We start from the raw sequence: 52,711 nt of genomic DNA, 5'->3' as shown, positions 1-52,711 counted from the left end.
CGTTGGATGAGCAAAAAGCCCCGGTTTCGGTGAAAAACTTTGTCGAGTACGTGAATAACGGTTTTTATAACGGCACCACGTTTCATCGCGTGATCCCCGGCTTTATGATCCAGGGCGGCGGCTTTACCGATGATATGAAGCAGAAAGCGCCCAACCCGCCGATCAAAAACGAGGCGGATAACGGTTTGCGCAACCTGCGCGGCACCATCGCCATGGCGCGTACCGCCGACAAAGACAGCGCCACCAGCCAGTTCTTTATCAACGTGGCGGACAACGCCTTTCTCGATCACGGCCAGCGCGATTTTGGCTACGCGGTCTTTGGCCGGGTGGTTAAAGGGATGGAGGTCGCGGATAAGATTTCCCAGGTGCAGACGGAAAACGTCGGCCCGTATCAGAACGTGCCGCTCAAACCCGTGGTTATCCAGTCGGCGAAGGTCCTGCCTTAAGCTTTCTCTGATCGACCGTGTAAAAACGGGCGAGTTTACCCAACTCGCCCGAATTAAATCAGCGCGTCGTCATTGACAGGCGGAGGCGGTCAATACGGCAAGGTTCTTGCCGACGCCGGCATAGTTCGCCAGTTTATCTTTTACGCATTGCGCGGTTACCGGCGAGTAGCTATAAGGGAGTGCGGGGAATGTGCCGGTGCTGGTCCAGCTATCGGCATTGACATAGGCTTTGGAATCTTTGTCCCAGGTGATGCCGTAGGTGGTGAAATCGGCGGGTTTGGTAATGTTGTTGTTGCGCAGTTCCCATGTGCCGAAATTCGAGCCATCGTAACGGGATGTCACCGGGTTTTTCGCGTTCTCGAACCAGTTGCTTTCAATCAATGCGATGCCGTTCTGACGAACGTTCAGCCCTGAACTGGTGACGCCGGAATAGAGGTTGTTGTAGGCATGCACCTGACCGCCTCGTTGCAGCGGCAGCCGGGCGTTTACGTCGCTGTAGATATTGTGGTGATAGGTGAGGTTGCGTCCGGTATCGCTATTGCTGGAACCGCTTAAGCCGACCTTTTTGACGCCGTGAATGTAGTTGTAGGAGACGGTGACGTTGGTCGAGCCTTTTTTGATATCCACGGCGGATTCAAAGGTGGTATCGCCGTCCGGCGTGCCCTCGCACTCATGGTTTTTCGCGAAGATCTCGTTATGGTCGATCCAGACGTTCGGGGAGTCGTCGATGCGGATTGCATCGCCATCCTGGGCGCCTCCGGGCATATACCCCATGCGCATATTACGCACCACGACGTTGGAGGACTTGGTGATCCAGATACCGAAGTTTGCTGAGGAACCATTGCCGCCGAGGATGGTAATGCCTTTGGTAAACTCCTTGATCTCCACGCCGCGCGCCGCTTTGCTCCATTGACCGCAGATATCGGCTTCCGCCGCCTTGATTAAGTCATCTTCATTGCCGTTATAGGTGATGACTACGGGGTAGGCGCCGCCTGACACTTTTTTACCGCTTGAGTCCAGACGCGCTGCCGCGATGATATCGACAATGTCCTGCATCGAACCGGCCGTTTTATTGACGGCGCCGGAAACGTTGCCGCCGTCGGTGGTGGCATAGCCGCCGGTATCGGCCGCCATCGCTGGTTGGCAGGCAAGACATAACAGCCCGGCGGCGGCTGAAGGCAGTAGGTATTTCATAAGGATTATCTCCTGTTGGAATATAACTTTCGTTAAGGCATTTATCGTTCCATATGCCCAGGGTAATAAGGTTGGATTTTTCGCTAAAAATGGAATATCAGTTTTCAGTTTTATCAAAAACCCGCATCAGTGTTATCACAAAAATAAAACAATTCAATACGGTGAGTTCAATGCGTCTTTTGAATAATCGAAAGGAAAGGAGGGTTCTATGAAAGCTAAATTGCCAATTAAAATTACGCATAAGATATTTATTGTTTTATTATCAATAAGTTATATTCTCATGATGGTTTTTTTTATTTCCATAGGTTTCTGTTTTCAGCAATATATTCATATAAGGTGGATTTGTCTGAAAAATCCCCCCGGATATCCATATTAATAGGGATTTTCTTAAAATAAATAAAAATGGAGTTTTATTGATCTATATTAAAATATAACTTTATAAATCATGGCTGATTTTTATTTTGCCGATATTGAAAATAATAGATTAAGCCTGTTGGTAAGGCTATTTACATTGCCGGTAAATAATTTATTTTGATAATAAATACCCTGCTCATTAACTAAGGGGTAAATATGAGACCTGCGTTGATGGTGATAAAAAAAAGCGTGAAACTCGCTTCACGCTTTTTTGTTGTAGGGTAACGGAATGGTTTAACGGGTGCCGTAAACCACAATCGTTTTACCATGTGCGGAGATCAGGTTCTGGTCTTCCAGCATTTTAAGAATACGGCCCACGGTTTCGCGTGAACAGCCGACGATTTGCCCAATTTCCTGACGGGTGATTTTTATTTGCATGCCATCGGGGTGAGTCATGGCATCGGGTTGTTTCGCCAGGTTTAATAACGTCTGAGCAATACGGCCGGTAACGTCGAGAAACGCCAGATTACCGACTTTCTCTGAAGTTACCTGTAGTCGGCTGGCCATCTGCGCCGACAGGCGCATCAGAATATCGGGATTCACCTGAATCAACTGCCGGAACTTTTTATAAGAAATTTCAGCAACTTCACAAGCCGTTTTCGCCCGTACCCAGGCGCTGCGCTCCTGACCTTCTTCAAACAGGCCAAGTTCACCGATAAAATCTCCCTGATTGAGATAAGAGAGAATCATTTCTTTGCCTTCTTCATCTTTGATCAGCACTGCGACAGAGCCTTTCACGATGTAGTAAAGCGTTTCTGCTTTTTCACCCTGGTGAATCAGCGTGCTCTTCGATGGATACTTGTGGATATGACAATGAGAAAGGAACCATTCGAGAGTCGGGTCTGTTTGCGGTTTGCCGAGAACCATTCGCTATCATCCTCTGTTGTAATTCACTGCGCAAATCACAGGGCTCAGAGTTCCCTGTACGGCGTATTACTGCTAAACATTCAAAATTCGTCTAGGAAGAATGACGTCAGGGAATATACTGGAGCCTCTATCTGGCGACATCATCATCTCCCCGGTATCTGAGTTTGTCCAGAAAAGGCAGATTCTATTTTCGTTTGTAACACAGCTTGAAGGACCTGTCTTGTGTTGTCTCGCTTCAGCATGATGAAGCTTTGGTTATAGCGTGTTTTTGTACAGTAACGATATAAATTTTCAAAAAATTTTTAGCGGAGGCGGCATGCAGGCTCGAGTAAAGTGGATTGAAGGTTTAACTTTTCTTGGTGAATCAGCGTCCGGGCATCAGGTGCTGATGGATGGCAATTCGGGAGACAAGGCGCCAAGCCCAATGGAAATGGTGTTGATGTCGGTTGGCGGCTGCAGTGCGATTGACGTGGTGTCGATCCTGCAGAAAGGCCGTCATGACGTGGCGGACTGCGAGGTTAAACTGACCTCGGAGCGGAGAACGGAAGCGCCGCGCCTGTTTACCCATATTAATCTGCATTTTATCGTGACGGGCACAGGGCTGACGGAGAAAGCGGTGGAACGGGCGGTGGCGCTCTCCGCGGAGCGCTATTGCTCGGTGGCGCTGATGCTGGATAAAGCCGTCGAGGTCACGCACAGTCATGAAGTCCGCATAGCGGGGTAATCCTCGGCGTATCGCCCGCTGGTGCTTTTGCCGCGGCGGACTATTCGATTTTTTTCCCTTCCAGCAGGCGCTGCACCAGCGGCGCCATAATCAGCTCCATCGCCAGACCCATTTTCCCGCCGGGCACCACCAGGGTGTTGATATGGGAAATAAACGATCCCTGCAACATGGCCAGCAGATAAGGGTAGTCAATATTATCCAGTTCCTGGAAATGAATCACCACGAAGCTTTCGTCCAGTGAGGGGATCGACTTGGCGGCGAACGGGTTGGAGGTATCAACGGTGGGAACGCGCTGGAAGTTGATGTGCGTGCGTGAAAACTGCGGCGTAATGTAGGTGATGTAGTCTTCCATGGAGCGCACCACCGAATCCATCACCGCTTCGCGCGAGTGTCCGCGCTCGTTCACGTCGCGAATCAGTTTCTGAATCCATTCCAGGTTGACGATCGGCACCACGCCGACCAGCAAATCGACGTGTTGCGCCACATTGTGCCTATCGGTCACCACGCCGCCGTGCAGCCCTTCATAAAACAGCACGTCGGTGGGTTCAGGCATCGGCTCCCACGGCGTGAACGTACCGGGCACCTGGTTGTAGGGGATCGCTTCATCATAGGTATGGAGATATTTACGGGTTTTACCGCTTCCGTGGCGGCCATATTCGGTAAACGACTGCTCCAGCAGGCTGAAATCATTGGCCTCCGGGCCGAAATAGCTGATATGGCGCCCGAGATCCCGCGCCTTACGTATTTCCATATCCATTTCCGGGCGGGTATAGCGGTGGAAGCTGTCACCTTCAAGCTGGGCGGCGCGCATGTTTAACTGCTGAAAAATCTTGTGGAATGCCTGGCTGGTGGTTGTGGTTCCCGCTCCGCTGGAGCCGGTAACCGCAATAATCGGATGCTGATGTGACATAAGGCGCTTCACTCCATGATGGTGACGTTTGCTGCAGGGCTTGCCGGAAAAACGCCATCAAAAAAGACAAGGTTTCAGACTGCTGAATGAGGTTTTTATCATTGTTAGCACGGTTGCCGATAGCGATGCATCCTCTTTTTCGGCTTTTGCGGCGTTCAGCGCGGATGATACTCGCCGGCGTTAAACTGGCCGCGGGGCATGATGTTGATGGTTTCATGCAGCTCCGACCACACCAGAACCACTTCGCCTGACTCCAGTTGCCGGCGCACGTCGGCGACCTTTTGCGCCAGCGTGCGCTCCTGTTCGCCATAATCCGTTCCTTCGCGCAGCACGAAAGATTCGATGAGATTGCCCAATGTTTCAGGATCGAGTTGTTGCCAGGGAATGATCACGATATTTGTCCAGAAAAAGTGTTGTGCGATTAAAATCGTACTGTTAGCTTCGATATTGCCGGTTAACAATCTATGCGTTACCAACATCAATCCACTACCAACTATATCGTAAAAATGCCGAGGGCGAGGGGCGCCCGTTACATGGAATTGAGTCTGTTTTTATCGATGCTGGGTTTTCTGTGGGTGGCGGCGATCACTCCGGGGCCGAACAATATGCTATTGACCACCTCTGGCGCCAACTTCGGTTTTTATCGCTCCCTGTGGCTGATGCTCGGCATCATGCTGGGTATGCAGAGTATTTTACTGCTGGTGGCGTTCGGCGTCGGCGGCCTGCTGCTGGTCTATCCTTCGCTGCATTTCACCCTCAAGGTGCTCGGCAGTTTGTATCTGCTGTGGCTGGCGTGGAAAATCGCCACCGCCGCCTATGAAAGGCTGGAGACGATGGCTGCGCCGTCGCGTCCTATCCGGCTTTATCAGGGATGGCTGCTGCAGTTTCTCAATCCCAAGGCCTGGCTGATGGCGCTGGGGGCCGTCGCCAGCTTCAGTCTGGCGGGGCAGGAGTACAAGCACTCGGTGGCGGCGATAAGCCTCGGCATTGTACTGGTGAATCTGGTTTCCGGCGTGATATGGCTCGGCTTCGGCACGCTGATCGGCCGGCTGTTGCGCAGTAAAAAAGCCTGGATTATCTTCAACGTATCCATGGGCGTGCTGACGGCGGCCTGCGTGCTGCTGATTTGGCACTAGCGCCGCGGCGCGGGCGATAAGCGGCGCATCGGCCCGCGCCGGCGGTGACTTAAGCGGAGAGCGAGCGGGTCATCTGCTCCAGTTGCTCTTGCGCGTCGAGCCAGGCCATCTCCGTTTCTTCCAACTGAGCCCTGACCTGCGTCTGCTGCTGCAGGCACGCCGTAAGCTCGGCTTTGCGGCCGATATCATACAGCTCGCCGTCCGCCAGCCGCGCCTCAACGGCCGCCAGTTCGGCGCCCAGCTTTTCCATCTGCTGTTCAAGCCGGGTGATTTGCTTGCGCAGCGGCTGCGTTTGCGTTCTCAGCTCGGCTTCGCGCCGCTTCTGGTCTTTTCTGGCCTGGGCGCTGTTGGCGGCGTTCTCTTTCGGCGCGTCGTCGGCCTCGCCGCTTTGACGCTGCCGGTCCACCAGCCACTGTTGGTAATCCTCCAGATCGCCGTCAAAGGGCTCGACCCTGCGGTCGTGCACCAGATAGAGATCGTCGGTGGTGGAGCGGATCAGGTGCCGGTCGTGCGATACCACCACCAGCGCGCCTTCGAAATCGATCAGCGCTTCCGTCAGCGCCTGGCGCATATCGAGATCCAGGTGGTTGGTGGGTTCGTCGAGCAGCAACAGGTTCGGGCGCTGCCAGACGATAAGCGCCAGCACCAGCCGGGCTTTTTCTCCCCCGGAGAAGCGGGCGGTGATTTCCGTCACCTTGTCGCCGCGAAAACCGAAGCCGCCAAGGTAATCGCGCAGCTGCTGTTCCGTTTCCCGCTCCGCCAAACGCACCAGATGCTGTAACGGCGACTCGTCGGCGCGCAGAAACTCCAGCTGATGTTGGGCGAAATAGCCTAGTTTTACCCCTTTGGCCAGGCCGATCTCGCCCTGCAGGGGAGCAAGGGTTCCCGCCAGCAGCTTAATCAGCGTGGATTTGCCGGCGCCGTTGTGCCCCAGCAGGCCGATACGCGAGCCGGGCACCAGATTCAGTTTGATCGACTCCAGAATCAGCTTATCGTCGTAGCCGGCGCTGACCTTCTCCATTTTCAGCAGCGGATTCGGCAGCGACTCAGGGGGGCGAAAGCTGAAACGGAAAGGGTTGTCCACATGCGCGGGGGCGATCATCTCCATGCGCTCCAGCATTTTTATCCGGCTTTGCGCCTGCTTGGCTTTGGTCGCCTTGGCCCGGAAGCGGTCGATATAATGTTGCAGATGGGCGACGCGCTCCTGCTGATGTTCATACAGCGACTGCTGCTGCGCCAGCCGGGTGGCCCGCTGCTGCTCGAACGAGGTGTAGTTGCCGGTGTATTCGTTCAGCGTCTGCTGTTCGATATGCACTATTTTATTGACGATGGGATCGAGGAAATCTCGGTCGTGCGAAATCAGCACCAGCGTTCCGGGGTAGCTTTTCAGCCACTTCTCCAGCCAGATCACCGCGTCCAGATCGAGGTGGTTGGTGGGTTCGTCGAGCAGCAGCAGATCGGAACGGCAGATTAGCGCCTGCGCCAGATTGAGACGCATGCGCCAGCCGCCGGAGAACGCGCTGACCGGTTGCCGGAGCTGATCCTGCATGAAGCCGAGGCCGTGCAGCAAACTCGACGCTCGGGCCTGGATGGTCCAGGCCTGGATGGCGTCCAGCTTGCCGTGCAGGGTCGCAATGGCGTGGCCGTCGTTGTTGGCGTTGGCTGCGTGCAGTTCGGCTTCCAACTGGCGAAATTCGCGATCGCCGTCAATAACGTAATCAAGCGCCGGCACGTCCAGCGCCGGCGTTTCCTGATTCACCCAGGCCAGCGCCCAGCCCTGCGGGAAGGTCGCGCTGCCGCCGTCTGCGCTGATTTCATCTTTCAGTAATGCCAGCAGTGTAGATTTACCACAGCCGTTCTTGCCCACCAGACCGACTTTCTGGCCGGGGTTAATGGTGGCCGTGGCGTTATCCAGCAGAACATGTACACCACGTCGAATTTGCAGCGAGGAGAAAACAATCATAAAGCGCCGTATGTTCAGAGTATGTTAAATTATGGACCTGATATCAGGACCGAGGCGTCCTGTTTTTAGTCGTAGCGCTGCATGGTAACGGAAAACGATAACCATGACGACGCTTTGGAGGGGAATGATGTCGCAGCCACCCAGGATTTTGCTGCTGTATGCCCATCCGGAATCACAGGACTCGGTGGCGAACCGGGTTTTACTGCAACCGGTACAACGGCTGGATAATGTCACCGTACACGATCTGTACGCGCACTATCCCGATTTCTTTATCGATATTTACCATGAGCAACAGCTGCTGCGCGAGCATCAGGTGATTGTATTCCAGCATCCGCTATATACCTACAGCTGCCCGGCGCTATTGAAAGAGTGGCTCGACCGGGTGCTGTCGCGCGGCTTCGCCAATGGCATCGGCGGCAATGCGCTGGCGGGAAAACACTGGCGTTCGGTTATTACCACCGGCGAGCCGGAGGAAGCCTATCGGCCCGGCGGCAACAACCGCTATTCCATGGACGATCTGCTGCGTCCGTTTGAAATGACCGCCGCCCTGTGCCGCATGCGCTGGATAAAGCCGATGATGATTTACTGGGCGCGCCGTCTGCCGCCGGATGTCTTGTCCGGCCATGCCCGCGCCTACGGCGAATGGCTGGCGTCGCCTTTCGAAAACGAGGTGCGCTGATTATGGAGAGTTCCGCATTACTCATCGCCTGCGTGCTGTTTTTATTTGTGGCGGTGGTCGCCGTGCCGATCGCCGCGCGATTAGGCATCGGCGCCGTGCTGGGCTATCTGCTCGCCGGGATTGCCATCGGCCCCTGGGGATTGGGCTTTATTCGCGATGTTGACGCCATCCTGCACTTTTCCGAGCTCGGCGTCGTCTTCCTGATGTTTATCATCGGGCTGGAGCTGAATCCGAAAAAATTGTGGACGCTGCGGCGCTCCATTTTCGGCGTCGGCGCCGCGCAGGTCGGGCTGAGCGCGCTGGTGCTGGGCGGGGCGCTGTATCTGACCGCTTTCTCCTGGCAGTCGGCGCTGATTGGCGGGATAGGGCTGGCGATGTCGTCCACGGCGATGGCGTTGCAGCTGATGCGTGAAAAAGGGATGAATCGCAGCGAGTCCGGCCAGTTGGGTTTTTCCGTGCTGCTGTTTCAGGATCTGGCGGTCATTCCCGCGCTGGCGCTGATCCCCATTCTGGCCGGCGTACAGGGCGAGGTGGACGACTGGAATCACATCGCCCTGAAGGTGGCGGCGTTCGCCGGCATGCTGATTGGCGGCCGCTATCTGGTGCGCCCGCTGTTCCGTTTTATCGCTGCGTCCGGCGTACGTGAAGTGTTTACCGCCGCCGCGCTGTTGCTGGTGCTGGGCTCGGCGTTATTTATGCAGGCGCTCGGTTTCTCGATGGCGCTCGGCACCTTTATCGCCGGCGTCCTGCTGGCGGAAAGCGAATATCGCCATGAGCTGGAGATCGCCATTGAGCCATTCAAAGGGCTGCTGCTGGGGCTGTTCTTTATTTCCGTCGGCATGGCGCTGAACCTGGGGATTCTCTACACCCACATTATCAAGGTGCTGATTGCGGTATTGGTGCTGGTGGCGGTCAAAGGCACGGTGTTATACGTTTTGGCGCGCATCAACCGCATGCGCCGTTCCGAGCGTTTGCAGTTTGCCGGCGTGTTGAGCCAGGGCGGCGAGTTCGCGTTTGTGCTGTTTTCGGCGGCCGCGGCGTACAACGTCCTGCAGGGCGATCAACTGCCGCTGCTGTTGGTGACGGTAACGCTGTCGATGATGACCACGCCGCTGTTGATGCAGTTTATCGACCGGATTCTGGCGCGCCGTTATAACCAGCGGGACGCTTCCGACGAGCAGCCTTATGTCGCCGACGATGAGCCGCAGGTTATCGTGGTGGGATTCGGGCGCTTCGGGCAGGTCGTCGGCCGTTTGCTGATGGCCAATAAAATGCGGATTACCGTATTGGAACAGGATATCAGCGTCGTCAGCCTGATGAGAAGCTATGGTTATAAAGTATACTATGGCGATGCGGCGGAGCTGGAGTTACTGCGCTCAGCGGGGGCGGCAAAAGCGCAGGCGATCGTTATTACCTGCAATGCGCCGGAAGATACCATGGCGATTGTGCATCTGTGCCAGCAGCATTTCCCGCATCTGGAAATTCTGGCGCGGGCGCGCGGGCGCCTGGAGGCGCATGAGCTGTTGCAGGCCGGCGTGGCGCATTTTTCGCGCGAAACCTTCTCCAGCGCGCTGGAGTTGGGACGCAAGGCGCTAATGTCGCTGGGAATGCATCCTCATCAGGCATTTCGCGCCCAGCAGCATTTCCGGCGTCTGGATATGCGCATGCTGCGCGAACTGATGCCGCAGCTGCCCGGCGACGTGGCGCAGATATCCCGCGCCAAGGAGGCTCGCCGCGAGCTGGAAGATATTTTCCAGCGGGAAATGCAGCGTGAACGGCGGCGCCCTGACGATTGGGATGAAGTGGAATAAGCGGAAAATAGGTCACGAAACATGCGTAAACGATTTATTGCCGGGGCCGTGTGCCCCGAATGTCAGGCGCTGGATACGCTGGCCGTCGGACGTGAAGACCAGACGGAAGTCGTGACCTGCGTAAAATGCGGCTACCGCCAAAGCCGCGCGGACGCCCCGGCGGCGGAGCCGCAGCGGGCGGACCGGAACATCATCGGCATTTTTCATCCTGATTGAAGCCGCGGTGGTGTTTGCCGTCGGGCCGTCATGGGCGACGTGAAAAAACCTCCCTGAGACGGTACACGGGGATTTTTTTCAGCTACAATTTGCGCCAGTTTGATTTCCAACGGTAGGAGATATCATGAAAGTAGCAAAAGATCTGGTGGTCAGCCTGGCCTACCAGGTACGTACAGAAGACGGTGTATTGGTCGATGAGTCTCCGGTGAGTGCTCCGCTGGACTATCTGCATGGTCACGGCTCGTTGATTTCCGGTCTGGAAAATGCGCTGGACGGCCGCGCCGTGGGCGATCGTTTTGACGTCAATATCGCCTCAAACGACGCTTACGGTAATTACGATGAAAACCTGGTTCAGCGCGTGCCCAAAGATGTTTTTATGGGCGTGGACGAACTGCAGGTCGGTATGCGTTTCCTGGCTGAAACCGACCAGGGGCCGGTGCCGGTTGAAATTACCGAAGTGGAAGACGACCACGTCGTGGTTGACGGCAACCATATGCTGGCGGGCCAGAACCTGAGCTTTAACGTTGAGGTTATCGCCATTCGTGAAGCCACCGAAGAGGAACTGGCTCACGGCCACGTTCACGGCGAGCACGATCATGAACACGGCGACGGCTGCTGCGGCGGCCATGGCCACGATCATGACCACGAGCAGGGTAAAGGCGGTTGCGGTAACGGCGGATGCGGTTGCCACTAACCCGCCTGTGCTGAGATAGGTAGCCACTGTCTTCATCTCTGCAAAGCCTGATGCCATTATATGGCATCAGGCTTTTTGCTATGTGTTGTTATCTTGATGATCGGTAAGTGAATTTTAGGTCTTCATCTTAAAACGGCTCGCTGATTTTCATCCCCTTTCCCTTATCCTCTTTCCTCTCTTACACATATCATTTTTTTAAGTAAATCATGCCGGCTTGATCGCTAAGTAGCGATATTCATCACATAACTTAGCGAAACCTTTAGCACGCTTATTGACACCTATCCGCGCTTTGCTGAAATATATGCAAACGTTCCCGAGAACGTTATTACCCTACAATTCAAAAAACTATATCCAACGCTATTGATGTTGCTGGCAAGCGACAAATAAACGAGCCCTGATGAACTTATTCAGGTCGATGCACCGGGGAAAAGTGGTCAACATCGCAGCAGCTTCAGGCGGGAAAGGTATAGGTACATAACAAAATAAGAGAATAACACCATGAAGAACATCAATATTGATTTACGAGGTCTGAACCCTGCGCCCATTACTCCGTTTACCCCTGACGGCGCCGTGGACTATGCCGCCTGTAAAAAACTGGGCGCCTGGCTGCGCAGCATCGACGGCGTGAAAAGCCTCACCGTGCTCGGCCATGCCGGCGAAGGGACCTTCCTGTCCCGCGACGAACAGGCAAAAGTCATCGAGGCGTTCGTCGAATCCGTCAATAACGAAATCCCCATCATCGCCGGCATCACGCTGGAAGGCACCGAGGTCGCCGCCGAAGAAGCCAAACGCGCCGTCAAGGCCGGCGCTTCCGCCGGTCTGCTGTATCCGTCCCACGGCTGGCTGCGTTTCGGCTACCAGAAAGGCGCGCCGCAGGATAAATACCGCCACGTCTATGAAGAGAGCGGTCTGCCGCTGATCCTGTTCCAGTACCCGGACGTCACCAAATGTACCTACGACCTGGAAACCCTGCTGGAAATCTCCGCGCAGCCGGGCGTATTCGCCATGAAAAACGGCGTGCGCAATATGCGCCGCTGGGATACGGAAATTCCGGTGATCCGCCGCGAACGTCCGGACCTGCAAATCCTGAGCTGCCATGACGAATACCTGCTGTCGACGATTTTCGACGTGGATGGCCTGCTGGTGGGATACGGCAATATCGCGCCGGAACTGCTGGTGGAAATGATCGAGGCGGGCAAAGCGCAAGATTATCGGAAAGCGCGTGAAATCCATGACCGCCTGCTGCCGGTCACCAAGAGCGTGTACCACCGGGGTTCGCATATGGAAGGGACGGTGGCGCTGAAGCATGCGCTGGTAGAGCGCGGGATACTGGAGCACGCCACGGTGCGTTCTCCGCTGCTGCCGCTGGAGCCGGGCGCCGAAGAAGAGATCAAGGTCGCCGTCCGGGCCGCCAAACTGCCGCGCGTTGGCTAATGGCAGTAAAGCCGCTGCACAAGCGTGCCGCGGCTCACACACTTTCCTTTTTGGAGAACAAACTATGTCAACGCATGACATGAGTGCCAGTGTGGCCAATGCTGACGCCGGTTCCGCTGCCGCAAACGGCACATCCAATGCCGAGCTGGTCGCCCGTCTTGAACGTTTGCCTATCACGCGTCGTATCTTCTGGACCCGAAATATCATCGGCGCGGCGACGTTCTTTGATGGCTACACGGTGATCTGCATCGCTTACGCGATGCCGCTTCTGGTTCAGGAATGGGGGCTGACCCCCAAGCAAACCGGCATGATTTTATCCGCAGGCTATCTTGGTCAGCTTCTTGGCGCGGTCTTCTTCGGTTGGCTGGCTGAGCGGGTAGGACGCCTTAAGGTGCTGCTTTTCACCATTCTGTTGTTTGTCAGTATGGATGCGGCCTGCCTGTTTGCCACCGGCGCGCTGGTGATGATGATCCTACGCTTTGTGCAGGGCATTGGTACCGGGGGGGAAGTACCGGTCGCTTCGGCTTATATTAATGAATATATCAGTTCGAAAGGACGAGGCCGGTTCTTCCTGCTTTATGAGGTGATGTTTCTGCTCGGTTTGGTTGCCGCAGGATTAATCGCCCGTGCGTTTGTCCCGCTCTATGGCTGGAAGGTGATGTTTATCGTCGGTCTTGTTCCGGCGTTGATCCTGCTTCCCTGTCGTTTTTTTATGAAGGAATCTCCGCGCTGGCTCGCTTCACAGGGACGGCTGGCCGAAGCGGACAGTATCGTGACCGGTCTGGAGCGAAGCGCGATTGCCCAGGGGTTCACGTTAGAGACGCCTAAAGTGACCATCGAGGAGAAAAAAGAAAAAGCGTCTCACTGGAGCGGACTGTTTCAGGGGATATATCGTAAACGCACCTTTACCATTTGGACGATGTGGTTTACCTCGTATCTGGTTGCCAACGGCATGATCACCTGGTTACCCACGCTTTATCGCCAGGTCTACAAGCTGCCGTTGGAGACCAGCATCAGCTACGGTCTGACGACATCCGTAATGGGGGTTATCGCCGCCGTCGCGTGCGCCCTGCTGATTGACAAGGTTGGGCGTAAACGCTGGTATACCTTTGCTTTCATGCTGGCGCCCATCCCCCTTATCGTACTTGCCTTGCTGGGCGCCACGTCGGCAGAACAAGTCCTGGTTTGCGCCGGCTTGTCCTATGCGATCATCCAGACCGTCACCTTTTCGCTGTACCTCTACTCCGCTGAAATCTATCCGACCCGTATGCGGGCCATCGGTACCGGCCTGGGTAGCGGCTGGCTGCGGTTAGGGTCATCGACGGGCCCAATTGTGGTGGGAACGATTATGGCATCGAGTGGCATTAGCACGATGTTCGGTTTCTTTGCCGGTATCTTACTGGTGGGGGCGGTAGTAACGATTCTGTTTGCCATTGAAACGAAAGGCCGCGTGCTGGAAGAACTTTCACCATAGTACAAGGCAGGATGCGCGTAAGGGGAAATGCGCCGCCCAGGCAGCGCGTTTCCCCACTATTGGAGAGGGCGTACGGCGTTTCATCGTTGAGGTATAAAATGAAATTAGCAAGTTTTAGGGTGGGGCATAAAGAGACATATGGTTTGAAAGTTGCAGCCGGTATCGTCGATTTAGGCAAAAGGCTAGGGGCGCGCTATGCCGATCTCCGGTCATTGATTGAAGACGACGGCATTGCCGCTGCCAGGCGTTTTTTACAAGCCAAACCCGATTATCAAGAGGACGAGGTGGTATTTCTTCCCGTAATTAATAATCCCAGAAAAATTTTCTGCGTAGGTATGAATTATGCGGAAAAACGTACGGAGTTTGGCGAATTAAACCCAGCTCCTACGTTATTTATTCGTTTTCCTGATTCTCAGGTGGGACATAATTGCGGCGTAGAGAAACCCGCCCGGTCAAATGAATTTGACTATGAAGGGGAACTGGCGGTCATTATTGGTAAGAGAGGCAAAGAGATTTCGGCATTAGACGCCTTCTCCCATATTGCCGGATACAGTTGCTATATGGATGGCTCCGTTCGCGACTGGCAGCACACCTGGTTCACCGCGGGGAAGAACTGGCGGAATACCGGCGCATTTGGCCCGTGGCTGGTGACGTGCGATGACGTGCCGCAACCGCAAAATCTGCATATCGTGACCCGGCTTAATGGCGACACCGTGCAGGACGACAACACCGCCAGCATGATTCACCCTATTGAAGAGTTGATTGAATATATCAGTACCTTCAGTGAATTATCTCCCGGTGATGTCATTATTACCGGTTCCCCCGGCGGCGTGGGCAAGAAACGTACGCCGCCGCTTTTTTTGCATGAAGGCGATATCGTGGAAGTTGAAATCGAGCATATTGGCTGCTTGCATAATCGCGTCACCACAGGGGGGCAGGTATGTAGTGCGGCATAAAAGCGCCGATTTGATAACGCGAAGTATGACGGATATATAACAACTATTTTTTTAGCCGGATAAATACGATGGCGTACTGGTTATCCGGCTTTTCTATTTTATTTGGCTCGTATTCATATTTTAAAACGGTTACGGAAAATCTCATTATTTGGAGGAAAGAATGCGTGCTCTATTGGATAGAATGCTGCAGGTCAGCATTGCGAAGAAACTCTATGGCGGATTTTTCGTCGTATTATCGTTGATTATTATTGCGGTATTCTTCAGTGCATTACGTTTTGCTGAAATTCGTGATTTATATACGAAGACTACGTTGGTATCTGAGATAAACCATTATCTCGATCAATCGAAAATCGCCCGCGTGAAGTTCTTTTATACGCTGGAAGAAGAGAATGCCAACAATATGATGAAGTATGTTTCCCAGATAACGGCGCAGCAGGAAAATGCGCGCCAACTGCAGTGGGAGGAGCGTGATTGGCAGCATTTCCTGCGCCTGAGCGAACAGCTGACGCAGTATCAACATGAGCTGAAAGAGATCGCGCTCGCGGCATCCGCGGTGCGCGCGCAGAAAAATACCGATCCCATCGCGGGGGCGAGGCAGGATACTGCGCAGTGGCAGCGCCTCAAAGCGGCGGATACGCAATCCATCAAGACGGGGTTTGCGGTTACCGACACCCTTGATGGTATCGCGAGCCATCTTGATGAGAAGAATCGGCAGGTTATCAATCGCTCGGTGGCGGAAATTATCGTTATCGGTATTTGCGCCGTGCTGCTGGGGGCATTGATTGCCGGATCGGTGACGCGTCTGATTGCGAGATCGGTACGCGCCAATCTTGAATTGGCGCAGCGCATCGCCGAGGGCGATCTGTCCGTGGTAGAGGGCAGGGTGCGCCGTGACGAACTGGGCATGTTGACGCAGGCCATGATCGATATGACGCAAAAACTGTGCGGGCTGATGATAGATATTCGGGACAGCGCGCATCAGGTTGCCACGGCTTCTTCCTCCATTGCGGACGGCAACCGTAATTTGTCTTCACGTACCGATCAGCAGGCGGCGGCAATGGTGGAAACTGCCGCCAGCATGGAGGAGTTGACCGCCACCGTGAAGAATAATGCTGATAACGCGCGGCACGCCGGACAGCTCGCGCGCCAGGCATCCGGCAATGCCAACCGAGGCGGCGACATCATCAAACAGGTGGTGACGACGATGTCGGACATCACCGGAAGCTCGCGCAAAATCGCGGACATCACGTCGGTCATCAACAGCATCGCCTTTCAAACCAACATACTGGCGCTGAACGCTGCGGTGGAAGCGGCGCGAGCCGGCGAGCAAGGACGCGGGTTTGCCGTTGTCGCCAGCGAAGTGCGAAGTCTGGCGCAGCGCAGTTCACAGGCGGCCAGAGAGATTGAAACCTTGATTGCGGAATCGGTCATGCGGGTGGATGAGGGCGCGTCGCTGGTGGGAAAGGCGGGCTCCGCGATGCATGAAATTGTGACGTCTATCGGCGCTGTTGATAGCATCATGAGCGATATTTCGGTGGCATCGGATGAACAGAGCCGCGGTATTGCCCAAATCGGCGATGCCGTGACGGACATGGATCGCACCATCCAGGAGAATGCCGCCATGGTCAGCGATTCCACCAACGCGGCATTGGCGCTGGAGGAGCAGGTCGCGCGCCTGGCCTCATTAATCGCGGTGTTCCGTTTGCCGGGGGGCGATATTCCCGCGCCGCTGGTTTCAGACCGGCGCAGCCGTTTCGTCGCGTTGCCCGAACGTGAGCAGGGAAGCTGGGTATAGCGCCGAGGGAGCGCATTAGCGGGCTGAGCCCGCTAATGCCGCAGAGGAGACCCGGGCGTCAGTCCCTGAGCGGCGCGCTGGAACTGCGTGGGATCAGGCTCGGCATTACGCGCCGGATGGCATCGACGGGTTCGGTGCCTGCCAGCAGCAGTTCAACGGCGATGGAAGCGACATGATCGAACGGGATATGCACGGAAGAGAGCGGTACCGGCAAGCGGGCGGATAGTGGGATATCGTTATACCCTACCAGTGATAAATCCTGCCCTATCGTCAGCCCTAGCCGGTGTGCGGCGGCCATGACGCCGAACGCCAGATCGTCGTTGACGGCGAAAATGGCCGTCGGCCTGCGCGTTCCGCTTAACAGCGCCATTCCCTCACTTTCTCCAGACTCGATGCTAAAGCCGGATTCCCGGATCCAGGTGGGGTTGGGGGTTAATCCCGCTTCACGCATCGCGCGGTGAAATCCCTCGCGCCGATAGGTCGCGCCGGAGGAAAAACTGGGCCCGGCCAGCATACCGATATCCCGGTGGCCCAGATCGATCAGATGGCGCGTAGCCAGATAGCCGCCCTGTTCATCGTCGCCGATGGCGGAACGGCTTACGCCGTCGGTACGCAGCGCCAGAACGTGCGCGACATTCTGCTGCCGCAGTTCCGCCGGTAAATGATCGTCCAGTCGGCTGGTAGCGAGAATCAGACCGTCTACACGTCGATCGAGCAGGGATTCCGCCGCCTGCTTTTCCTGTACCGGATCGTCGCCGCAGGTGGCGACGATGGCAAAGTAGCCGTAGCGCCCCGCCGCGCGGCAGATCGCCTCATACAGTAATGCCATCACCATATCGCTCAGGCGCGGCACCAGTACGCCAATGGTGCCGGTGCCGCCACGACGCAGGCTGGATGCCATAATATCACGCCGGTAGCCCAATTCCTGCGCTACCTGACGCACCCGCTCGGCGGCTTTACTGCGGGAAGGGGGAAGCCGTTCATCCAGCACGCGAGAAACGGTGGAAACGCTCACCCCGGCTGCCGTGGCGACATCCTGCAAGGTGACGGGTTTGCTTCCCAACTTACGGTTTGGTCCATTGGGCGGAAAGGTATTAGGGTCCATGTAATCCCTTGATTATTATTTTAAAAAATAAAACAGGCACAGTGTGTCGCCAATGATATCCGCGTGACCTGTACGAATTTATTATGTAATGGTTCCAGAACTTTGGCTATAGCTCGGAATTTCAAATCTACGCCCACGCTCGGAAAAATCGAGGATTATCAAGCTGAAGCACGCCATCAAAGGTAAAAACGTGATTTTTTTGTACTAACGGGCGGGATAGGTTACGCAGTGTCTATCGCGAATGCGCCCGTCTTTCAGCGTGCGGCGACGGGCGCATGGGTCATGTCGTGGTCGAAAACGGTCCGGCGTTAGCCGACGCGCGGCAGTTTGGCGGCGCGGACGGCAACCTTGATCTCTTCCTCGGCGCCCGGCTCCAGCGGCAGCAGCGGAGAACGCACCGTGGCGTGCTCCAGTATCCCGCGCTCTACCAGCGCATGCTTCAGCGCCACCGTCCCTTCCATATGCGAACCCCGGTGGTACACGCTCTTGGTGACCGGCAGCAGGCGGTCATGGATTTCACGCGCTTTCCGATAATCTTGCGCTTTGCCCGCCTCGATCATTTCCACCAGCAGTTCCGGCGCGATATTGCCGTATCCCACCAGCAGGCCATCCACGTCGAAAATCGTCGACAGCAGGTATTCGTCATGGCAGCTCAGGATTTGCAGGTCCGGACGTTCGCGGCGGATCACCGGAATTTCCGTATCCCAGCGGCGCATATTGCGCACGCCGTTTTTCATGGCGAATACGCCCGGCTGCGCGGAGATTTCCAGCAGGGTTTCCAGGTCGTAGGTACATTTGGTGACGTCCGGGTACTGGAACAGGATCAGCGGCAGACCGCTCTCTTCATAGACGTGGCGGTATTTATCCTGCGGCGCGCCTTTCTGGTAGCCGAAACGCAGCCAGCCGTGGGACGGATACAGCAGACCGGCGGAAGCGCCGGCCTTGACGGCGCGTTTGGCTTCTTCGGCGGCGACCTCGGTGCCTTCCAGCGTGATGCCGGCGATGATGGGGATTTCGTTATTGACGGATTCGACGAACGCCTCGATGACTTTTGCCTGTTCGTCGCGGGACAGGAAGGTTCCTTCGCCGGCATGGCCGAGCACGGTGAGGCTTTTTACGCCGTCGATGCTGCGCAGCCAGGCGCCCAGTTTTTTACAGGCGGCATAGTCCACGGCGCCGTCAGGGGTAAACGGAGTAATGGGCGCAGGGTTCAGACCTCGTAAATCGATATTAATTTTGGTCATGATGTTCTCTTTTTAATGTCATCAGAAAGAATGGAAAAGAAATTAATAACGTTCTCGGGAACGTTTGCATTTTTGGTTTTTCTTAATGGCTTGTCAAGAGAGATTTGCTCTGGCGGATTTCAGCTAAATGGGTAGCTGGGATTATTTATATGCTAAATATCAATATGTTGATTCGTTTCTCAACGTTGGGGGAAATACGCTGGTCAGCGAGGATGATGTGAAAAATGTGATCTGGCGCAGCCATATAAAGCATGGCTGCGCCAGCTTTCTCAATCAATAATGCGGCGGCGGCGTTTCTTCCGACTGTGGCGCGATTAACGAGGTTTGCTGGGTGCGTAACCTCTCCGTCAACAGGCGTACCTGCTCGCGCAGCCGGCTAATTTCCCGCTCGTGCTGAATAAGCGTCTGGTTCAGCTCTTCTATCGTCACTTCCTGAAAAGCCTGACGGCTTTCCAATAGTTCCAGCCGTTCTTCAAGCGATGACATTGCTATTCCCCCCTTACAGCTTGCAGCCTATTCCCGCTAAGTTTGTCAGAAAGCAGAAACTTCTGGTAGTAAAAACGGTCGGAGTAGGGCGCAATAAGCGATCTGAGGATTTTTACTCACGCTATTTCTGAAGCTCGCCTTGCGGGCTATGCGGTCCGGCCGTGGAGAGCGGCGTTAAAAAACGATGAAATGTTTTTTATCAAAGGATTGTCGCGCGCCGTTGTGTTGTCTTCGTGCGCGCAGTTATAGTAGTCGCGAATTTATTTTTAATGATGGCTGGAGCATATTGTTCCAGATGCTGGAGAAATGGATGAAATCACTGTTTAAAGTAACGCTGTTAGCAACGACGATGGCTCTGACTCTGAACGCTGGCCAGGCTCTGGCGGCGGATGCGACCACAGCAACCAAATTCAAAAGTGACGAACAGGCAGCCGCTTACGCGTTAGGCGCATCGCTGGGTCGTTACATGGATAACTCCCTTAAAGAACAAGAAAAACTGGGAATCAAGCTGGACAAGGATCAACTGATTGCCGGCGTTCAGGACGCGTTTGCCGATAAGAGCAAACTGACCGACGAAGAGATCGAAAAAACGCTGCAAAGCTTTGAAGGCCGGGTAAAAGCGGCGGCTGAAACCAAGATGAAGCAGGACGCCAAAGACAACGAGGATAAAGGCACCAAATATCGTGATACCTTTGCCAAAGAAAAAGGCGTGAAGAAAACCGAATCCGGTCTGCTGTATCAGGTTGAGAAAAACGGCAGCGGCAATGCGCCGAAAGATAGCGACACCGTGGTCGTCAACTATAAAGGCACCCTGGTTGACGGCAGCGAGTTCGATAACTCCTACAAGCGCGGCGAACCCCTCTCTTTCCGCCTTGACGGGGTGATCCCCGGCTGGACGGAAGGCCTGAAACACGTCAAGAAGGGCGGTAAAATCAAGCTGGTTATTCCGCCTACGCTGGCCTATGGCGAAACCGGCGTTCCGGGAATTCCGGCCAACTCCACGCTGGTGTTTGACGTTGAACTGCTGGATATCAAATCCGAAGCCGACGTGAAAGCCGCCGATGCGGCCAAAGGGGAAAAACCCGCCGCCGCGGAGAAAAGCGCGCAATAATTCATCAATCATCAATGATGAGGTATCCGACCGCGGGTTATGCGCCCGCGGTTTTTTTTCTGTTCAATAAAGATGAGTGAGTTCACCGTTCAGAAACGAAACCGTTAATTTCAGGGACGATTGGGTGGACATTTGCTAGACTGTGTCTCCGATCAATACAATAAATAGAATACGTTGAGGGTGGTGTCTGCCATGTCTAATTCGCTTGTGTCTGGCGAATCTTATGACCTTGATTTGCTGGATGAACGTCCGTTCAGTCAGACGGATTACGAGATCCTGAAATCGTATGAAGCGGTGGTCGATGGGTTGGCCATGTTGATTGGTGAGCACTGCGAGATTGTGCTGCATTCCCTTGAGGATCTTAAATGCTCCGCGGTGCGTATCGCCAATGGCGAACATACCGGCAGAAAAATCGGCTCGCCGATTACCGATCTTGCGTTACGTATGCTGCACGATATGGCCGGCGAGGACAGCAGCGTATCGAAAGCCTACTTCACCCGGGCGAAAAGCGGCGTGCTGATGAAGTCGGTCACCATTGCCATTCGTAACCGCGATCAGCGCGTGATTGGCTTGCTGTGCATTAATATGAATCTGGACGTGCCTTTTTCGCAGATAGTGCAGACCTTTATTCCCCCTGAAACGCACGAAATCGCCTCATCGGTAAACTTTGCCTCGTCGGTGGACGATCTGGTGGCGCAGACGCTGGAGTTTTCCATTGAAGAAGTGAACGCGGATCGCAATGTGTCCAACAATGCGAAAAACCGCCAGATCGTACTGAGCCTGTATGAGAAAGGAATCTTTGATATTAAGGATGCGATTAATCAGGTCGCCGAGCGCCTTAATATCTCCAAACACACCGTGTATCTCTATATTCGCCAGTTTAAAAGCGGCGATTTCAGCGGGCACTAACGCGGATGCTGAGCTATTGCCTGCTGGTTACCGGTCCCGCCTATGGCACGCAGCAAGCGAGCAGCGCGTTGCAGTTCGCTCAGGCGTTGCTGGATGAAGGTCATCGCCTGGCTAGCGTGTTTTTCTATCGCGAAGGCGTGCTGAACGCCAATCATCTCACCTCGCCGGCGAACGACGAGTTTGATCTGGTGCGCGCCTGGCAGCGTCTGGGGCAGGAACATCAGGTGGCGCTGAATGTCTGTATCGCCGCGGCGCTGCGGCGCGGGATCACCGATCGGCAACAGGCTGAACAGCTAAAACTGGGGGCGGCGAACTTGCAGGGCGGCTTTACCCTGAGCGGTCTTGGCGAACTGGCCCAGTCGGTTTTGACCTGCGATCGGGTGATCCAGTTTTAATCGGATTTTAAGGCGGAGTCATGAAGCGAATCGCTTTTGTTTTTACTCACTCGCCTCACGGCAGCGCCTCCGGTCGGGAAGGATTGGACGCGCTGCTCGCCATGTCCGCGCTGACCGAGGACATCGGCGTGTTTTTTATCGGCGACGGCGTATTGCAATTGCTGCCGGGGCAGCAGCCGGAAAAGATTCTGATGCGCAACTATATCGCCACCTTTGGCGTGCTGCCGCTGTATGATATCGAGCACTGCTATGTCTGCGCCGAGTCTCTCCAGCAACGAGGTATTGCTTTGGATACCGATTGGGTTGTGGATGTGGCGCTCCTGTCCCCCGAGGAATTAAAACAGCGGCTGGCGGATTACCATTCCATCCTCTCATTTTAGCGGCGAGCGTTTCTATTTATGCTACACACTCTTTCCCATTCTCCTTATCACTGCGACATTGATGCGCTGCTGCTTTGTCTGGGTCCGGGAGACGCATTGGTGCTGTTGCAGGATGGCGTTATCGCCGCGCTGGCGAATAGCGCAACGGCAGGTCGACTCATTAACGCGTCTATCCCTTTGTATGTTTTGCAAAATGATGCCGACGCCAGAGGCGTGGCTGCACAAATTTCAAACAATTTTTCATTGATTAGCTATACTCAATTTGTTCAACTGACGGTGCAACATCCGCAACAGCTGGCGTGGTAACGCTGAATTTTTGTATATTTCTTGACTCCTTCCACGGCCAGCCCTAAAATTCTGCGTCCTCATACTTTGCCCTGCGCAGGTACGAGGCGTTTTATTACGTGTTTACGATGCAAAAACCAGGAGCTTTTTGAATGGCAACAATTAACCAGCTGGTACGCAAGCCACGCGCCCTGAAGGTTGTTAAAAGCAACGTTCCGGCGCTGGAAGCATGCCCGCAGAAACGTGGCGTATGTACTCGCGTATATACCACCACCCCGAAAAAACCGAACTCCGCGCTGCGTAAAGTATGCCGCGTTCGTTTAACCAACGGTTTTGAAGTCACCTCCTATATCGGTGGTGAAGGTCACAATCTGCAGGAGCACTCCGTGATCCTGATCCGTGGCGGTCGTGTTAAAGACCTGCCAGGTGTGCGTTACCACACCGTTCGTGGCGCGCTGGACTGCTCAGGTGTTAAAGACCGTAAGCAATCCCGCTCCAAATACGGTGTGAAGAAGCCAAAGGCTTAATGGTTCTCCGTTAAGTAAGGCCAAACGTTTTAACTTAAATGTCAAACTAAACTCGTAGAGTTTTGGACAATCCTGAATTAACAACGGAGTATTTCCATGCCACGTCGTCGCGTCATTGGTCAACGTAAAATCCTGCCGGATCCTAAGTTCGGATCAGAGCTGTTGGCCAAATTTGTAAATATCCTGATGGTAGATGGTAAAAAATCTACTGCCGAAGCAATTGTCTATACCGCGCTAGAGACCCTGGCTCAGCGTTCTGGTAAAGATCATCTGGAAGCTTTTGAAGTAGCGCTGGACAACGTGCGCCCGACTGTCGAAGTCAAGTCGCGTCGCGTTGGTGGCTCTACTTATCAGGTGCCAGTTGAAGTCCGTCCGGTTCGTCGCAATGCCCTGGCAATGCGTTGGATCGTTGAAGCTGCTCGTAAACGCGGTGATAAATCCATGGCTTTGCGCCTGGCGAACGAACTTTCTGATGCAGCAGAAAACAAAGGCACTGCTGTCAAGAAACGTGAAGACGTTCACCGTATGGCTGAAGCCAACAAGGCGTTCGCTCACTACCGTTGGTAATCCCTTCGCTGTAGTTCTGCTAACCAGGCGGGCGCTTTACAAAGCCAACCCGCTTGGGTTAACTGACATTGAACGCCCTAGGATATAGAGGAAACAAATGGCTCGTACAACACCCATTGCACGCTACCGCAATATCGGTATCAGTGCACACATCGACGCCGGTAAAACCACCACGACAGAACGTATTCTGTTCTACACCGGTGTAAATCACAAAATCGGTGAAGTTCATGACGGCGCGGCCACCATGGACTGGATGGCGCAGGAGCAGGAGCGTGGCATCACCATCACCTCCGCTGCGACTACCGCATTCTGGTCTGGTATGGCTAAACAGTTTGAGCCGCACCGCGTTAATATCATCGACACCCCGGGACACGTTGACTTCACTATCGAAGTAGAACGTTCCATGCGTGTTCTTGACGGTGCAGTCATGGTTTACTGTGCGGTCGGTGGTGTTCAGCCGCAGTCTGAAACGGTATGGCGTCAGGCTAACAAATACAAAGTTCCGCGTATTGCGTTCGTTAACAAAATGGACCGCATGGGCGCGAACTTCCTGAAAGTCGTAGGCCAGATCAAAACCCGTCTGGGCGCGAATCCTGTTCCGCTGCAGCTGGCTATCGGTGCGGAAGAGCATTTCACCGGCGTTGTCGACCTGGTGAAAATGAAAGCCATCAACTGGAATGACGCCGATCAGGGCGTGACCTTCACCTATGAAGAGATTCCGGCTGATATGCAGGAACTGGCTGACGAATGGCACCAGAATCTGGTTGAGTCCGCGGCTGAAGCTTCTGAAGAGCTGATGGACAAATACCTCGGCGGCGAAGAGCTGACCGAAGAAGAGATCAAGAAAGCGTTGCGTCAGCGCGTGCTGAACAACGAAATCATTCTGGTTACCTGTGGCTCCGCGTTCAAGAACAAAGGCGTACAGGCAATGCTGGATGCGGTTATCGAGTATCTGCCGGCGCCGACCGACGTTCCTGCGATCAACGGTATTCTGGACGACGGTAAAGATACCCCGGCGGTTCGTCACTCCGATGACAAAGAGCCGTTCGCTGCGCTGGCGTTCAAGATCGCCACCGACCCGTTCGTGGGTAACCTGACCTTCTTCCGCGTGTATTCCGGCGTGGTTAACTCAGGCGACACGGTGCTGAACTCGGTGAAATCCGCACGTGAGCGTTTTGGCCGTATCGTTCAGATGCACGCCAACAAACGTGAAGAGATCAAAGAAGTTCGCGCGGGCGATATCGCCGCGGCTATCGGCCTGAAAGACGTGACCACCGGGGATACCCTGTGCGATCAGAGTTCGCCGATCATTCTGGAGCGTATGGAATTCCCGGAACCGGTTATCTCCATCGCCGTTGAACCGAAAACCAAAGCCGACCAGGAAAAAATGGGTCTGGCTCTGGGCCGTCTGGCGAAGGAAGACCCGTCTTTCCGCGTATGGACTGACGAAGAATCCAACCAGACCATCATCGCCGGTATGGGCGAACTGCACCTGGAAATCATCGTTGACCGTATGAAACGCGAGTTCAACGTTGAAGCGAACATCGGTAAACCGCAGGTTGCCTACCGTGAAACCATCCGCGATACCGTTAAGGATATCGAAGGGAAACACGCCAAGCAGTCTGGTGGTCGCGGTCAGTACGGTCACGTGGTGATCGACCTGTCTCCGCTGGAACCAGGTGGCCCGGGTTACACCTTCACCAACGACATCAAAGGCGGCGTGATTCCTGGCGAATACATTCCTGCCGTTGATAAAGGTATTCAGGAACAGCTTAAAGCCGGTCCTCTGGCGGGTTACCCGGTGGTTGATATCGCGGTGCGTCTGCACTTCGGTTCTTACCACGACGTCGACTCCTCGGAACTGGCGTTTAAACTGGCTGCTTCGCTGGCATTTAAAGATGGTTTTAAGAAAGCAAAACCAGTTCTGCTTGAGCCGATTATGAAGGTTGAAGTTGAAACGCCTGAAGACTACATGGGTGACGTAATCGGTGACCTTAACCGTCGCCGCGGTATCATCGAAGGTATGGAAGATACCGCAACCGGCAAGACCGTTCGTGCACAGGTTCCGTTGTCTGAAATGTTTGGTTATGCTACCGATCTGCGTTCGCAGACTCAGGGCCGCGCTTCATACTCCATGGAGTTCCTGAAGTACGCTGAAGCGCCGAACAACGTGGCTCAGGCCGTTATTGAAGCCCGTGGTAAATAATCCGGGTTTAACACATTGATCCCGTGCTCTCTCCATCAGGGGGGAGCATTAGAGTTAAGGAATATCGCCGTGTCTAAAGAAAAATTTGAACGTACAAAACCCCACCTCAACGTCGGTACTATCGGCCACGTTGACCATGGTAAAACAACGCTGACCGCAGCTATCACCACCGTTCTGGCTAAAACCTACGGCGGCAGCGCGCGTGCATTCGACCAGATCGATAACGCGCCGGAAGAAAAAGCCCGTGGTATCACCATCAACACCTCTCACGTTGAATACGATACCCCGACTCGCCACTACGCGCACGTTGACTGCCCGGGACACGCCGACTATGTGAAAAACATGATCACCGGCGCCGCGCAGATGGACGGCGCGATCCTGGTTGTCGCCGCGACCGACGGCCCGATGCCGCAGACCCGCGAGCACATCCTGCTGGGCCGCCAGGTAGGCGTTCCTTACATCATCGTGTTCCTGAACAAATGCGACATGGTTGATGATGAAGAGCTGCTGGAACTGGTTGAGATGGAAGTGCGCGAGCTGCTGTCTCAGTACGACTTTCCGGGCGACGACACGCCGGTAATCCGCGGTTCCGCGCTGAAAGCGCTGGAAGGCGAAGCCGAGTGGGAAGAGAAAATCATCGAACTGGCTAACGCCCTGGATACCTACATCCCGGAACCTGAGCGTGCCATCGACAAGCCGTTCCTGCTGCCTATCGAAGACGTATTCTCCATCTCCGGTCGCGGTACCGTTGTTACCGGTCGTGTAGAGCGCGGCATCATCAAAGTCGGTGAAGAAGTTGAAATCGTGGGCATCAAAGATACCACGAAAACCACCTGTACCGGCGTTGAAATGTTCCGCAAACTGCTGGACGAAGGCCGTGCGGGCGAGAACGTCGGCGTTCTGCTGCGCGGTACCAAGCGTGACGACGTAGAGCGTGGTCAGGTACTGGCCAAACCAGGTTCTATCAAACCTCACACTCAGTTCGAGTCTGAAGTTTATATCCTGTCCAAAGACGAAGGCGGCCGTCATACTCCGTTCTTCAAAGGCTACCGTCCGCAGTTCTACTTCCGTACGACTGACGTAACGGGCACCATCGAACTGCCGGAAGGCGTGGAAATGGTTATGCCGGGCGACAACATCAAGATGGTGGTAAACCTGATTGCGCCAATCGCGATGGACGACGGTCTGCGTTTCGCCATCCGTGAAGGCGGCCGTACCGTAGGCGCGGGCGTTGTTGCTAAAGTTATCGCTTAATCGCTGATAAACTTCTGCATGAAAAAAAGGCACTTCGGTGCCTTTTTTTATGCCCGCGTACGTAAATCTAAATTGAAATAAAAATAATTCCCATTTACAATGCCTGAGCTTTTAAAAATCGTCGGGAGCGGTTTAGATGTCGCGTACAGCGGCTGTGGGGTCATAAGGGATAACCCGCCCATAATATGAGTTACTCCGGTATGTATGTCTGTTTGTGTAATGCTATCTCCGATAAAGCGATCCGTAACGCGGTTCGTCAGTACCAGCCCCAGTCTATGCAGCAGTTGCGCAAGTTGGTTCCCATCGGAACGGAATGCGGCAAATGTATTCGCCAGGCTAGGGTGATTCTTGAAGATGAACAAGCCAAAGTCCCTGATATGTATGAAGTAGCATAAAATGTAAGGTCTTTTTTTGGCTCTCTTTGCGTAGCGGTTCTACACTGTATGAACCGGAGCGGAGGAGCATGTCATGAAAGGCGATAAAAAAGTCATTACGTATCTGAACAAGTTATTGGGCAATGAGCTGGTCGCGATTAACCAATATTTCCTGCATGCCCGAATGTTTAAAAACTGGGGGCTGACCCGTCTCAACGATCACGAGTATCATGAGTCTATCGACGAAATGAAACACGCCGATCGCTATATTGAACGAATCCTGTTTCTCGAAGGGATTCCCAATCTGCAAGATCTGGGCAAGCTGAATATCGGCGAAGACGTCGAGGAGATTTTGCGTTCCGACCTGCAACTCGAGCTGGACGGCGCCCAGGACCTGCGCGAGGCGATTGCCTATTCGGATTCCGTGCAGGATTATGTCAGCAGGGACCTGTTGATAGAAATTCTGGCCGATGAGGAAGGGCATATCGACTGGCTGGAGACCGAGCTGGATCTGATCGCCCGCCTCGGCATACAAAACTACCTGCAAAGTCAGCTTAAAGAAGCGCAATAACCCTCTTTAAGTATCGCCGTTCTACGGCCGGAGATAGCGCACGTTCCGGCCGTCATTCCAAATCATTTCACCCTGCTTGTTGCTTCCTGAGTCAATTTGCGTATAATGCGCGAGCTTACCGAATCTAAGGTAGGTCTGATTTATACAAAATCAGCGGCCAAGGTGGTTGATTGGCCGAAACAATACTCCCGATATGGGGGTTATGTACTAACGATTACACTCCCCCATCAATCGAAATGGGTGTGAGGAGTAATTATTTACGTTTATAAATAATTGGAGCTCTGGTCTCATGCAGAACCAAAGAATCCGTATCCGCCTGAAAGCGTTTGATCATCGTCTGATCGATCAATCAACTGCGGAAATCGTCGAGACTGCCAAGCGCACTGGTGCGCAAGTCCGCGGTCCGATCCCGCTGCCGACCCGCAAAGAGCGCTTTACCGTTCTGATCTCTCCGCACGTCAATAAAGATGCGCGCGATCAGTATGAGATTCGCACTCACAAGCGTCTGGTTGACATCGTTGAGCCAACCGAGAAAACCGTTGATGCTCTGATGCGTCTGGATCTGGCTGCTGGTGTAGACGTGCAGATCAGCCTGGGTTAATCAGGTCATTGAGCGATTGAGAGGTTGAAACAATGATTGGTTTAGTCGGTAAAAAAGTGGGTATGACCCGTATCTTCACTGAAGATGGCGTATCTATCCCTGTAACCGTTATCGAAATTGAAGCAAACCGCGTGACTCAGGTTAAAGACCTGACTAACGACGGTTACCGCGCTGTGCAGGTGACTACCGGTGCTAAAAAAGCAAACCGCGTTACCAAACCAGAAGCAGGTCACTTTGCTAAAGCTGGCGTAGACGCCGGCCGTACGCTGCGTGAATTCCGTCTTGCAGAAGGCGAAGAGTTCAGCGTAGGTCAGAGCATCAGTGTTGAAATTTTCGCTGACGTTAAAAAAGTAGACGTTACTGGTACATCCAAAGGTAAAGGTTTTGCCGGCACGGTTAAGCGCTGGAACTTCCGTACCCAGGATGCGACCCACGGTAACTCCTTGTCTCACCGCGTTCCGGGTTCCATCGGTCAGAACCAGACTCCGGGCAAAGTGTTCAAAGGCAAGAAAATGGCAGGCCAACTGGGTAACGAACGAGTAACCGTTCAGAGCCTGGATGTAGTGCGTGTTGACGCTGAGCGCAACCTGCTGCTGGTTAAGGGTGCTGTTCCGGGTGCAACCGGTAGCGACCTGATCGTTAAACCAGCTGTGAAGGCGTGAGGAGATAGCAATGGAATTAGTATTGAAAGACGCGCAAAGCGCGCTGACTGTTTCCGAAACTACCTTCGGTCGTGATTTCAACGAAGCGCTGGTACACCAGGTTGTTGTTGCTTACGCAGCAGGTGCCCGTCAAGGTACTCGCGCTCAGAAGACCCGTGCTGAAGTAACTGGTTCCGGTAAAAAACCGTGGCGTCAGAAAGGTACCGGCCGTGCGCGTTCAGGTACCGTGAAGAGCCCGATCTGGCGTTCCGGTGGCGTGACTTTCGCTGCCAAGCCGCAGGACCACAGTCAGAAAGTTAATAAAAAGATGTACCGCGGCGCGCTGAAAAGCATCCTGTCCGAACTGGTACGTCAAGATCGTTTGATCGTTGTCGAGAAGTTCTCTGTCGAAGCGCCGAAAACCAAGCTGCTGGCGCAGAAACTGAAAGACATGGCGCTGGAAGACGTACTGATCATCACCGGTGAACTGGATGAAAATCTGTTCCTGGCCGCGCGTAACCTGTACAAGGTTGACGTGCGTGATGTCGCCGGTATCGATCCAGTTAGCTTGATCGCCTTCGACAAAGTCGTCATGACTGCTGAAGCTGTTAAGCAAGTTGAGGAGATGCTCGCATGATCCGTGAAGAACGTCTGCTGAAAGTTTTGCGCGCGCCGCACGTTTCTGAAAAAGCGTCTACAGCGATGGAAAAGAACAACACCATCGTACTCAAAGTTGCTAAAGACGCGACCAAAGCAGAAATCAAAGCCGCCGTGCAGAAACTGTTTGAAGTCGAAGTCAATGATGTTCGCACCCTGGTAGTTAAAGGAAAAGTGAAACGTCATGGACAGCGTATCGGTCGTCGTAGCGACTGGAAAAAAGCTTACGTCACCCTGAAAGAAGGCCAGAATCTGGACTTCATCGGCGGCGCAGAGTAAGTCGGAGGAGTAAAGAACAATGGCAATTGTTAAATGTAAACCGACATCTCCGGGTCGTCGCCACGTTGTTAAAGTGGTTAACCCTGAGCTGCACAAGGGCAAACCTTATGCCCCGTTGCTGGAAAAGAACAGCAAATCCGGTGGCCGTAACAACAATGGCCGCATCACTACCCGTCACATCGGTGGTGGTCATAAACAGCAATATCGTCTGGTTGACTTTAAACGCAACAAAGATGGTATTCCTGCTGTTGTTGAGCGTCTGGAGTATGATCCGAACCGTTCCGCGAATATCGCGCTGGTTCTGTACAAAGACGGCGAACGCCGTTATATCCTGGCGCCGAAAGGCCTTAAAGCAGGTGACCAGATTCAATCTGGCGTTGATGCTGCAATCAAAACCGGCAACACCTTGCCGATGCGTAACATCCCGGTCGGTTCAACGGTTCACAACGTAGAGTTGAAACCAGGCAAAGGCGGCCAGCTGGCTCGCTCCGCCGGTGCCTACGTTCAGATCGTTGCCCGTGACGGATCTTACGTGACCCTGCGTCTGCGTTCCGGCGAAATGCGTAAAGTCGAATCCGACTGCCGCGCAACGCTGGGCGAAGTCGGTAATGCGGAGCATATGCTGCGCGTTCTGGGTAAAGCAGGTGCTGCTCGCTGGCGTGGTATTCGCCCGACCGTTCGCGGTACGGCGATGAACCCGGTAGACCACCCGCACGGTGGTGGTGAAGGTCGTAACTTTGGTAAGCACCCGGTATCCCCGTGGGGCGTACAGACCAAAGGTAAGAAGACCCGCAGCAACAAGCGTACTGATAAGTTCATCGTACGTCGCCGTACTAAATAATTTTAGAGGATAAACCATGCCACGTTCTCTCAAGAAAGGTCCATTTATTGACCTGCACTTGCTGAAGAAGGTAGAGAAAGCGGTGGAAAGCGGTGACAAGAAGCCTTTGCGCACTTGGTCCCGTCGTTCAACGATCTTTCCAAACATGATCGGTTTGACCATCGCTGTCCATAATGGTCGTCAGCACGTTCCGGTGTTTGTTTCCGATGAAATGGTCGGTCACAAACTGGGTGAATTCGCGCCGACTCGTACTTATCGCGGCCATGCGGCCGATAAAAAGGCCAAGAAGCGCTAAGGTAGGAGGAAGAGATGGAAACTATTGCTCAACATCGCCACGCTCGTTCTTCTGCTCAAAAGGTTCGCCTGGTGGCTGACCTGATTCGCGGTAAGAAAGTGTCGCAAGCTCTGGAAGTTCTGACCTACACCAACAAGAAAGCTGCTGGTCTGGTTAAAAAAGTGCTGGAGTCTGCCATTGCTAATGCAGAGCACAACGATGGCGCTGACATTGATGATCTGAAAGTTGCGAAAATCTTCGTTGACGAAGGCCCAAGCATGAAGCGCATTATGCCGCGTGCCAAAGGTCGTGCGGATCGCATCCTGAAGCGTACCAGCCACATCACTGTGGTTGTGTCCGATCGCTGAGACTCTGGAGACTAGCAATGGGTCAGAAAGTACATCCTAATGGTATTCGACTGGGTATTGTCAAACCCTGGAACTCTACCTGGTATGCGAATACCAAAGAATTCGCTGACAACCTGGACAGCGACTTTAAAGTTCGTAAATACCTGACGAAGGAACTGGAGAAGGCTTCCGTTTCTCGTATCGTTATCGAACGTCCGGCCAAAAGCATCCGTGTGACCATTCACACCGCTCGCCCGGGTATCGTTATCGGTAAAAAAGGTGAAGATGTTGAAAAACTGCGCAAAGTCGTAGCGGATATCGCTGGCGTACCTGCACAGATCAATATCGCAGAAGTTCGTAAGCCCGAACTGGACGCAAAACTGGTTGCTGACAGCATCACTTCTCAGCTGGAGCGTCGCGTGATGTTCCGTCGTGCTATGAAGCGTGCGGTACAGAACGCCATGCGTCTGGGCGCCAAGGGTATCAAAGTTGAAGTAAGCGGCCGCCTGGGCGGTGCTGAAATCGCGCGTACCGAATGGTACCGTGAAGGTCGTGTTCCGTTGCACACCCTGCGTGCGGATATCGATTACAACACTTCCGAAGCGCACACCACTTATGGTGTTATCGGTGTGAAAGTGTGGATCTTCAAAGGTGAGATCCTGGGTGGTATGGCTGCCGTTGAACAACCGGAAAAACCGGCTGCTCAACCTAAAAAGCAGCAGCGTAAAGGCCGCAAGTAAGGAGAGTCGCTGATGTTACAACCAAAGCGTACAAAATTCCGTAAGATGCACAAAGGCCGCAACCGTGGCCTGGCTGTAGGAACGGATGTTAGCTTCGGCACTTTCGGTCTGAAAGCTGTTGGCCGCGGTCGCCTGACCGCTCGTCAAATCGAAGCTGCACGTCGTGCCATGACCCGCGCCGTTAAGCGTCAAGGTAAGATCTGGATCCGTGTATTCCCGGACAAACCGATCACCGAAAAACCGCTTGAAGTGCGTATGGGTAAAGGTAAAGGTAACGTAGAGTATTGGGTTGCCCTGATTCAGCCAGGTAAAGTCCTGTACGAAATGGACGGTGTGCCGGAAGAGTTGGCCCGCGAGGCATTCCAACTGGCAGCAGCGAAACTGCCGATTAAAACCACCTTTGTAACTAAGACGGTGATGTAATGAAAGCACAAGAGCTGCGTGAAAAGAGCGTTGAAGAGCTGAACACCGAGCTGCTCGAACTGCTGCGCGAACAATTCAATCTGCGCATGCAGGCGGCAAGTGGCCAGCTGCAACAAACTCACCTGTTGAAACAAGTGCGTCGTAATGTTGCACGTGTTAAGACTTTACTGACTGAGAAGGCGGGTGCGTAATGACCGATAAAATCCGTACTCTGCAAGGCCGCGTCGTTAGCGACAAAATGGAGAAATCCATCGTCGTCGCCATCGAACGTTTCGTGAAACATCCGCTTTACGGTAAGTTCATTAAACGTACGACCAAGCTGCACGTACATGACGAGAACAACGAATGCGGTACCGGCGACGTGGTTGAAATCCGCGAATGCCGTCCGCTGTCCAAAACCAAGTCTTGGACGCTTGTTCGCGTTGTAGAGAAAGCGATTCTGTAATACAGTAGCGCTCTTCTCGTTATGATAAACGGCTCAGTAACTGGGCCGTTTATTTTTTCTACCCATATCAAGGAAGCGGTGTTATAATGCTGCGCCCTTAATTTGGGGCATTTTAATGGCCTGTGATGGGTCCTAAAGTAGTAGTTGACATTAGCGGAGCACTAAAATGATCCAAGAACAGACTATGCTGAATGTGGCCGATAACTCCGGTGCACGTCGCGTAATGTGTATCAAGGTTCTAGGTGGCTCGCACCGTCGCTACGCAGGCGTCGGCGATATCATCAAAATTACCATCAAGGAAGCAATTCCTCGCGGTAAGGTGAAAAAAGGCGATGTACTGAAGGCGGTTGTGGTGCGCACCAAGAAGGGTGTTCGTCGCCCGGACGGTTCTGTCATTCGCTTCGATGGAAATGCTTGCGTTATTCTGAACAATAACAGCGAACAGCCTATCGGTACGCGTATTTTTGGGCCGGTAACTCGTGAACTGCGTAATGAGAAGTTCATGAAAATTATCTCTCTGGCACCAGAAGTACTCTAAGGAGCGAATCATGGCAGCGAAAATCCGTCGTGATGACGAAGTTATCGTGCTGACCGGCAAAGATAAAGGTAAGCGCGGTAAAGTAAAAAATGTCCTGTCTGCTAGTAAGGTCATTGTTGAAGGTATCAACCTGGTTAAAAAACATCAGAAGCCGGTTCCGGCCCTGAACCAACCAGGCGGCATCGTTGAAAAAGAAGCTGCTATTCAGGTTTCCAACCTTGCGATCTTCAATGCGGCAACTGGTAAGGCTGACCGTGTAGGCTTTAGATTCGAAGACGGCAAAAAAGTCCGTTTCTTTAAATCTAACAGCGAAACTATCAAGTAATTTGGAGTAGTACGATGGCGAAACTGCATGATTACTACAAAGACGAAGTAGTTAAAAAACTCATGACCGAGTTTAACTACAATTCTGTCATGCAAGTCCCTCGGGTCGAGAAGATCACCCTGAACATGGGTGTTGGTGAAGCGATCGCTGACAAGAAACTGCTGGATAACGCAGCAGCCGATCTGGCAGCAATCTCCGGTCAAAAACCGTTGATCACCAAAGCTCGCAAATCTGTTGCAGGCTTCAAAATCCGTCAGGGCTATCCGATCGGCTGTAAAGTAACTCTGCGTGGCGAACGCATGTGGGAGTTTCTTGAGCGACTGATTTCCATTGCTGTACCGCGTATCCGTGACTTCCGTGGCCTGTCCGCCAAGTCATTCGACGGCCGTGGTAACTACAGCATGGGTGTGCGTGAGCAGATCATCTTCCCGGAAATCGACTATGACAAGGTCGATCGCGTTCGTGGTTTGGATATTACCATTACCACCACTGCGAAATCCGATGATGAAGGCCGTGCGCTGTTGGCCGCCTTTAACTTCCCATTCCGCAAGTAAGGTAGGGTTACTAATGGCTAAGCAATCCATGAAAGCACGCGAAGTCGTTCGCGTGAAACTGGCTGATAAATACCGCGCTAAACGCGAGGAATTAAAAGCTATTATCTCCAGCGTGAACTCTTCCGACGAAGAACGTTGGGATGCAGTTCTTAAGCTGCAGACTCTGCCGCGTGATTCCAGCCCGTCTCGTCAGCGTAACCGCTGCCGTCAAACTGGTCGTCCGCATGCTTTCCTGCGGAAGTTCGGGTTGAGCCGTATCAAGGTCCGTGAAGCCGCTATGCGCGGTGAAATTCCGGGTCTGAAAAAGGCTAGCTGGTAATTGTCACCAATTGAATCACGGGAGTAAAGACAGATGAGCATGCAAGATCCGATCGCGGATATGCTGACCCGTATCCGTAACGGTCAAGCCGCGAACAAAGTTGCGGTCACCATGCCTTCCTCCAAGCTGAAAGTGGCAATTGCCAACGTGCTGAAGGAAGAAGGCTACATTGAAGATTTTAAAATCGAAGGCGACGCCAAGCCGGTTCTGGAATTAGCACTTAAATATTTCCAGGGCAAGGCAGTGGTAGAAAGCATTCAGCGTGTAAGCCGTCCAGGTCTGCGTATTTATAAGCGCAAAGACGAACTGCCGAAAGTTATGGCAGGACTGGGTATCGCTGTTGTTTCTACCTCTAAAGGTGTTATGACTGATCGTGCAGCTCGCCAGGCTGGTCTTGGTGGCGAGATTATCTGCTACGTAGCTTAATCGGGAGGAAAGAATGTCTCGTGTTGCAAAAGCACCCGTCGTCATTCCTGCCGGCGTAGAGGTAAAACTCAACGGTCAGGATATTTCGATTAAGGGTAAAAACGGCGAGCTGAGTCGTAAGATCCATGACGCTGTTGAAGTTAAACAGGCTGACAACGCTCTGACTTTCGCCCCGCGCGAAGGTTTCGTTGACGGATGGGCCCAGGCGGGCACCACACGCGCTCTGTTAAACGCAATGGTTGTCGGTGTTACCGAAGGCTTCACCAAGAAGCTGCAGCTGGTCGGTGTTGGTTATCGTGCTGCCGTAAAAGGCAACGTAGTGAACCTGTCTCTTGGGTTCTCTCATCCGGTTGACCACGCGCTGCCGGCAGGTATTACCGCTGAGTGCCCCAGCCAGACCGAAATCGTACTGAAAGGTGCTGATAAGCAGGTTATTGGTCAGGTCGCTGCGGAAATACGCGCCTACCGTCGTCCTGAGCCTTACAAAGGCAAGGGTGTCCGTTACGCCGACGAAGTCGTGCGTACCAAAGAGGCTAAGAAGAAGTAAGGTAACACTATGGATAAGAAAGCAGCTCGTATCCGTCGTGCGACCCGCGCACGCCGCAAGCTCCAGGAACTGGGTGCGACGCGTTTGGTGGTACATCGTACTCCACGCCATATTTATGCGCAGGTCATCGCACCGAACGGTTCTGAAGTCCTGGTAGCCGCTTCTACTGTAGAAAAAGCTATCGCTGAGCAACTGAAGTATACCGGTAATAAAGATGCAGCTATCGCAGTAGGTAAAGCTATTGCAGAACGCGCATTGGAAAAAGGGATTAAAGACGTATCCTTTGACCGTTCCGGTTTCCAATATCATGGTCGAGTCCAGGCACTGGCAGATGCTGCCCGTGAAGCTGGCCTTCAGTTCTAAGGTAGAGGTGTAAGATGGCTCACATCGAGAAACAAGCTGGCGAACTGCAGGAAAAGCTGATCGCGGTAAATCGCGTATCTAAAACCGTTAAAGGTGGCCGTATTTTCAGCTTCACCGCACTGACTGTAGTGGGTGATGGCAACGGTCGCGTTGGTTTTGGCTACGGTAAAGCACGCGAAGTTCCGGCAGCGATCCAGAAAGCGATGGAAAAAGCCCGTCGCAATATGATGAATGTCGCGCTGAACAACGGCACCCTGCAGCACCCGGTTAAAGGTGCTCACACGGGCTCTCGTGTGTTCATGCAGCCGGCTTCCGAAGGTACCGGTATTATTGCCGGCGGTGCAATGCGCGCCGTTTTGGAAGTCGCAGGGGTACACAACGTATTGGCTAAAGCCTATGGTTCCACTAACCCGATTAACGTGGTTCGTGCAACGATTGATGGCTTGGCCAACATGAAGTCCCCGGAAATGGTCGCTGCCAAGCGTGGTAAATCCGTTGAAGAAATTCTGGGGTAATTAACCATGGCAAAGACTATTAAAATAACTCAAACCCGTAGTGCAATCGGTCGTCTGCCGAAACATAAGGCAACGCTGCTTGGCCTGGGTCTGCGTCGTATTGGTCACACCGTTGAACGTGAGGATACTCCTGCGGTTCGCGGTATGGTCAACGCGGTTTCCTATATGGTTAAAGTGGAGGAGTAACAGATGCGCTTGAATACTCTGTCTCCGGCCGAAGGCGCGAAGCATGCGCCGAAGCGTTTAGGTCGTGGTATCGGTTCTGGCCTGGGCAAAACCGGCGGTCGCGGTCACAAGGGTCAGAAGTCTCGTTCTGGCGGTGGCGTGCGCCGTGGTTTTGAAGGCGGCCAGATGCCTTTATACCGTCGTCTGCCGAAGTTCGGGTTTACTTCTCGCAAGGCTATGATCACGGCAGAAGTTCGTCTGTCCGATCTGGCTAAAGTGGAAGGCGACGTCGTTGACCTGAATACGCTGAAAGCCGCTAATGTGATTGGCATTCAGATCGAATTCGCGAAAGTGATTCTGTCTGGTGAAGTTGCTCGTCCGGTAACGATTCGTGGTCTGCGTGTCACTAAAGGTGCTCGTGCTGCTATCGAAACTGCTGGCGGTAAAATTGAGGAATAAGTAGCAGATGGCCAAACAACCAGGATTAGATTTTCAAAGTGCTAAAGGCGGAGTAGGCGAACTGAAGCGCAGACTATTGTTTGTTATCGGTGCGCTGATTGTTTTCCGTATTGGCTCTTTTATTCCGATTCCTGGTATTGATGCCACTGTGCTTGCCAAATTGCTTGAACAGCAGCGAGGCACCATCATTGAAATGTTCAACATGTTCTCTGGTGGTGCGCTCAGCCGTGCTTCTATCTTTGCCCTGGGTATCATGCCGTATATTTCGGCATCGATTATTATCCAGTTGCTGACCGTGGTTCACCCCACGCTGGCGGAAATAAAGAAAGAAGGGGAGGCTGGCCGTCGCAAGATTAGCCAGTACACCCGTTACGGTACTCTGGTATTGGCCATATTCCAGTCGATCGGTATTGCTACCGGTCTGCCGAATATGCCTGGGATGCAGGGCCTGGTGTTAAATCCGGGCTTTGCTTTCTATTTTACCGCTGTTGTAAGCCTGGTCACGGGAACCATGTTCCTGATGTGGCTGGGTGAACAGATTACGGAACGCGGTATCGGCAACGGTATTTCGATCATAATCTTCGCTGGTATCGTTGCGGGTCTGCCGCCGGCCATTGGCCATACCATCGAGCAAGCGCGGCAAGGCGACCTGCACTTCCTCCTGTTGCTGTTGGTTGCAGTTTTAGTGTTTGCAGTAACCTTCTTCGTTGTTTTCATGGAGCGTGGTCAGCGGCGTATCGTCGTCAACTATGCCAAGCGTCAACAAGGTCGTCGCGTTTATGCAGCACAGAGTACGCATTTACCGCTGAAAGTGAATATGGCGGGGGTTATCCCGGCTATCTTCGCATCCAGCATTATTCTGTTCCCGGCCACGATTGCATCCTGGTTCGGGGGCGGTACCGGTTGGAACTGGCTGACTACGATTTCGCTGTATTTGCAGCCTGGGCAACCGCTTTATGTGTTACTCTATGCGTCTGCAATCATCTTCTTCTGTTTCTTCTACACTGCGTTGGTTTTCAATCCGCGTGAAACAGCAGATAACCTGAAGAAGTCCGGTGCATTCGTGCCAGGAATTCGTCCGGGAGAGCAAACGGCGAAATATATCGATAAAGTAATGACCCGCCTTACTCTGGTAGGTGCGATGTACATTACTTTCATCTGCCTGATCCCGGAGTTCATGCGTGATGCAATGAAAGTGCCTTTCTATTTCGGCGGCACGTCATTATTGATCGTCGTTGTGGTCATCATGGACTTTATGGCTCAAGTGCAAACTCTGATGATGTCGAGTCAGTACGAGTCTGCATTGAAGAAAGCAAACCTGAAAGGCTATAACCGTTAATCAGGTGCGTTTGAGAAGTTACGGAGAGTAAAAATGAAAGTTCGTGCTTCCGTCAAGAAATTATGTCGTAACTGTAAGATTGTTAAGCGTAACGGTGTCGTTCGTGTGATCTGCAGTGCCGAGCCGAAGCATAAACAGCGTCAAGGCTGATTATCTCGCATATTTTTCTTGCAAAGTTGGGTTGAGCTGGCTAGATTAGCCAGCCAATCTTTTGTATGTAGCCGCAATACTATTTGAGTATCCTGAAAACGGGCTTTTCAGAATGGTATTGCCGTATAAAATTGTAGGAGTGCATAGTGGCCCGTATAGCAGGCATTAACATTCCTGATCATAAGCATACCGTTATCGCATTAACGGCGATCTACGGTGTCGGTAAAACTCGTTCGCAGGCCATCTGCGCTGCTTCGGGTATTGCTGAAAATGTTAAGATCAGTGAGCTGTCTGAAGAGCAAATCGATAAGCTGCGTGACGAAGTTGCCAAGTTTGTTGTTGAAGGTGACCTGCGTCGTGAAGTTACCCTGAGCATTAAGCGTCTTATGGACCTTGGTACTTATCGTGGTTTGCGTCATCGTCGTGGTCTTCCGGTTCGCGGTCAGCGTACCAAGACTAACGCCCGTACCCGTAAGGGTCCGCGCAAACCGATCAAGAAATAATCGGGGTGATTGAATAATGGCAAAGGCACCTATTCGTACACGTAAGCGTGTAAGAAAGCAAGTCTCTGACGGTGTGGCTCATGTCCATGCTTCTTTCAACAACACCATCGTTACTATTACCGATCGTCAGGGTAATGCGCTGGGTTGGGCAACTGCCGGTGGTTCCGGTTTCCGTGGTTCTCGTAAATCCACTCCGTTCGCCGCTCAGGTTGCAGCAGAGCGCTGTGCTGAAGCAGTGAAAGAGTACGGTATCAAGAACTTGGAAGTTATGGTTAAAGGACCTGGTCCGGGCCGTGAGTCTACTATCCGCGCATTGAACGCGGCTGGTTTCCGCATCACTAATATTACTGATGTGACTCCGATCCCCCATAACGGTTGTCGTCCGCCGAAAAAGCGCCGCGTATAACGCCGCTTTTAGGATTGTTGGAGAAAGAAAATGGCAAGATATTTGGGTCCTAAGCTCAAGCTGAGCCGTCGTGAAGGCACCGACCTGTTCCTGAAGTCTGGTGTTCGTGCGATCGATTCCAAGTGTAAGATTGAACAAGCTCCTGGCCAGCACGGTGCGCGTAAACCGCGTCTGTCTGACTATGGTGTGCAGTTGCGTGAAAAGCAAAAAGTTCGCCGTATTTATGGTGTTCTGGAACGCCAGTTCCGTAACTATTATAAAGAAGCCGCGCGTCTGAAAGGCAACACAGGTGCGAACCTGTTACAGCTGCTGGAAGGTCGTCTGGACAACGTAGTTTACCGTATGGGCTTCGGCGCTACTCGTGCTGAATCACGTCAGTTGGTCAGCCACAAGGCTATCATGGTAAACGGTCGCGTTGTTAGCATCGCTTCTTATCAGGTATCCCCGAATGACGTAGTCAGCATCCGTGAGAAAGCGAAAAAGCAATCTCGCGTTAAGGCCGCTCTGGAGCTGGCTGAACAGCGTGAAAAGCCAACTTGGCTGGAAGTTGATGCTGCCAAGATGGAAGGTGTGTTCAAACGTATTCCTGAACGTACCGATCTGTCTGCGGACATTAATGAACACCTGATCGTCGAGCTTTACTCCAAGTAAAGCTTAGTACCAAAGAGAGGACACAATGCAGGGTTCTGTGACAGAGTTTCTAAAACCGCGCCTGGTTGATATCGAGCAAGTCAGTTCGACGCACGCCAAGGTGACCCTTGAGCCATTAGAGCGTGGCTTCGGCCACACTCTTGGCAACGCACTGCGCCGTATTCTGCTTTCATCCATGCCAGGTTGCGCGGTGACCGAGGTTGAGATTGATGGTGTACTGCATGAGTACAGCACCAAAGAAGGCGTACAGGAAGACATCCTGGAAATCCTGCTCAACCTGAAAGGGCTGGCGGTGAGAGTTCAAGGCAAAGATGAAGTTATTCTTACCCTGAATAAATCTGGCATTGGCCCTGTGACTGCAGCCGACATCGTCCATGATGGCGATGTCGAAATCGTCAAGCCACAGCACTTGATCTGCCACCTGACCGATGAAAACGCGTCTATTAGCATGCGTATCAAAGTTCAGCGTGGTCGTGGTTATGTGCCGGCATCTGCCCGTATTCATACGGAAGAAGATGAGCGCCCGATTGGTCGTCTGTTAGTCGATGCTTGCTACAGCCCTGTAGAGCGTATTGCCTACAATGTTGAAGCGGCGCGCGTAGAACAGCGTACCGACCTGGACAAGCTGGTCATCGAAATGGAAACCAACGGCACGATCGATCCTGAAGAGGCGATCCGCCGTGCGGCTACCATTCTGGCTGAACAACTTGAAGCTTTTGTTGACCTGCGTGACGTGCGTCAACCGGAAGTTAAAGAAGAAAAACCAGAGTTCGATCCGATCCTGCTGCGCCCTGTTGACGATCTGGAATTGACTGTCCGCTCTGCTAACTGCCTCAAGGCAGAAGCTATCCACTACATCGGTGATCTGGTACAGCGTACCGAGGTTGAGCTGTTGAAAACGCCTAACCTGGGTAAAAAATCTCTTACCGAGATTAAAGACGTACTGGCTTCCCGTGGTCTGTCTCTGGGCATGCGCCTGGAAAACTGGCCGCCGGCAAGCATTGCTGATGAGTAACCAGATCGCAGGTTAAGGTTTTACTGAGAAGGATAAGGTCATGCGCCATCGTAAGAGTGGTCGTCAACTGAACCGTAACAGCAGCCATCGTCAGGCTATGTTCCGTAACATGGCTAGTTCTTTGGTTCGTCATGAGATTATCAAGACGACCCTGCCGAAAGCGAAAGAGCTGCGCCGTGTTGTTGAACCGCTGATTACTCTTGCCAAGACCGACAGCGTTGCTAATCGTCGTCTGGCATTCGCCCGTACTCGTGATAACGAGATCGTGGCAAAACTGTTTAATGAACTGGGCCCGCGTTTCGCGAGCCGTGCCGGTGGTTACACTCGTATTCTGAAGTGTGGCTTCCGTGCAGGCGACAATGCGCCGATGGCATACATCGAGCTCGTTGATCGTTCAGCGTCTCAGACAGAAGAAGTTGCTACTGCGGAGTAATCTGTAAGAGCATAAAAAAGCCGGGGAAACCCGGTTTTTTTATGCCTTGAATTCGGCTAACCTTTAAGCGTACGCGGTTTAAGGGGGAATGATGTGGTTGATTGACGAACTGGCGGAACGCCATATCGCGCTTGCCCTGCAGCAGGGGCAGTTTGACAATTTACCGGGTAGCGGCCAGCCCTTGACGCTTGACGATGACAGCGGCGTACCGCCCGAGCTTCGGGTCGCCTACCGGCTGCTGAAAAATGCCGGCTGTTTGCCGCTGGAACTTGAAGAGCGCAAAGAGGCGCTGCAGCTATCCGATCTGCTGGAAAATATTTCTCGCCAGTCTCCACAATATGAAGCGCTTTCACGCCGCTTTCGCTTGCTTGAGCTACGCCTGCAGCAGCGGGGCGTCAATACCGACTTTTTACACGCGGACTATTCCGCATCGTTAAAACAGGCATTTGATTCTCGCTAAGTTCCCCTGGCTCATCTGTACCACCGCCAGATTCTCCTCTATACTCACACGCGTTCTATTTACAGCACATCATGAGAGGTATATATGACCGGCTATCGTCATAAACGGGGTAAAATTCAGGACAATGCCATTGAAGCATTGCTGCACGACCCGCTATTCCGTCAACGGATTGAGGTGAACAGCAAGGGAAAAGGGAGTTACCGTAGAAAAGACAAACATGCAAAGAAGGGAAACTGGGAGGCCAGCGGTAAGCAATCAAAAGATTCTTTACCGCTGGCCTTTTTGTTTGCTTGGCTGAAAACGCCGTTGCACAATGGACTAGTTAATTGATTTACAGTTTAGGCTGTTGCTGATTTTTCAGCAGGTCGCGTATTTCCGTCAATAATGTCTCTTCAGCGCTAGGTTTAGGCGGTGCGGCCGGCGCATCTTCCTGTTTACGGCGCATTTTGTTCATCAGTTTAATCGCCATGAAAATAGCGAATGCGACAATGACGAAGTCAAAAATATTCTGAATAAAAACGCCGTAGTGCATAATTACCGCGGGTATGTCGCCTTGGGCATCACGTAAAACCAAACTGAATTGTTTGAAATCCACGCCGCCGATAAGCAGTCCCAGAGGGGGCATTATAATATCGGATACCAGCGATGAAACGATTTTACCGAAGGCGGCGCCGATAATTACACCGACCGCCAGATCGACAACATTTCCCCGCATGGCAAATTCGCGGAATTCTTTAATAATACTCATAACCACTCTCCTTGATAAAAAGATAAATTAATTTTAACAAATAGTTTTATATTTGCCATATAACCTGGTGATAGTTAAACAACTTATCTTCTTTTTCATTACAAGAAGAACGGGCTTGGCTGGAATAAACGTTCCACATCCGGCACAAATTTCTTGTCGGTTAAGAACATAATGATGTGGTCGCCCTGCTCGATACGGGTATTGTCGTTGGCGATAATGACGTCATCGCCGCGCACCACCGCGCCAATCGTGGTGCCGGGCGGCAGTTTTATATCCTCCACCATGCGTCCGACCACTTTTGAGGTGTCTTCGTCGCCGTGGGCGATGGCTTCGATTGCCTCTGCGGCGCCCCTGCGCAGGGAGGAGACGCTGACAATATCCGCTTTACGCACGTGGCTTAATAGCGCGGAGATCGTGGCCTGCTGCGGAGAGATGGCGACATCAATGACGCTGCCCTGAACCAAATCGACGTAAGCGCGGCGCTGAATCAGCACCATGGCTTTCTTTGCCCCCATCCGCTTGGCCAGCATGGCCGACATAATGTTGGCTTCGTCATCATTGGTAATGGCGATAAATACATCCATCTGCTCGATATGCTCTTCAGCGAGCAGCTCCTGGTCCGAGGCATCGCCGTGAAACACGATGGTATCCTGCAATAACTCGGCAAGCTCGGCCGCTCGCTCCGCGTTATGTTCTATCAGTTTAATGCTGTAATCTTTTTCCAACCGTTGCGCCAGCCCGGCTCCCACGTTTCCTCCGCCCACGATCATGATGCGTTTATAGGGGTTCTCCAGCCGTTGCAGTTCGCTCATCACGGCGCGGATATTCTGTGATGCGGCAACAAAAAAGACTTCATCTCCGGCTTCGATAACGGTAGAACCCTGGGGACGGATGGGGCGATCGTGACGGAAAATAGCGGCAACGCGCGTTTCTATATGCGGTATATGTTCACGAATCGATGACAGGGCGTTACCGACCAAAGGGCCGCCATAGTAGGCGTTTACCGCGGCAATGCTGACTTTTCCCTGGGCGAAATTGACCACCTGAAGCGCGCCGGGATATTCAATCAGCTTGTAAATATTGTCGATAACCAATTGTTCAGGCGAGATTAAATGATCGATAGGCACGGCTTCGGGCAGAAAAAGATGCTCGGATTCGCGGATATACTCGGCCGATCGGATGCGCGCGATACGGTTTGGCGTATTGAAAAGCGAATAGGCAATCTGGCAGGCAACCATATTGGTTTCATCGGAATTGGTGACCGCAACCAGCATATCCGCGTCTTCCGCGCCCGCTTCGCGCAATACCCGAGGGTGGGAGGCATAGCCGGCGATCACGCGCAGATCAAATTTATCCTGAAGCTGACGTAAACGGGTGGTATCGGTGTCGACAACGGTAATGTCGTTGTTTTCACCGGCCAGGTTTTCCGCCAGCGTGCCGCCTACCTGACCCGCGCCAAGAATAATAATCTTCATAATCCATTCTGCCGTATGTGTTGTTGCCGCAAGGCGTTAGACAATACTGGAGGCAATATCAGTTTTTTACCAGCTTGGCGTAGAAGAAACCATCGCCGTCATCCGGACCGGGGAGTTTCTGGATGCCGGGCCGTTGCGGCGAGCCGGTGCCGACCAGCGCGGCGTCGGCATGACGCGCAAGGAAGTCGGCTACCTGCTGCTGGTTCTCTTCCGGCATGATTGAGCAGGTGGCATAGACTAGGGTTCCGCCCGGTTTGAGATAGGGCCAGACGGCTTCCAGAATCTCTTTTTGCAACAGCGCCAGTTCGGCGATATCGCTGTCGCGCCGTAACCATTTAATATCCGGATGCCGGCGGACCACGCCCGTCGCGGAGCAGGGCGCATCCAGCAGAATACGGTCGAAAATGCGGCCCTGGCTCCAGCTTTCGGGCTGACGCCCGTCGCCGAGAACCACTTCCGCATGGAGTTGCAGACGCTGTAAATTCTCTCTTATCCGGCTCAGCCTTGACTCGTCGATATCCACCGCCAAGACCTGCGATTGCGGAGCGGCTTCCAGAATATGGGTGGTTTTACCGCCGGGCGCCGCGCAAAGATCGAGAATAGATTCGCCATTGTGCGGATCCAGCCAGTATACGCAGCCCTGCGCCGAGGCATCCTGGACCGTCGCCCAGCCCTGTTCGAACCCCGGAAGCAGGTTGACGGCGCAGGGGACGGCGAGACGAATGGCGTCGGGATAATCAGTGTGCGGCACCGCTTCAATACCTTGCTGCTTAAGCAGGGCGAGGTACGCCTCGCGGCTATGATGCAGCCGGTTGACGCGCAGCCACATCGGCGGGCGCTGATTATTGGCGTCGACAATCTGCTGCCAGTTGTCGGGATAGGCGTTTTTAATCCGGGTCAGCAGCCAGCCCGGATGCAGATAGCGTACGGGATTATTCGCCGCGCGCGCCAGCAGCTCGTCCTGCTGGCGTTGAAACTGACGCAACACGCCGTTAATCAGCCCCTTCAACTGCGGGCGTTTCAGGGCGATGGCGCCTTCCACGGTTTCCGCCAGCGCCGCGTGCGCCGGGATACGGGTATACAGCAGTTGATACATGCCTACCATGATCAGGTAGTGCAGCGGCCGCTGCTTACCCGTCAATGGCTTGGCCATCAACTGCTGAATAAACCACTCCAACTGCGGCAACACGCGCAGTACACCAAAGCAAAGCTCCTGCAATAGCGCGCGATCCTTGTCAGAGATATCTCGCTGACAGGCGGGCAATAAGGTGCTGAGCGATTGTCCGTGATCCACTACTTGCCCTACCACTTTAGCGGCAATACTGCGAAGGTTATATGAGCTTTTCATTTGTTAGCGACTACGTAAGAGATAGGGTTTACCGGCGGGTATCGCCGGCATTAAACCGCGTTTAGGCCAGAACATTGCCGGGAGTAAACCATTCACGCCGCGAGTTGAGCAGATCCTGGACCTTCATCACTTTTTTACCGGCCGGCTGTAACTCAAGAATGGTGAACACGCCGTCTGACGTGGCGACCTGGATGCCGTTTTTATCGGCGTGCAAAATGGTGCCGGGCAGTGCGTGATGATCCCCGGCGATCGCTGCGCTTTTCCACACCTTAACCGGCTGTTCGTCGACGACAAAATAACTTACCGGCCAAGGATTGAACGCCCGCACGCAGCGCTCAAGCTGTAACGCGGAAAGTTGCCAGTCGAGGCGGGACTCTTCCTTGCTGAGCTTTTCCGCGTAGGTCGCCAGGGCGTCGTCCTGAGCCTCGGGCGCGGCCTTACCGTCAGCCAGCTGCGCCAGCGTTTCCAGTAGTCCGCGGGGGCCAAGCTCCGCCAGCTTGCTGTATAACGTGGCGCTGGTATCGCCGGCAAGAATCGGACAGGCGATCTTGTGCAGCATGGCGCCGGTATCAAGCCCGGCGTCCATCTGCATGATCGTCACGCCGGTGCTTTGATCGCCCGCCCACAGCGCGCGCTGAATCGGCGCGGCTCCGCGCCAGCGCGGCAGTAGAGAACCGTGCACGTTGATACAGCCGAGGCGCGGCATATTCAGAACCGTCTGGGGCAAAATCAGTCCGTAAGCGACCACCACCATGACATCGGCCTGCAGGGCTTCCACCATCTCCTGGCCTGCGGTCTGACGCAGCGATTTGGGCTGATACACCGGAATATCGTGCTGTTCCGCCAGCGCTTTCACCGGGCTGGCGGTTAACTTGTTACCCCGGCCGGCCGGCCTGTCCGGCTGAGTGAAAACCCCCACCACCTGATGCCCGGAGGAGAGGAGCGCCTCCAGGTGGCGGGCGGCGAAGTCGGGTGTACCGGCAAAGATAATGCGTAAAGAATCAGACACGTTGTTTCCTGTCAGGAAGATAAACCCTTAATCCCGGCCGTTTAGCCTGGCCATTTTTTCCAGTTTTTGGCGGATTCTCTGGCGTTTCAGAGAGGAAAGATAATCAATAAACAACTTCCCGACCAGATGGTCCATTTCATGCTGAATACAGATGGCTAGCAGACCGTCAGCTTCCAGTTCGAAGGTATTGCCTTCCCGATCCAGCGCCCGTACTTTCACGCGTTCGGCGCGCGGCACCAGCGCCCGGGTTTCCGGGATCGACAAACATCCCTCTTCGATACCGGTATCGCCGCTTTTTTCAAGCAGCTCGGGATTAATCAGCACCAGCCGCTGGTCGCGGTTTTCTGAAACATCGATAACAATAATACGCTGATGAATATCCACCTGGGTGGCGGCCAGACCAATGCCTTCTTCTTCATACATGGTATCGAACATATCATCGACGATACGCTGAATGTCCGCAGTGACTTCTTTTACGGGCTGCGCCTTGATGCGAAGCCGCTCGTCCGGAAAATGTAATACGTGCAAAACTGACATATATATTTAGATCTGTATCCGAGGGGTGAAAGAGTATCTGTCCCTATTCTAGACATTTCCCGCACCGATTGACAGCATCGGCAGTTAATTGCCGGAGCAACCTGACCCGGCGGAATAAGGGACGCGCAATGTTATCAACGGAAATCTGGCTGCGCCTGATGGGAGTGAGATACTTGGGGGCCAGACGGGCCGGAGCAATGGCCGGAGAACTTATTGCCATGGGGGATTACGGCAAAAGCGCTTTAATGTCTCTGGGCATGACTGACGTCCAGGCAGAACAGTTCCAACGCTTTGATCGGAAAATAGTGGAAGAAACGCTGTGCTGGCTGTCGCAGCCCGATCGCCATATGGTGACCTGCGTTGATAAAAGATATCCGTTTTTGCTCGCCAATATCAGTTCCCCTCCGCTGTTGCTGTTTGTGGCAGGCGATCCCGCTTTACTGGCTTCGCCGCAAATCGCTATCGTCGGCAGCCGCAGTAACAGCGCCTATGGCGAGCAGTGGGGGCAGTTCTTTGCGCAGGAACTGGCGGTAAATAACCTGACTATCACCAGCGGGCTGGCGGTCGGGATCGATGGCATCGCGCACCGGGCGTCACTCGATGCCGGAGGAAAGACGGTCGCGGTGTTAGGCAGCGGGTTGGCTCATATCTACCCCAGGCGTCATCAGCGGCTTGCCGAGCGCATTCTCGAACAGGGCGGCGCAGTGGTGTCCGAATTCCCGCTGGCGACACGGCCATTGCCGACGAACTTTCCAAGAAGAAATCGCATTATCAGCGGGTTGAGTCTGGGCGTACTGGTGGTTGAGGCATCCATGCGCAGCGGGTCGCTGGTGACGGCCCGCTATGCGTTGGAACAGGGGCGGGAAGTGTTTGCCTTACCCGGGCCGATAGGTAACCCGATGACGCAGGGAACGCACTGGCTGATTCAACAGGGCGCCTACCTTGTCACCCATCCTAAAAATATCGTCGAACAGTTAATGAGCGAGCTGCAATGGCTTCCTGCAGCGGCGGATCAAACTATTTCTGCCGTGGAAGAGGATGTTGAATTGCCATTTGCTGATGTGTTGGCTAACGTAGGGGATGAGGTTACACCCGTTGACGTTGTCGCTGAACGTGCCGGCCAACCTGTGCCAGAGATAGTGGGTAAGCTATTGGAACTGGAGTTAGCAGGATGGATCGCAGCAGTACCCGGCGGCTATGTCCGATTAAGGAGGGCAGGCCATGTTCGACGTACTCATGTACTTGTTTGAAACATATATCCACAATGAAACTGAAATGCGTGTCGATCAGGATTCGTTGACTGATGACCTCACCCGCGCTGGATTTGACCGTAATGATATCTACAGCGCGCTGAATTGGCTGGAAAAACTGGCTGACATACAGGAAGGGCAGAGCACGCCGCTCAATCTGGCGCACGATCCGCTGGCGATGCGCATCTATACGCAGGATGAAGAGCTGTGTCTTGATGCGGAGTGCCGTGGTTTTTTATTATTTCTCGAACAGATCCAGGTCTTGAATCTGGAAACGCGCGAGATGGTGATCGACCGGGTGATGGCGCTTGAAACACAAGATTTCGATCTGGAAGATCTTAAATGGGTCATTCTGATGGTGCTTTTCAATGTTCCCGGGTGTGAGAACGCTTACCAGCAAATGGAAGAGCTTTTGTTTGAGGAAAACGACGGTTATGTGCAATAGCCTGGAGTGTAGTAGGTAAGGAATGGCTAAAACCGTACTTTTTGCCGACAAGAAACAAGAGCTTTGCCCGGAATGCGGGTCGGTGCTGATTATCCGTTCCGGCCGGCACGGGCCTTTTCTTGGCTGCTCGCGTTACCCTGAATGTGAATTTATTCGTCCGCTAAAGGCACAGGCGGACGGTCACGTGGTCAAGGTGCTGGATGGACAGCTCTGCCCGCGCTGCCAGTCGACTTTGGTGCTGAGGCAAGGGCGCTACGGCATGTTTATCGGCTGTGAAAATTATCCGCAGTGTAATCACACTGAGGTGATCGATCGCCCTGATGAAACCGCGTTGAGCTGTCCGCAATGCCGTAAGGGAACGCTGCTACAGCGCAAGTCGCGCTATGGCAAAGTGTTTCATGCCTGCTCGCGTTACCCTGAGTGCCAGTTTACGCTTAATAACAAACCGGTAGACGGGGAGTGTCCCCACTGCGGCTATCCTTTACTTATCGAAAAGAAAACGGCGAAGGGCATGATGCTGTTTTGCGCCAGCAAATTATGTGGAAAGCCGGCCACGGCCGAAGTTGATAACAATGAATAATGTCTCTGATGATTTACTGGTTCCTGTATTGCAGGCGCTGCGCAACGAAGAAGTCATCGCCTATCCCACCGAAGCGGTATTTGGCCTGGGGTGCGATCCGGATAGTGAAACGGCGGTAAACCGTTTATTGGCGCTAAAACAGCGTTCGTGGCGCAAGGGGCTGATTCTGATTGCCGCCGATTATCAGCAACTGGCGCCGTATGTGGACGATAGCGAGCTGTCCGACGCGCAAAAAAACGCCATGTTTTCCAGTTGGCCCGGGCCCGTTACCTGGGTTATTCCGGCCAGACCCACCACGCCAACGTGGCTGACCGGGCAATTTAGCTCGCTGGCGGTGCGGGTCAGCGCCCATCCATTGGTGAAAAAATTGTGTGTCGGTTATGGCAAGCCGCTGGTTTCAACCAGCGCCAATTTGAGCGGCCTGCCGCCTTGTCGTTCGGAGCAGGAAATCCATCAGCAGTTTGGCGCTGATTTTCCCGTCCTGCGCGGACAGGTAGGTGGAAGGGTAAACCCTTCCGAGATTAGAGATGTTTTAACCGGTAAACTGTTGCGCCAGGGCTAACCTGGAGATTGGAGAGTTGGGTGTCTGAGATAATGTCTTTTGCTGTTTTTGGTAATCCAATTGCGCACAGTAAGTCACCGCGTATACATGAGTTGTTTGCTTCTCAGACGGGCATTGCGCTGAATTATCAGCGCATACTGGCGCCCGTGGATAATTTTGAAGCGGAGTTGCATCGTTATTTCAGCGAGGGAGCCAGCGGGGCGAATATCACGGCGCCGTTTAAAGAGCGGGCTTTTGCCGTGGCGGATGAACGCAGCGAACGAGCGTCGCTTGCCGGCGCCGTTAATACCTTAAAGAAACTGAGCGACGGACGTCTATTTGGCGATAACACCGACGGCATCGGTTTATTAAGCGATCTGCAGCGGCTGAGCCTGGTTAAGCCAGGGGATCGCGTTTTACTGCTTGGTGCGGGCGGCGCGGCGCGCGGGGTTATTCAGCCATTGCTGACTTATGGCTGCTCGGTCGTTTTGGCTAACAGGACGTTTTCCAGAGCTGATGGATTAGTACAACTCTTTCGCTCCGTCGGCGATATCCGTGCAATGAGGTTTGATCAATTATCAGGGCAGGCTTTTGATCTGGTGATCAATGCCACCTCATCCGGGATATATGACAGCGTTCCCACGATACCCGCCGAACTGATCGCTGCCGATACGCGCTGTTATGACATGTTTTATTTGTCTGAGATGACGCCGTTTTTAGCATGGTGCGTACAGCATGGCGCGGTTAAATACGCCGACGGTCTGGGCATGCTTGTCGGTCAGGCGGCGCACGCCTTTAAACTCTGGCATGGCGTAATGCCGGATGTGAATCCGGTGATTGAGACGCTTAAGCGGGAGCTGGCGCGGTGAACCAGGCGATTCAATTCCCGGATCGTGAAAGCTGGGACGATGAGCGTCAAACGATCCGTTTTCCGGTATTGGTTAACGGCTTCCAGCAGGATTGCCTTATCAGCGCGCAACAGATGCGGCAGCGCTACGGCGGCGCCACCCCTGAACAGTGGCTATCGCTGTTCAGGGAGAATCGCTGGGATCTGGAAGAGGTGATGGAAAAAATGGTGCTGAATGATGAATACGATAGTCAGGGCTGTTTTTCGTTGTTCTGATCGAGGTATTCATTTTTCCAGCGCACATAGTTATCGGCGGAATAGATAAGGCCTTCGATCTCTTCCGGCGTCAGCGGGCGGATTTTTTTCGCCGGGCTGCCGAGATACAGGTAGCCGCTCTCCAGACGTTTTCCCGGAGCGACAAGACTACCGGCGCCGATCATCACGTCATCTTCAACAACGGCGCCATCAAGAAGGATGGATCCCATACCGACCAGCACGCGATTGCCGATGGTGCATCCGTGTAACATGGCTTTATGTCCCACCGTGACGTCTTCCCCGATGATTAGCGGATTGCCCGCCGGGTTTTTTTCTGAACTATGGGTGATGTGCAGTACGGAACCGTCCTGAATATTACTTCTCGCGCCAATATCTATATAGTTTACATCGCCACGGATCGCGACCAGAGGCCAGATGCCGACATCGTCGCCGAGGGTGACTTTACCTATGACCACGCTCGATGGGTCAATCATGACGTTTTCACCAATAACAGGAAACGACCCTTTGTAGCCGCGAACGATTCCAGATCCCATTAAAACCCCCTTATTAACAGACAACGTAATATGAAGCGGTAGATAAAATATCGACGGATAGACGGTGACCCTAAGCTGAAAGTAACCTCGATCGAACAAGATCTCAACGAAAGGGTTGAAAAATACGCGAACGGAAAAAAAGATCGAGAAAGGGGTTGTGTAACGAGACGGGATCCCTATAATGCGCCTCCATCGACACGGCGCTGCGAATGCAAACCGGGTCGATAAGCAAGAGGAAAAGCTTAAAATAAGCATTGACTCTGCAAGAGGAAAGCGTAATATACGCCACCTCGCGTTAGCGGCTCAGGCCACGACGCACTGCTCTTTAACAATTTAATCAGACAATCTGTGTGGGCACTCACAAGACGATATCCGCAAACGATATAAAAAGTCTTGAAGAGTGACTGACAGTAAATTCATTACGAATAAACAGTTATTAATTCTTTGAGCATGCTATTAACGTAGCGAATCAAACAAATCTTAAATTGAAGAGTTTGATCATGGCTCAGATTGAACGCTGGCGGCAGGCCTAACACATGCAAGTCGAGCGGTAGCACAAAGGAGCTTGCTCCTTGGGTG

At 53.4% G+C, this 52,711-nt stretch carries 73 protein-coding genes and 1 rRNA gene (1 of these 74 cut by a window edge); 60 read left to right on the top strand and 14 right to left on the bottom strand.

Going from position 1 to position 52,711, the window contains the following annotated elements:
- Positions 1-446, top strand: the 3' portion of a protein-coding gene (ppiA, locus tag MFP24_RS10235; protein WP_249230452.1) for a peptidylprolyl isomerase A. Its footprint begins 124 nt before the window's first position; only the last 446 of its 570 coding nucleotides appear in the window; the start codon falls outside the window, past its left edge; the stop codon is at positions 444-446.
- A 69-nt stretch (positions 447-515) separates the two neighbouring features.
- Here the strand turns inward: ppiA and MFP24_RS10230 are convergent, their stop codons facing one another.
- Both MFP24_RS10230 and crp read right to left on the bottom strand, forming a co-directional pair.
- Entirely contained in the window at positions 516-1,640 is a 1,125-nt protein-coding gene (locus tag MFP24_RS10230) for a polysaccharide lyase (RefSeq protein ID WP_249230451.1), read from the bottom strand.
- A gap of 648 nt (positions 1,641-2,288) precedes the next feature.
- Entirely contained in the window at positions 2,289-2,921 is a 633-nt protein-coding gene (gene crp, locus MFP24_RS10225; RefSeq protein WP_004090925.1) for a cAMP-activated global transcriptional regulator CRP, read from the bottom strand.
- Positions 2,922-3,237: 316 nt separating this feature from the next.
- Between crp and MFP24_RS10220 the strand changes: the two genes are divergently transcribed.
- Positions 3,238-3,645: an OsmC family protein gene (locus MFP24_RS10220; protein ID WP_249230450.1), complete on the top strand. Its 408-nt coding sequence runs from the start codon at positions 3,238-3,240 to the stop codon at positions 3,643-3,645.
- A gap of 40 nt (positions 3,646-3,685) precedes the next feature.
- Here the strand turns inward: MFP24_RS10220 and MFP24_RS10215 are convergent, their stop codons facing one another.
- Both MFP24_RS10215 and MFP24_RS10210 read right to left on the bottom strand, forming a co-directional pair.
- A complete protein-coding gene (locus MFP24_RS10215) occupies positions 3,686-4,555 on the bottom strand; it encodes a phosphoribulokinase (protein ID WP_249230449.1) in 870 nt (289 codons plus the stop codon).
- A 155-nt stretch (positions 4,556-4,710) separates the two neighbouring features.
- Positions 4,711-4,947, bottom strand: coding sequence for a YheU family protein (locus MFP24_RS10210; protein ID WP_009111185.1), 237 nt, complete (start codon positions 4,945-4,947; stop codon positions 4,711-4,713).
- Between the two features lie 141 nt (positions 4,948-5,088).
- On the opposite strand from MFP24_RS10210, the gene MFP24_RS10205 reads away from it, so the two are divergent.
- Complete coding sequence (locus MFP24_RS10205) at positions 5,089-5,691, top strand: LysE family translocator (protein ID WP_249230448.1); 603 nt, start codon at positions 5,089-5,091, stop codon at positions 5,689-5,691.
- A 49-nt stretch (positions 5,692-5,740) separates the two neighbouring features.
- Here MFP24_RS10205 and MFP24_RS10200 read toward each other — a convergent pair whose 3' ends face one another.
- Positions 5,741-7,654, bottom strand: coding sequence for an ABC transporter ATP-binding protein (locus tag MFP24_RS10200; protein ID WP_249230447.1), 1,914 nt, complete (start codon positions 7,652-7,654; stop codon positions 5,741-5,743).
- Between the two features lie 127 nt (positions 7,655-7,781).
- Between MFP24_RS10200 and kefG the strand changes: the two genes are divergently transcribed.
- The 8 genes from kefG (at position 7,782) to MFP24_RS10160 (ending at position 16,713) form a co-directional block, all read left to right on the top strand.
- Positions 7,782-8,333, top strand: coding sequence for a glutathione-regulated potassium-efflux system ancillary protein KefG (gene kefG / locus MFP24_RS10195; protein ID WP_249230446.1), 552 nt, complete (start codon positions 7,782-7,784; stop codon positions 8,331-8,333).
- Between the two features lie 2 nt (positions 8,334-8,335).
- Positions 8,336-10,144 (top strand): glutathione-regulated potassium-efflux system protein KefB, encoded by a 1,809-nt coding sequence (gene kefB, locus MFP24_RS10190; RefSeq protein WP_249230445.1) that lies wholly within the window; start codon positions 8,336-8,338, stop codon positions 10,142-10,144.
- A gap of 21 nt (positions 10,145-10,165) precedes the next feature.
- Positions 10,166-10,360: a YheV family putative zinc ribbon protein gene (locus tag MFP24_RS10185; protein ID WP_249230444.1), complete on the top strand. Its 195-nt coding sequence runs from the start codon at positions 10,166-10,168 to the stop codon at positions 10,358-10,360.
- Positions 10,361-10,484: 124 nt separating this feature from the next.
- Positions 10,485-11,054: a peptidylprolyl isomerase gene (slyD, locus tag MFP24_RS10180; protein ID WP_249230443.1), complete on the top strand. Its 570-nt coding sequence runs from the start codon at positions 10,485-10,487 to the stop codon at positions 11,052-11,054.
- Between the two features lie 498 nt (positions 11,055-11,552).
- The gene (locus MFP24_RS10175) at positions 11,553-12,488 is read left to right on the top strand and encodes a dihydrodipicolinate synthase family protein (protein ID WP_249230442.1); all 936 of its coding nucleotides are present in this window, start codon (positions 11,553-11,555) and stop codon (positions 12,486-12,488) included.
- Positions 12,489-12,552: 64 nt separating this feature from the next.
- On the top strand, positions 12,553-13,962 hold the full coding sequence (locus MFP24_RS10170; protein ID WP_249230441.1) for an MFS transporter: 1,410 nt from the start codon (positions 12,553-12,555) through the stop codon (positions 13,960-13,962).
- 98 nt (positions 13,963-14,060) lie between these two features.
- Positions 14,061-14,918 carry a fumarylacetoacetate hydrolase family protein gene (locus MFP24_RS10165; RefSeq protein ID WP_249230440.1) on the top strand — a complete coding sequence of 286 codons (858 nt, stop codon included), beginning with the start codon at positions 14,061-14,063 and terminating at the stop codon, positions 14,916-14,918.
- 160 nt (positions 14,919-15,078) lie between these two features.
- Positions 15,079-16,713 (top strand): methyl-accepting chemotaxis protein, encoded by a 1,635-nt coding sequence (locus MFP24_RS10160; RefSeq protein ID WP_249230439.1) that lies wholly within the window; start codon positions 15,079-15,081, stop codon positions 16,711-16,713.
- 58 nt (positions 16,714-16,771) lie between these two features.
- Here the strand turns inward: MFP24_RS10160 and MFP24_RS10155 are convergent, their stop codons facing one another.
- The gene (locus MFP24_RS10155; RefSeq protein WP_249230438.1) at positions 16,772-17,818 is read right to left on the bottom strand and encodes a LacI family DNA-binding transcriptional regulator; all 1,047 of its coding nucleotides are present in this window, start codon (positions 17,816-17,818) and stop codon (positions 16,772-16,774) included.
- A gap of 308 nt (positions 17,819-18,126) precedes the next feature.
- Positions 18,127-19,062 (bottom strand): dihydrodipicolinate synthase family protein, encoded by a 936-nt coding sequence (locus tag MFP24_RS10150; protein WP_249230437.1) that lies wholly within the window; start codon positions 19,060-19,062, stop codon positions 18,127-18,129.
- 127 nt (positions 19,063-19,189) lie between these two features.
- Here MFP24_RS10150 and MFP24_RS10145 point away from each other — a divergent pair, with 127 nt between their 5' ends.
- Positions 19,190-19,342: a hypothetical protein gene (locus tag MFP24_RS10145; protein ID WP_249230436.1), complete on the top strand. Its 153-nt coding sequence runs from the start codon at positions 19,190-19,192 to the stop codon at positions 19,340-19,342.
- On the opposite strand, the gene MFP24_RS10140 is transcribed toward MFP24_RS10145, so the two are convergent.
- On the bottom strand, positions 19,336-19,554 hold the full coding sequence (locus tag MFP24_RS10140) for a SlyX family protein (RefSeq protein WP_249230627.1): 219 nt from the start codon (positions 19,552-19,554) through the stop codon (positions 19,336-19,338). The two genes, MFP24_RS10145 and MFP24_RS10140, sit on opposite strands and share 7 nt — an antisense overlap.
- Before the next feature lie 304 nt (positions 19,555-19,858).
- Between MFP24_RS10140 and fkpA the strand changes: the two genes are divergently transcribed.
- The 41 genes from fkpA to MFP24_RS09935 all read left to right on the top strand — a co-directional run bounded on the left by fkpA (position 19,859) and on the right by MFP24_RS09935 (position 42,873).
- Positions 19,859-20,659: an FKBP-type peptidyl-prolyl cis-trans isomerase gene (gene fkpA, locus MFP24_RS10135; protein ID WP_249230435.1), complete on the top strand. Its 801-nt coding sequence runs from the start codon at positions 19,859-19,861 to the stop codon at positions 20,657-20,659.
- 192 nt (positions 20,660-20,851) lie between these two features.
- A complete protein-coding gene (locus MFP24_RS10130; RefSeq protein ID WP_249230434.1) occupies positions 20,852-21,568 on the top strand; it encodes a helix-turn-helix transcriptional regulator in 717 nt (238 codons plus the stop codon).
- A 5-nt stretch (positions 21,569-21,573) separates the two neighbouring features.
- Positions 21,574-21,963, top strand: coding sequence for a sulfurtransferase complex subunit TusD (gene tusD, locus MFP24_RS10125; RefSeq protein WP_249230433.1), 390 nt, complete (start codon positions 21,574-21,576; stop codon positions 21,961-21,963).
- Between the two features lie 20 nt (positions 21,964-21,983).
- Positions 21,984-22,343: a sulfurtransferase complex subunit TusC gene (gene tusC / locus MFP24_RS10120; protein WP_249230432.1), complete on the top strand. Its 360-nt coding sequence runs from the start codon at positions 21,984-21,986 to the stop codon at positions 22,341-22,343.
- Positions 22,344-22,361: 18 nt separating this feature from the next.
- The gene (gene tusB / locus MFP24_RS10115; RefSeq protein WP_249230431.1) at positions 22,362-22,649 is read left to right on the top strand and encodes a sulfurtransferase complex subunit TusB; all 288 of its coding nucleotides are present in this window, start codon (positions 22,362-22,364) and stop codon (positions 22,647-22,649) included.
- A 131-nt stretch (positions 22,650-22,780) separates the two neighbouring features.
- Entirely contained in the window at positions 22,781-23,155 is a 375-nt protein-coding gene (rpsL, locus tag MFP24_RS10110) for a 30S ribosomal protein S12 (protein WP_009111197.1), read from the top strand.
- A 96-nt stretch (positions 23,156-23,251) separates the two neighbouring features.
- On the top strand, positions 23,252-23,722 hold the full coding sequence (gene rpsG / locus MFP24_RS10105; RefSeq protein ID WP_009111198.1) for a 30S ribosomal protein S7: 471 nt from the start codon (positions 23,252-23,254) through the stop codon (positions 23,720-23,722).
- A gap of 97 nt (positions 23,723-23,819) precedes the next feature.
- Positions 23,820-25,928: an elongation factor G gene (gene fusA / locus MFP24_RS10100; RefSeq protein ID WP_249230430.1), complete on the top strand. Its 2,109-nt coding sequence runs from the start codon at positions 23,820-23,822 to the stop codon at positions 25,926-25,928.
- A 69-nt stretch (positions 25,929-25,997) separates the two neighbouring features.
- Positions 25,998-27,182 (top strand): elongation factor Tu, encoded by a 1,185-nt coding sequence (gene tuf / locus MFP24_RS10095; protein WP_249230429.1) that lies wholly within the window; start codon positions 25,998-26,000, stop codon positions 27,180-27,182.
- Between the two features lie 200 nt (positions 27,183-27,382).
- The gene (gene bfd, locus MFP24_RS10090) at positions 27,383-27,577 is read left to right on the top strand and encodes a bacterioferritin-associated ferredoxin (RefSeq protein ID WP_009111201.1); all 195 of its coding nucleotides are present in this window, start codon (positions 27,383-27,385) and stop codon (positions 27,575-27,577) included.
- 73 nt (positions 27,578-27,650) lie between these two features.
- Positions 27,651-28,127: a bacterioferritin gene (gene bfr / locus MFP24_RS10085; RefSeq protein ID WP_249230428.1), complete on the top strand. Its 477-nt coding sequence runs from the start codon at positions 27,651-27,653 to the stop codon at positions 28,125-28,127.
- 289 nt (positions 28,128-28,416) lie between these two features.
- Positions 28,417-28,728 (top strand): 30S ribosomal protein S10, encoded by a 312-nt coding sequence (gene rpsJ, locus MFP24_RS10080; protein WP_001181005.1) that lies wholly within the window; start codon positions 28,417-28,419, stop codon positions 28,726-28,728.
- A 32-nt stretch (positions 28,729-28,760) separates the two neighbouring features.
- A complete protein-coding gene (gene rplC / locus MFP24_RS10075; protein ID WP_249230427.1) occupies positions 28,761-29,390 on the top strand; it encodes a 50S ribosomal protein L3 in 630 nt (209 codons plus the stop codon).
- Positions 29,391-29,400: 10 nt separating this feature from the next.
- Entirely contained in the window at positions 29,401-30,006 is a 606-nt protein-coding gene (rplD, locus tag MFP24_RS10070; RefSeq protein ID WP_136168693.1) for a 50S ribosomal protein L4, read from the top strand.
- Positions 30,003-30,305, top strand: coding sequence for a 50S ribosomal protein L23 (gene rplW / locus MFP24_RS10065; RefSeq protein WP_009111205.1), 303 nt, complete (start codon positions 30,003-30,005; stop codon positions 30,303-30,305). The genes rplD and rplW overlap by 4 nt, the downstream gene beginning before the upstream one ends.
- A gap of 19 nt (positions 30,306-30,324) precedes the next feature.
- Complete coding sequence (gene rplB, locus MFP24_RS10060; RefSeq protein WP_249230426.1) at positions 30,325-31,146, top strand: 50S ribosomal protein L2; 822 nt, start codon at positions 30,325-30,327, stop codon at positions 31,144-31,146.
- Positions 31,147-31,162: 16 nt separating this feature from the next.
- Positions 31,163-31,441 carry a 30S ribosomal protein S19 gene (gene rpsS / locus MFP24_RS10055; RefSeq protein ID WP_004929772.1) on the top strand — a complete coding sequence of 93 codons (279 nt, stop codon included), beginning with the start codon at positions 31,163-31,165 and terminating at the stop codon, positions 31,439-31,441.
- A gap of 14 nt (positions 31,442-31,455) precedes the next feature.
- Positions 31,456-31,788 (top strand): 50S ribosomal protein L22, encoded by a 333-nt coding sequence (rplV, locus tag MFP24_RS10050; protein WP_009111207.1) that lies wholly within the window; start codon positions 31,456-31,458, stop codon positions 31,786-31,788.
- 17 nt (positions 31,789-31,805) lie between these two features.
- Entirely contained in the window at positions 31,806-32,507 is a 702-nt protein-coding gene (gene rpsC, locus MFP24_RS10045) for a 30S ribosomal protein S3 (protein ID WP_005970274.1), read from the top strand.
- A 12-nt stretch (positions 32,508-32,519) separates the two neighbouring features.
- Positions 32,520-32,930, top strand: coding sequence for a 50S ribosomal protein L16 (gene rplP / locus MFP24_RS10040; protein WP_136168695.1), 411 nt, complete (start codon positions 32,520-32,522; stop codon positions 32,928-32,930).
- The gene (rpmC, locus tag MFP24_RS10035; protein ID WP_048637248.1) at positions 32,930-33,121 is read left to right on the top strand and encodes a 50S ribosomal protein L29; all 192 of its coding nucleotides are present in this window, start codon (positions 32,930-32,932) and stop codon (positions 33,119-33,121) included. Before rplP ends, rpmC begins: the two co-directional genes overlap by 1 nt.
- Entirely contained in the window at positions 33,121-33,375 is a 255-nt protein-coding gene (gene rpsQ / locus MFP24_RS10030; RefSeq protein ID WP_009111210.1) for a 30S ribosomal protein S17, read from the top strand. The genes rpmC and rpsQ overlap by 1 nt, the downstream gene beginning before the upstream one ends.
- A 166-nt stretch (positions 33,376-33,541) precedes the next feature.
- Entirely contained in the window at positions 33,542-33,913 is a 372-nt protein-coding gene (gene rplN / locus MFP24_RS10025; protein WP_000613954.1) for a 50S ribosomal protein L14, read from the top strand.
- Positions 33,914-33,923: 10 nt separating this feature from the next.
- Positions 33,924-34,238: a 50S ribosomal protein L24 gene (rplX, locus tag MFP24_RS10020; protein WP_005970267.1), complete on the top strand. Its 315-nt coding sequence runs from the start codon at positions 33,924-33,926 to the stop codon at positions 34,236-34,238.
- Positions 34,239-34,252: 14 nt separating this feature from the next.
- Positions 34,253-34,792 carry a 50S ribosomal protein L5 gene (gene rplE, locus MFP24_RS10015; protein ID WP_005970265.1) on the top strand — a complete coding sequence of 180 codons (540 nt, stop codon included), beginning with the start codon at positions 34,253-34,255 and terminating at the stop codon, positions 34,790-34,792.
- 13 nt (positions 34,793-34,805) lie between these two features.
- A complete protein-coding gene (gene rpsN / locus MFP24_RS10010; RefSeq protein ID WP_009111211.1) occupies positions 34,806-35,111 on the top strand; it encodes a 30S ribosomal protein S14 in 306 nt (101 codons plus the stop codon).
- 33 nt (positions 35,112-35,144) lie between these two features.
- Positions 35,145-35,537, top strand: a complete 393-nt coding sequence (rpsH, locus tag MFP24_RS10005; RefSeq protein ID WP_009111212.1) for a 30S ribosomal protein S8 — start codon at positions 35,145-35,147, stop codon at positions 35,535-35,537.
- Positions 35,538-35,550: 13 nt separating this feature from the next.
- Complete coding sequence (gene rplF / locus MFP24_RS10000; protein WP_249230425.1) at positions 35,551-36,084, top strand: 50S ribosomal protein L6; 534 nt, start codon at positions 35,551-35,553, stop codon at positions 36,082-36,084.
- 9 nt (positions 36,085-36,093) lie between these two features.
- A complete protein-coding gene (gene rplR, locus MFP24_RS09995; RefSeq protein WP_009111214.1) occupies positions 36,094-36,447 on the top strand; it encodes a 50S ribosomal protein L18 in 354 nt (117 codons plus the stop codon).
- 14 nt (positions 36,448-36,461) lie between these two features.
- Positions 36,462-36,962: a 30S ribosomal protein S5 gene (gene rpsE, locus MFP24_RS09990; RefSeq protein WP_005970257.1), complete on the top strand. Its 501-nt coding sequence runs from the start codon at positions 36,462-36,464 to the stop codon at positions 36,960-36,962.
- 6 nt (positions 36,963-36,968) lie between these two features.
- Positions 36,969-37,148 (top strand): 50S ribosomal protein L30, encoded by a 180-nt coding sequence (gene rpmD, locus MFP24_RS09985; protein WP_004846568.1) that lies wholly within the window; start codon positions 36,969-36,971, stop codon positions 37,146-37,148.
- A 3-nt stretch (positions 37,149-37,151) separates the two neighbouring features.
- Positions 37,152-37,586, top strand: coding sequence for a 50S ribosomal protein L15 (gene rplO, locus MFP24_RS09980; protein ID WP_009111215.1), 435 nt, complete (start codon positions 37,152-37,154; stop codon positions 37,584-37,586).
- Positions 37,587-37,593: 7 nt separating this feature from the next.
- Entirely contained in the window at positions 37,594-38,925 is a 1,332-nt protein-coding gene (secY, locus tag MFP24_RS09975; protein WP_009111216.1) for a preprotein translocase subunit SecY, read from the top strand.
- A gap of 33 nt (positions 38,926-38,958) precedes the next feature.
- On the top strand, positions 38,959-39,075 hold the full coding sequence (gene rpmJ, locus MFP24_RS09970) for a 50S ribosomal protein L36 (protein WP_002227352.1): 117 nt from the start codon (positions 38,959-38,961) through the stop codon (positions 39,073-39,075).
- Positions 39,076-39,221: 146 nt separating this feature from the next.
- Complete coding sequence (rpsM, locus tag MFP24_RS09965) at positions 39,222-39,578, top strand: 30S ribosomal protein S13 (RefSeq protein WP_009111217.1); 357 nt, start codon at positions 39,222-39,224, stop codon at positions 39,576-39,578.
- Positions 39,579-39,594: 16 nt separating this feature from the next.
- Positions 39,595-39,984: a 30S ribosomal protein S11 gene (gene rpsK, locus MFP24_RS09960; RefSeq protein WP_121576367.1), complete on the top strand. Its 390-nt coding sequence runs from the start codon at positions 39,595-39,597 to the stop codon at positions 39,982-39,984.
- A gap of 30 nt (positions 39,985-40,014) precedes the next feature.
- Positions 40,015-40,635: a 30S ribosomal protein S4 gene (gene rpsD, locus MFP24_RS09955; protein WP_249230424.1), complete on the top strand. Its 621-nt coding sequence runs from the start codon at positions 40,015-40,017 to the stop codon at positions 40,633-40,635.
- A 25-nt stretch (positions 40,636-40,660) separates the two neighbouring features.
- Positions 40,661-41,650 carry a DNA-directed RNA polymerase subunit alpha gene (locus MFP24_RS09950; RefSeq protein ID WP_132459359.1) on the top strand — a complete coding sequence of 330 codons (990 nt, stop codon included), beginning with the start codon at positions 40,661-40,663 and terminating at the stop codon, positions 41,648-41,650.
- Positions 41,651-41,690: 40 nt separating this feature from the next.
- The gene (gene rplQ / locus MFP24_RS09945; protein ID WP_009111220.1) at positions 41,691-42,083 is read left to right on the top strand and encodes a 50S ribosomal protein L17; all 393 of its coding nucleotides are present in this window, start codon (positions 41,691-41,693) and stop codon (positions 42,081-42,083) included.
- 91 nt (positions 42,084-42,174) lie between these two features.
- Positions 42,175-42,543 (top strand): DnaJ family domain-containing protein, encoded by a 369-nt coding sequence (locus MFP24_RS09940; RefSeq protein WP_249230626.1) that lies wholly within the window; start codon positions 42,175-42,177, stop codon positions 42,541-42,543.
- 84 nt (positions 42,544-42,627) lie between these two features.
- Entirely contained in the window at positions 42,628-42,873 is a 246-nt protein-coding gene (locus MFP24_RS09935) for an alternative ribosome-rescue factor A (RefSeq protein ID WP_249230423.1), read from the top strand.
- Position 42,874: 1 nt separating this feature from the next.
- Here the strand turns inward: MFP24_RS09935 and mscL are convergent, their stop codons facing one another.
- From mscL to def, 5 genes are all read right to left on the bottom strand, one after another.
- Entirely contained in the window at positions 42,875-43,291 is a 417-nt protein-coding gene (mscL, locus tag MFP24_RS09930) for a large-conductance mechanosensitive channel protein MscL (RefSeq protein WP_249230422.1), read from the bottom strand.
- A gap of 98 nt (positions 43,292-43,389) precedes the next feature.
- Positions 43,390-44,766 carry a Trk system potassium transporter TrkA gene (trkA, locus tag MFP24_RS09925; RefSeq protein WP_249230421.1) on the bottom strand — a complete coding sequence of 459 codons (1,377 nt, stop codon included), beginning with the start codon at positions 44,764-44,766 and terminating at the stop codon, positions 43,390-43,392.
- A 58-nt stretch (positions 44,767-44,824) separates the two neighbouring features.
- The gene (gene rsmB / locus MFP24_RS09920; RefSeq protein WP_249230420.1) at positions 44,825-46,114 is read right to left on the bottom strand and encodes a 16S rRNA (cytosine(967)-C(5))-methyltransferase RsmB; all 1,290 of its coding nucleotides are present in this window, start codon (positions 46,112-46,114) and stop codon (positions 44,825-44,827) included.
- A gap of 61 nt (positions 46,115-46,175) precedes the next feature.
- Entirely contained in the window at positions 46,176-47,123 is a 948-nt protein-coding gene (gene fmt, locus MFP24_RS09915) for a methionyl-tRNA formyltransferase (RefSeq protein WP_249230419.1), read from the bottom strand.
- A 27-nt stretch (positions 47,124-47,150) separates the two neighbouring features.
- Positions 47,151-47,660, bottom strand: a complete 510-nt coding sequence (gene def, locus MFP24_RS09910) for a peptide deformylase (RefSeq protein WP_249230418.1) — start codon at positions 47,658-47,660, stop codon at positions 47,151-47,153.
- Between the two features lie 128 nt (positions 47,661-47,788).
- Here def and dprA point away from each other — a divergent pair, with 128 nt between their 5' ends.
- Genes dprA through MFP24_RS09880 form a run of 6 tightly spaced genes read left to right on the top strand, consistent with a single transcriptional unit; the run spans position 47,789 to position 51,599 of the window.
- Complete coding sequence (dprA, locus tag MFP24_RS09905; protein WP_249230417.1) at positions 47,789-48,910, top strand: DNA-protecting protein DprA; 1,122 nt, start codon at positions 47,789-47,791, stop codon at positions 48,908-48,910.
- Positions 48,882-49,355, top strand: coding sequence for a DUF494 family protein (locus tag MFP24_RS09900; RefSeq protein ID WP_249230416.1), 474 nt, complete (start codon positions 48,882-48,884; stop codon positions 49,353-49,355). Before dprA ends, MFP24_RS09900 begins: the two co-directional genes overlap by 29 nt.
- Before the next feature lie 22 nt (positions 49,356-49,377).
- On the top strand, positions 49,378-49,935 hold the full coding sequence (locus MFP24_RS09895) for a DNA topoisomerase family protein (protein WP_249230415.1): 558 nt from the start codon (positions 49,378-49,380) through the stop codon (positions 49,933-49,935).
- A complete protein-coding gene (gene tsaC / locus MFP24_RS09890; RefSeq protein ID WP_249230414.1) occupies positions 49,928-50,497 on the top strand; it encodes an L-threonylcarbamoyladenylate synthase type 1 TsaC in 570 nt (189 codons plus the stop codon). The genes MFP24_RS09895 and tsaC overlap by 8 nt, the downstream gene beginning before the upstream one ends.
- A gap of 20 nt (positions 50,498-50,517) precedes the next feature.
- Positions 50,518-51,345 (top strand): shikimate dehydrogenase, encoded by an 828-nt coding sequence (aroE, locus tag MFP24_RS09885; protein ID WP_249230413.1) that lies wholly within the window; start codon positions 50,518-50,520, stop codon positions 51,343-51,345.
- Entirely contained in the window at positions 51,342-51,599 is a 258-nt protein-coding gene (locus MFP24_RS09880; RefSeq protein ID WP_136168710.1) for a DUF1488 family protein, read from the top strand. Before aroE ends, MFP24_RS09880 begins: the two co-directional genes overlap by 4 nt.
- Here MFP24_RS09880 and MFP24_RS09875 read toward each other — a convergent pair.
- Entirely contained in the window at positions 51,575-52,132 is a 558-nt protein-coding gene (locus MFP24_RS09875; RefSeq protein ID WP_009111234.1) for a gamma carbonic anhydrase family protein, read from the bottom strand. The genes MFP24_RS09880 and MFP24_RS09875 overlap by 25 nt on opposite strands.
- A 482-nt stretch (positions 52,133-52,614) precedes the next feature.
- On the opposite strand from MFP24_RS09875, the gene MFP24_RS09870 reads away from it, so the two are divergent.
- A 16S ribosomal RNA gene (locus MFP24_RS09870) occupies positions 52,615-52,711 on the top strand; the annotation flags it as partial.

This window comes from Brenneria tiliae (assembly GCF_023347575.1).
Taxonomy (GTDB): domain Bacteria; phylum Pseudomonadota; class Gammaproteobacteria; order Enterobacterales; family Enterobacteriaceae; genus Brenneria; species Brenneria corticis.
The sequence above is the reverse complement of the archived record's forward strand: the minus strand, read 5'-3'. Positions and strand labels throughout refer to the sequence as shown.

What these genes read in the sequence shown, in the direction of transcription:
- MFP24_RS10230 (WP_249230451.1), bottom strand. Translation starts at nt 1,640, where the DNA reads ATGAAATACCTACTGCCTTCAGCCGCCGCCGGGCTGTTATGTCTTGCC.
- crp (WP_004090925.1), bottom strand. Translation starts at nt 2,921, where the DNA reads ATGGTTCTCGGCAAACCGCAAACAGACCCGACTCTCGAATGGTTCCTT.
- MFP24_RS10220 (WP_249230450.1), top strand. Translation starts at nt 3,238, where the DNA reads ATGCAGGCTCGAGTAAAGTGGATTGAAGGTTTAACTTTTCTTGGTGAA.
- MFP24_RS10215 (WP_249230449.1), bottom strand. Translation starts at nt 4,555, where the DNA reads ATGTCACATCAGCATCCGATTATTGCGGTTACCGGCTCCAGCGGAGCG.
- MFP24_RS10205 (WP_249230448.1), top strand. Translation starts at nt 5,089, where the DNA reads ATGGAATTGAGTCTGTTTTTATCGATGCTGGGTTTTCTGTGGGTGGCG.
- MFP24_RS10200 (WP_249230447.1), bottom strand. Translation starts at nt 7,654, where the DNA reads ATGATTGTTTTCTCCTCGCTGCAAATTCGACGTGGTGTACATGTTCTG.
- kefG (WP_249230446.1), top strand. Translation starts at nt 7,782, where the DNA reads ATGTCGCAGCCACCCAGGATTTTGCTGCTGTATGCCCATCCGGAATCA.
- kefB (WP_249230445.1), top strand. Translation starts at nt 8,336, where the DNA reads ATGGAGAGTTCCGCATTACTCATCGCCTGCGTGCTGTTTTTATTTGTG.
- MFP24_RS10185 (WP_249230444.1), top strand. Translation starts at nt 10,166, where the DNA reads ATGCGTAAACGATTTATTGCCGGGGCCGTGTGCCCCGAATGTCAGGCG.
- slyD (WP_249230443.1), top strand. Translation starts at nt 10,485, where the DNA reads ATGAAAGTAGCAAAAGATCTGGTGGTCAGCCTGGCCTACCAGGTACGT.
- MFP24_RS10175 (WP_249230442.1), top strand. Translation starts at nt 11,553, where the DNA reads ATGAAGAACATCAATATTGATTTACGAGGTCTGAACCCTGCGCCCATT.
- MFP24_RS10170 (WP_249230441.1), top strand. Translation starts at nt 12,553, where the DNA reads ATGTCAACGCATGACATGAGTGCCAGTGTGGCCAATGCTGACGCCGGT.
- MFP24_RS10165 (WP_249230440.1), top strand. Translation starts at nt 14,061, where the DNA reads ATGAAATTAGCAAGTTTTAGGGTGGGGCATAAAGAGACATATGGTTTG.
- MFP24_RS10160 (WP_249230439.1), top strand. Translation starts at nt 15,079, where the DNA reads ATGCGTGCTCTATTGGATAGAATGCTGCAGGTCAGCATTGCGAAGAAA.
- MFP24_RS10155 (WP_249230438.1), bottom strand. Translation starts at nt 17,818, where the DNA reads ATGGACCCTAATACCTTTCCGCCCAATGGACCAAACCGTAAGTTGGGA.
- MFP24_RS10150 (WP_249230437.1), bottom strand. Translation starts at nt 19,062, where the DNA reads ATGACCAAAATTAATATCGATTTACGAGGTCTGAACCCTGCGCCCATT.
- MFP24_RS10145 (WP_249230436.1), top strand. Translation starts at nt 19,190, where the DNA reads ATGGGTAGCTGGGATTATTTATATGCTAAATATCAATATGTTGATTCG.
- fkpA (WP_249230435.1), top strand. Translation starts at nt 19,859, where the DNA reads ATGAAATCACTGTTTAAAGTAACGCTGTTAGCAACGACGATGGCTCTG.
- MFP24_RS10130 (WP_249230434.1), top strand. Translation starts at nt 20,852, where the DNA reads ATGTCTAATTCGCTTGTGTCTGGCGAATCTTATGACCTTGATTTGCTG.
- tusD (WP_249230433.1), top strand. Translation starts at nt 21,574, where the DNA reads ATGCTGAGCTATTGCCTGCTGGTTACCGGTCCCGCCTATGGCACGCAG.
- tusC (WP_249230432.1), top strand. Translation starts at nt 21,984, where the DNA reads ATGAAGCGAATCGCTTTTGTTTTTACTCACTCGCCTCACGGCAGCGCC.
- tusB (WP_249230431.1), top strand. Translation starts at nt 22,362, where the DNA reads ATGCTACACACTCTTTCCCATTCTCCTTATCACTGCGACATTGATGCG.
- rpsL (WP_009111197.1), top strand. Translation starts at nt 22,781, where the DNA reads ATGGCAACAATTAACCAGCTGGTACGCAAGCCACGCGCCCTGAAGGTT.
- rpsG (WP_009111198.1), top strand. Translation starts at nt 23,252, where the DNA reads ATGCCACGTCGTCGCGTCATTGGTCAACGTAAAATCCTGCCGGATCCT.
- fusA (WP_249230430.1), top strand. Translation starts at nt 23,820, where the DNA reads ATGGCTCGTACAACACCCATTGCACGCTACCGCAATATCGGTATCAGT.
- bfd (WP_009111201.1), top strand. Translation starts at nt 27,383, where the DNA reads ATGTATGTCTGTTTGTGTAATGCTATCTCCGATAAAGCGATCCGTAAC.
- bfr (WP_249230428.1), top strand. Translation starts at nt 27,651, where the DNA reads ATGAAAGGCGATAAAAAAGTCATTACGTATCTGAACAAGTTATTGGGC.
- rpsJ (WP_001181005.1), top strand. Translation starts at nt 28,417, where the DNA reads ATGCAGAACCAAAGAATCCGTATCCGCCTGAAAGCGTTTGATCATCGT.
- rplC (WP_249230427.1), top strand. Translation starts at nt 28,761, where the DNA reads ATGATTGGTTTAGTCGGTAAAAAAGTGGGTATGACCCGTATCTTCACT.
- rplD (WP_136168693.1), top strand. Translation starts at nt 29,401, where the DNA reads ATGGAATTAGTATTGAAAGACGCGCAAAGCGCGCTGACTGTTTCCGAA.
- rplW (WP_009111205.1), top strand. Translation starts at nt 30,003, where the DNA reads ATGATCCGTGAAGAACGTCTGCTGAAAGTTTTGCGCGCGCCGCACGTT.
- rplB (WP_249230426.1), top strand. Translation starts at nt 30,325, where the DNA reads ATGGCAATTGTTAAATGTAAACCGACATCTCCGGGTCGTCGCCACGTT.
- rpsS (WP_004929772.1), top strand. Translation starts at nt 31,163, where the DNA reads ATGCCACGTTCTCTCAAGAAAGGTCCATTTATTGACCTGCACTTGCTG.
- rplV (WP_009111207.1), top strand. Translation starts at nt 31,456, where the DNA reads ATGGAAACTATTGCTCAACATCGCCACGCTCGTTCTTCTGCTCAAAAG.
- rpsC (WP_005970274.1), top strand. Translation starts at nt 31,806, where the DNA reads ATGGGTCAGAAAGTACATCCTAATGGTATTCGACTGGGTATTGTCAAA.
- rplP (WP_136168695.1), top strand. Translation starts at nt 32,520, where the DNA reads ATGTTACAACCAAAGCGTACAAAATTCCGTAAGATGCACAAAGGCCGC.
- rpmC (WP_048637248.1), top strand. Translation starts at nt 32,930, where the DNA reads ATGAAAGCACAAGAGCTGCGTGAAAAGAGCGTTGAAGAGCTGAACACC.
- rpsQ (WP_009111210.1), top strand. Translation starts at nt 33,121, where the DNA reads ATGACCGATAAAATCCGTACTCTGCAAGGCCGCGTCGTTAGCGACAAA.
- rplN (WP_000613954.1), top strand. Translation starts at nt 33,542, where the DNA reads ATGATCCAAGAACAGACTATGCTGAATGTGGCCGATAACTCCGGTGCA.
- rplX (WP_005970267.1), top strand. Translation starts at nt 33,924, where the DNA reads ATGGCAGCGAAAATCCGTCGTGATGACGAAGTTATCGTGCTGACCGGC.
- rplE (WP_005970265.1), top strand. Translation starts at nt 34,253, where the DNA reads ATGGCGAAACTGCATGATTACTACAAAGACGAAGTAGTTAAAAAACTC.
- rpsN (WP_009111211.1), top strand. Translation starts at nt 34,806, where the DNA reads ATGGCTAAGCAATCCATGAAAGCACGCGAAGTCGTTCGCGTGAAACTG.
- rpsH (WP_009111212.1), top strand. Translation starts at nt 35,145, where the DNA reads ATGAGCATGCAAGATCCGATCGCGGATATGCTGACCCGTATCCGTAAC.
- rplF (WP_249230425.1), top strand. Translation starts at nt 35,551, where the DNA reads ATGTCTCGTGTTGCAAAAGCACCCGTCGTCATTCCTGCCGGCGTAGAG.
- rplR (WP_009111214.1), top strand. Translation starts at nt 36,094, where the DNA reads ATGGATAAGAAAGCAGCTCGTATCCGTCGTGCGACCCGCGCACGCCGC.
- rpsE (WP_005970257.1), top strand. Translation starts at nt 36,462, where the DNA reads ATGGCTCACATCGAGAAACAAGCTGGCGAACTGCAGGAAAAGCTGATC.
- rpmD (WP_004846568.1), top strand. Translation starts at nt 36,969, where the DNA reads ATGGCAAAGACTATTAAAATAACTCAAACCCGTAGTGCAATCGGTCGT.
- rplO (WP_009111215.1), top strand. Translation starts at nt 37,152, where the DNA reads ATGCGCTTGAATACTCTGTCTCCGGCCGAAGGCGCGAAGCATGCGCCG.
- secY (WP_009111216.1), top strand. Translation starts at nt 37,594, where the DNA reads ATGGCCAAACAACCAGGATTAGATTTTCAAAGTGCTAAAGGCGGAGTA.
- rpmJ (WP_002227352.1), top strand. Translation starts at nt 38,959, where the DNA reads ATGAAAGTTCGTGCTTCCGTCAAGAAATTATGTCGTAACTGTAAGATT.
- rpsK (WP_121576367.1), top strand. Translation starts at nt 39,595, where the DNA reads ATGGCAAAGGCACCTATTCGTACACGTAAGCGTGTAAGAAAGCAAGTC.
- rpsD (WP_249230424.1), top strand. Translation starts at nt 40,015, where the DNA reads ATGGCAAGATATTTGGGTCCTAAGCTCAAGCTGAGCCGTCGTGAAGGC.
- MFP24_RS09950 (WP_132459359.1), top strand. Translation starts at nt 40,661, where the DNA reads ATGCAGGGTTCTGTGACAGAGTTTCTAAAACCGCGCCTGGTTGATATC.
- rplQ (WP_009111220.1), top strand. Translation starts at nt 41,691, where the DNA reads ATGCGCCATCGTAAGAGTGGTCGTCAACTGAACCGTAACAGCAGCCAT.
- MFP24_RS09940 (WP_249230626.1), top strand. Translation starts at nt 42,175, where the DNA reads ATGTGGTTGATTGACGAACTGGCGGAACGCCATATCGCGCTTGCCCTG.
- MFP24_RS09935 (WP_249230423.1), top strand. Translation starts at nt 42,628, where the DNA reads ATGACCGGCTATCGTCATAAACGGGGTAAAATTCAGGACAATGCCATT.
- mscL (WP_249230422.1), bottom strand. Translation starts at nt 43,291, where the DNA reads ATGAGTATTATTAAAGAATTCCGCGAATTTGCCATGCGGGGAAATGTT.
- trkA (WP_249230421.1), bottom strand. Translation starts at nt 44,766, where the DNA reads ATGAAGATTATTATTCTTGGCGCGGGTCAGGTAGGCGGCACGCTGGCG.
- rsmB (WP_249230420.1), bottom strand. Translation starts at nt 46,114, where the DNA reads ATGAAAAGCTCATATAACCTTCGCAGTATTGCCGCTAAAGTGGTAGGG.
- def (WP_249230418.1), bottom strand. Translation starts at nt 47,660, where the DNA reads ATGTCAGTTTTGCACGTATTACATTTTCCGGACGAGCGGCTTCGCATC.
- dprA (WP_249230417.1), top strand. Translation starts at nt 47,789, where the DNA reads ATGTTATCAACGGAAATCTGGCTGCGCCTGATGGGAGTGAGATACTTG.
- MFP24_RS09900 (WP_249230416.1), top strand. Translation starts at nt 48,882, where the DNA reads ATGTTCGACGTACTCATGTACTTGTTTGAAACATATATCCACAATGAA.
- MFP24_RS09895 (WP_249230415.1), top strand. Translation starts at nt 49,378, where the DNA reads ATGGCTAAAACCGTACTTTTTGCCGACAAGAAACAAGAGCTTTGCCCG.
- tsaC (WP_249230414.1), top strand. Translation starts at nt 49,928, where the DNA reads ATGAATAATGTCTCTGATGATTTACTGGTTCCTGTATTGCAGGCGCTG.
- MFP24_RS09875 (WP_009111234.1), bottom strand. Translation starts at nt 52,132, where the DNA reads ATGGGATCTGGAATCGTTCGCGGCTACAAAGGGTCGTTTCCTGTTATT.